At 67.3% G+C, this 57671-nt stretch carries 51 protein-coding genes and 2 pseudogenes (1 of these 53 running past the window's edge); 42 read left to right on the plus strand and 11 right to left on the minus strand.

Annotated features, from left to right (window positions below; genetic code table 11):
* The first annotated feature begins 88 nt into the window (after positions 1–88).
* Positions 89–1177 (plus strand): IS630 family transposase, encoded by a 1089-nt coding sequence (locus A3CU_RS0124940; protein ID WP_027943136.1) that lies wholly within the window; start codon positions 89–91, stop codon positions 1175–1177.
* A gap of 486 nt (positions 1178–1663) precedes the next feature.
* Here A3CU_RS0124940 and A3CU_RS0124945 read toward each other — a convergent pair whose 3' ends face one another.
* Positions 1664–2629 carry an alpha/beta fold hydrolase gene (locus A3CU_RS0124945; RefSeq protein ID WP_027944595.1) on the minus strand — a complete coding sequence of 322 codons (966 nt, stop codon included), beginning with the start codon at positions 2627–2629 and terminating at the stop codon, positions 1664–1666.
* Entirely contained in the window at positions 2617–3033 is a 417-nt protein-coding gene (locus A3CU_RS0124950) for a nuclear transport factor 2 family protein (RefSeq protein WP_027944596.1), read from the minus strand. The genes A3CU_RS0124945 and A3CU_RS0124950 overlap by 13 nt, the downstream gene beginning before the upstream one ends.
* A gap of 143 nt (positions 3034–3176) precedes the next feature.
* On the opposite strand from A3CU_RS0124950, the gene A3CU_RS0124955 reads away from it, so the two are divergent.
* Complete coding sequence (locus tag A3CU_RS0124955; protein WP_027944597.1) at positions 3177–4628, plus strand: MFS transporter; 1452 nt, start codon at positions 3177–3179, stop codon at positions 4626–4628.
* 8 nt (positions 4629–4636) lie between these two features.
* Here A3CU_RS0124955 and A3CU_RS46520 read toward each other — a convergent pair whose 3' ends face one another.
* Complete coding sequence (locus A3CU_RS46520; RefSeq protein ID WP_084143715.1) at positions 4637–5935, minus strand: alkyl sulfatase dimerization domain-containing protein; 1299 nt, start codon at positions 5933–5935, stop codon at positions 4637–4639.
* A gap of 87 nt (positions 5936–6022) precedes the next feature.
* Between A3CU_RS46520 and A3CU_RS46525 the strand changes: the two genes are divergently transcribed.
* From A3CU_RS46525 to A3CU_RS0124985, 5 genes are read left to right on the plus strand one after another with little or no spacing between them, the layout of a single operon-like run.
* A complete protein-coding gene (locus tag A3CU_RS46525) occupies positions 6023–8428 on the plus strand; it encodes a sulfatase family protein (RefSeq protein ID WP_211246507.1) in 2406 nt (801 codons plus the stop codon).
* Positions 8425–9969: an FAD-binding protein gene (locus A3CU_RS0124970; RefSeq protein WP_027944598.1), complete on the plus strand. Its 1545-nt coding sequence runs from the start codon at positions 8425–8427 to the stop codon at positions 9967–9969. Before A3CU_RS46525 ends, A3CU_RS0124970 begins: the two co-directional genes overlap by 4 nt.
* Positions 9966–10823: an SDR family NAD(P)-dependent oxidoreductase gene (locus A3CU_RS0124975; RefSeq protein WP_027944599.1), complete on the plus strand. Its 858-nt coding sequence runs from the start codon at positions 9966–9968 to the stop codon at positions 10821–10823. The genes A3CU_RS0124970 and A3CU_RS0124975 overlap by 4 nt, the downstream gene beginning before the upstream one ends.
* Before the next feature lie 13 nt (positions 10824–10836).
* Positions 10837–11622: an SDR family oxidoreductase gene (locus A3CU_RS0124980; protein WP_245617317.1), complete on the plus strand. Its 786-nt coding sequence runs from the start codon at positions 10837–10839 to the stop codon at positions 11620–11622.
* Positions 11623–11638: 16 nt separating this feature from the next.
* Positions 11639–12808 (plus strand): sulfotransferase family protein, encoded by a 1170-nt coding sequence (locus A3CU_RS0124985; protein ID WP_027944601.1) that lies wholly within the window; start codon positions 11639–11641, stop codon positions 12806–12808.
* Positions 12809–12837: 29 nt separating this feature from the next.
* Here the strand turns inward: A3CU_RS0124985 and A3CU_RS0124990 are convergent, their stop codons facing one another.
* Together A3CU_RS0124990 and A3CU_RS0124995 are read right to left on the minus strand one after the other, a co-directional pair.
* Positions 12838–13332, minus strand: a complete 495-nt coding sequence (locus tag A3CU_RS0124990) for a GNAT family N-acetyltransferase (protein WP_245617319.1) — start codon at positions 13330–13332, stop codon at positions 12838–12840.
* A 149-nt stretch (positions 13333–13481) separates the two neighbouring features.
* Positions 13482–14246 (minus strand): SDR family NAD(P)-dependent oxidoreductase, encoded by a 765-nt coding sequence (locus tag A3CU_RS0124995; protein WP_027944603.1) that lies wholly within the window; start codon positions 14244–14246, stop codon positions 13482–13484.
* Between the two features lie 169 nt (positions 14247–14415).
* On the opposite strand from A3CU_RS0124995, the gene A3CU_RS0125000 reads away from it, so the two are divergent.
* The 5 genes and pseudogenes from A3CU_RS0125000 to A3CU_RS0125020 all read left to right on the plus strand — a co-directional run bounded on the left by A3CU_RS0125000 (position 14416) and on the right by A3CU_RS0125020 (position 20229).
* The gene (locus tag A3CU_RS0125000) at positions 14416–15672 is read left to right on the plus strand and encodes a sulfotransferase family protein (RefSeq protein ID WP_043842489.1); all 1257 of its coding nucleotides are present in this window, start codon (positions 14416–14418) and stop codon (positions 15670–15672) included.
* Positions 15673–15676: 4 nt separating this feature from the next.
* On the plus strand, positions 15677–16585 hold the full coding sequence (cysD, locus tag A3CU_RS0125005) for a sulfate adenylyltransferase subunit CysD (RefSeq protein ID WP_027944605.1): 909 nt from the start codon (positions 15677–15679) through the stop codon (positions 16583–16585).
* A gap of 20 nt (positions 16586–16605) precedes the next feature.
* Positions 16606–17841, plus strand: a pseudogene (locus A3CU_RS0125010) (sulfate adenylyltransferase subunit 1); the annotation flags it as partial.
* Positions 17842–17858: 17 nt separating this feature from the next.
* Positions 17859–18608 (plus strand): SDR family oxidoreductase, encoded by a 750-nt coding sequence (locus tag A3CU_RS0125015; protein WP_027944607.1) that lies wholly within the window; start codon positions 17859–17861, stop codon positions 18606–18608.
* A 22-nt stretch (positions 18609–18630) separates the two neighbouring features.
* Positions 18631–20229: a flavin-containing monooxygenase gene (locus A3CU_RS0125020; protein WP_027944608.1), complete on the plus strand. Its 1599-nt coding sequence runs from the start codon at positions 18631–18633 to the stop codon at positions 20227–20229.
* 8 nt (positions 20230–20237) lie between these two features.
* On the opposite strand, the gene A3CU_RS0125025 is transcribed toward A3CU_RS0125020, so the two are convergent.
* On the minus strand, positions 20238–21185 hold the full coding sequence (locus A3CU_RS0125025; RefSeq protein ID WP_027944609.1) for an alpha/beta hydrolase: 948 nt from the start codon (positions 21183–21185) through the stop codon (positions 20238–20240).
* 122 nt (positions 21186–21307) lie between these two features.
* Between A3CU_RS0125025 and A3CU_RS46530 the strand changes: the two genes are divergently transcribed.
* Both A3CU_RS46530 and A3CU_RS0125035 read left to right on the plus strand, forming a co-directional pair.
* On the plus strand, positions 21308–23494 hold the full coding sequence (locus tag A3CU_RS46530; RefSeq protein ID WP_211246508.1) for an arylsulfatase: 2187 nt from the start codon (positions 21308–21310) through the stop codon (positions 23492–23494).
* A 15-nt stretch (positions 23495–23509) separates the two neighbouring features.
* Entirely contained in the window at positions 23510–24259 is a 750-nt protein-coding gene (locus A3CU_RS0125035) for an SDR family NAD(P)-dependent oxidoreductase (RefSeq protein WP_027944610.1), read from the plus strand.
* 5 nt (positions 24260–24264) lie between these two features.
* Here the strand turns inward: A3CU_RS0125035 and A3CU_RS0125040 are convergent, their stop codons facing one another.
* The gene (locus A3CU_RS0125040; RefSeq protein WP_043842492.1) at positions 24265–25332 is read right to left on the minus strand and encodes a DUF1214 domain-containing protein; all 1068 of its coding nucleotides are present in this window, start codon (positions 25330–25332) and stop codon (positions 24265–24267) included.
* 145 nt (positions 25333–25477) lie between these two features.
* Here A3CU_RS0125040 and A3CU_RS0125045 point away from each other — a divergent pair, with 145 nt between their 5' ends.
* The 3 genes from A3CU_RS0125045 to A3CU_RS0125060 all read left to right on the plus strand — a co-directional run bounded on the left by A3CU_RS0125045 (position 25478) and on the right by A3CU_RS0125060 (position 29027).
* Positions 25478–26350 carry a TIGR03619 family F420-dependent LLM class oxidoreductase gene (locus A3CU_RS0125045; RefSeq protein ID WP_027944612.1) on the plus strand — a complete coding sequence of 291 codons (873 nt, stop codon included), beginning with the start codon at positions 25478–25480 and terminating at the stop codon, positions 26348–26350.
* Positions 26351–26784: 434 nt separating this feature from the next.
* A complete protein-coding gene (locus tag A3CU_RS0125055; protein WP_027944613.1) occupies positions 26785–28056 on the plus strand; it encodes an HNH endonuclease signature motif containing protein in 1272 nt (423 codons plus the stop codon).
* A 293-nt stretch (positions 28057–28349) separates the two neighbouring features.
* Positions 28350–29027, plus strand: coding sequence for a leucine-rich repeat domain-containing protein (locus A3CU_RS0125060; protein ID WP_245617321.1), 678 nt, complete (start codon positions 28350–28352; stop codon positions 29025–29027).
* A gap of 23 nt (positions 29028–29050) precedes the next feature.
* On the opposite strand, the gene A3CU_RS0125065 is transcribed toward A3CU_RS0125060, so the two are convergent.
* Positions 29051–29356 carry a hypothetical protein gene (locus A3CU_RS0125065; RefSeq protein WP_027944615.1) on the minus strand — a complete coding sequence of 102 codons (306 nt, stop codon included), beginning with the start codon at positions 29354–29356 and terminating at the stop codon, positions 29051–29053.
* On the minus strand, positions 29353–30510 hold the full coding sequence (locus A3CU_RS0125070; RefSeq protein WP_027944616.1) for a 3-ketosteroid-9-alpha-monooxygenase, oxygenase component: 1158 nt from the start codon (positions 30508–30510) through the stop codon (positions 29353–29355). The genes A3CU_RS0125065 and A3CU_RS0125070 overlap by 4 nt, the downstream gene beginning before the upstream one ends.
* Positions 30511–30688: 178 nt before the next feature.
* Between A3CU_RS0125070 and hsaA the strand changes: the two genes are divergently transcribed.
* The 3 genes from hsaA to A3CU_RS0125085 are packed head-to-tail and all read left to right on the plus strand — an operon-like array spanning position 30689 to position 33855.
* Positions 30689–31855 carry a 3-hydroxy-9,10-secoandrosta-1,3,5(10)-triene-9,17-dione monooxygenase oxygenase subunit gene (hsaA, locus tag A3CU_RS0125075; protein ID WP_027944617.1) on the plus strand — a complete coding sequence of 389 codons (1167 nt, stop codon included), beginning with the start codon at positions 30689–30691 and terminating at the stop codon, positions 31853–31855.
* Positions 31856–31860: 5 nt separating this feature from the next.
* Entirely contained in the window at positions 31861–33081 is a 1221-nt protein-coding gene (gene cysC, locus A3CU_RS46535; protein WP_052372137.1) for an adenylyl-sulfate kinase, read from the plus strand.
* 21 nt (positions 33082–33102) lie between these two features.
* Positions 33103–33855, plus strand: a complete 753-nt coding sequence (locus tag A3CU_RS0125085; protein WP_027944618.1) for a 3'(2'),5'-bisphosphate nucleotidase CysQ — start codon at positions 33103–33105, stop codon at positions 33853–33855.
* Between the two features lies 1 nt (position 33856).
* On the opposite strand, the gene A3CU_RS0125090 is transcribed toward A3CU_RS0125085, so the two are convergent.
* Positions 33857–34792 (minus strand): 3-oxoacyl-ACP reductase, encoded by a 936-nt coding sequence (locus A3CU_RS0125090; protein WP_027944619.1) that lies wholly within the window; start codon positions 34790–34792, stop codon positions 33857–33859.
* 149 nt (positions 34793–34941) lie between these two features.
* Here A3CU_RS0125090 and A3CU_RS0125095 point away from each other — a divergent pair, with 149 nt between their 5' ends.
* The 12 genes and pseudogenes from A3CU_RS0125095 to A3CU_RS0125155 all read left to right on the plus strand — a co-directional run bounded on the left by A3CU_RS0125095 (position 34942) and on the right by A3CU_RS0125155 (position 46737).
* A complete protein-coding gene (locus A3CU_RS0125095; protein ID WP_027944620.1) occupies positions 34942–36150 on the plus strand; it encodes an ABC transporter substrate-binding protein in 1209 nt (402 codons plus the stop codon).
* A 5-nt stretch (positions 36151–36155) separates the two neighbouring features.
* Complete coding sequence (locus A3CU_RS0125100; protein WP_027944621.1) at positions 36156–37337, plus strand: acyl-CoA dehydrogenase family protein; 1182 nt, start codon at positions 36156–36158, stop codon at positions 37335–37337.
* On the plus strand, positions 37334–38473 hold the full coding sequence (locus A3CU_RS0125105; RefSeq protein WP_027944622.1) for an acyl-CoA dehydrogenase family protein: 1140 nt from the start codon (positions 37334–37336) through the stop codon (positions 38471–38473). Before A3CU_RS0125100 ends, A3CU_RS0125105 begins: the two co-directional genes overlap by 4 nt.
* Complete coding sequence (locus tag A3CU_RS0125110) at positions 38466–39662, plus strand: CaiB/BaiF CoA transferase family protein (protein WP_027944623.1); 1197 nt, start codon at positions 38466–38468, stop codon at positions 39660–39662. Before A3CU_RS0125105 ends, A3CU_RS0125110 begins: the two co-directional genes overlap by 8 nt.
* A pseudogene (locus A3CU_RS54670) lies at positions 39659–40938 on the plus strand (CaiB/BaiF CoA transferase family protein). Before A3CU_RS0125110 ends, A3CU_RS54670 begins: the two are co-directional and overlap by 4 nt.
* Positions 40939–40947: 9 nt before the next feature.
* Positions 40948–41448, plus strand: coding sequence for a MaoC family dehydratase (locus A3CU_RS0125125; protein ID WP_027944626.1), 501 nt, complete (start codon positions 40948–40950; stop codon positions 41446–41448).
* Positions 41449–41461: 13 nt separating this feature from the next.
* Positions 41462–41899, plus strand: a complete 438-nt coding sequence (locus tag A3CU_RS0125130; protein WP_027944627.1) for a MaoC family dehydratase — start codon at positions 41462–41464, stop codon at positions 41897–41899.
* The gene (locus tag A3CU_RS0125135) at positions 41896–43098 is read left to right on the plus strand and encodes a thiolase family protein (protein ID WP_027944628.1); all 1203 of its coding nucleotides are present in this window, start codon (positions 41896–41898) and stop codon (positions 43096–43098) included. Before A3CU_RS0125130 ends, A3CU_RS0125135 begins: the two co-directional genes overlap by 4 nt.
* Positions 43099–43100: 2 nt before the next feature.
* The gene (locus tag A3CU_RS0125140; RefSeq protein ID WP_156960536.1) at positions 43101–43520 is read left to right on the plus strand and encodes a Zn-ribbon domain-containing OB-fold protein; all 420 of its coding nucleotides are present in this window, start codon (positions 43101–43103) and stop codon (positions 43518–43520) included.
* On the plus strand, positions 43520–45175 hold the full coding sequence (locus tag A3CU_RS0125145; protein ID WP_027944630.1) for an AMP-binding protein: 1656 nt from the start codon (positions 43520–43522) through the stop codon (positions 45173–45175). Before A3CU_RS0125140 ends, A3CU_RS0125145 begins: the two co-directional genes overlap by 1 nt.
* An 18-nt stretch (positions 45176–45193) precedes the next feature.
* Entirely contained in the window at positions 45194–46552 is a 1359-nt protein-coding gene (locus A3CU_RS0125150; RefSeq protein ID WP_027944631.1) for an amidase, read from the plus strand.
* Positions 46549–46737, plus strand: coding sequence for a hypothetical protein (locus tag A3CU_RS0125155; protein WP_027944632.1), 189 nt, complete (start codon positions 46549–46551; stop codon positions 46735–46737). Before A3CU_RS0125150 ends, A3CU_RS0125155 begins: the two co-directional genes overlap by 4 nt.
* A 1-nt stretch (position 46738) precedes the next feature.
* Here A3CU_RS0125155 and A3CU_RS0125160 read toward each other — a convergent pair whose 3' ends face one another.
* A complete protein-coding gene (locus A3CU_RS0125160) occupies positions 46739–47281 on the minus strand; it encodes a TetR/AcrR family transcriptional regulator (protein WP_052372139.1) in 543 nt (180 codons plus the stop codon).
* 165 nt (positions 47282–47446) lie between these two features.
* Here A3CU_RS0125160 and A3CU_RS0125165 point away from each other — a divergent pair, with 165 nt between their 5' ends.
* The 10 genes in view from A3CU_RS0125165 to A3CU_RS0125210 are tightly spaced (at most 28 nt apart) and all read left to right on the plus strand, a layout consistent with a single transcriptional unit that may run on beyond the window.
* Positions 47447–47989 carry an FAS1-like dehydratase domain-containing protein gene (locus A3CU_RS0125165; RefSeq protein ID WP_027944634.1) on the plus strand — a complete coding sequence of 181 codons (543 nt, stop codon included), beginning with the start codon at positions 47447–47449 and terminating at the stop codon, positions 47987–47989.
* A 16-nt stretch (positions 47990–48005) separates the two neighbouring features.
* The gene (locus A3CU_RS0125170) at positions 48006–48416 is read left to right on the plus strand and encodes a Zn-ribbon domain-containing OB-fold protein (protein WP_027944635.1); all 411 of its coding nucleotides are present in this window, start codon (positions 48006–48008) and stop codon (positions 48414–48416) included.
* Positions 48413–48820, plus strand: coding sequence for a hotdog family protein (locus A3CU_RS0125175; protein ID WP_027944636.1), 408 nt, complete (start codon positions 48413–48415; stop codon positions 48818–48820). Before A3CU_RS0125170 ends, A3CU_RS0125175 begins: the two co-directional genes overlap by 4 nt.
* Positions 48817–50001 (plus strand): lipid-transfer protein, encoded by a 1185-nt coding sequence (locus A3CU_RS0125180; RefSeq protein ID WP_027944637.1) that lies wholly within the window; start codon positions 48817–48819, stop codon positions 49999–50001. The genes A3CU_RS0125175 and A3CU_RS0125180 overlap by 4 nt, the downstream gene beginning before the upstream one ends.
* A 7-nt stretch (positions 50002–50008) precedes the next feature.
* Positions 50009–51145 (plus strand): steroid 3-ketoacyl-CoA thiolase, encoded by a 1137-nt coding sequence (locus A3CU_RS0125185; protein WP_027944638.1) that lies wholly within the window; start codon positions 50009–50011, stop codon positions 51143–51145.
* Positions 51146–51149: 4 nt separating this feature from the next.
* Positions 51150–53363 (plus strand): acyl-CoA dehydrogenase family protein, encoded by a 2214-nt coding sequence (locus A3CU_RS0125190; protein WP_027944639.1) that lies wholly within the window; start codon positions 51150–51152, stop codon positions 53361–53363.
* 28 nt (positions 53364–53391) lie between these two features.
* Complete coding sequence (locus tag A3CU_RS0125195; RefSeq protein ID WP_027944640.1) at positions 53392–54609, plus strand: acyl-CoA dehydrogenase family protein; 1218 nt, start codon at positions 53392–53394, stop codon at positions 54607–54609.
* Between the two features lie 2 nt (positions 54610–54611).
* The gene (locus A3CU_RS0125200; protein ID WP_027944641.1) at positions 54612–55745 is read left to right on the plus strand and encodes an acyl-CoA dehydrogenase family protein; all 1134 of its coding nucleotides are present in this window, start codon (positions 54612–54614) and stop codon (positions 55743–55745) included.
* Between the two features lie 25 nt (positions 55746–55770).
* A complete protein-coding gene (casG, locus tag A3CU_RS0125205; protein WP_027944642.1) occupies positions 55771–57384 on the plus strand; it encodes a steroid-24-oyl-CoA synthetase in 1614 nt (537 codons plus the stop codon).
* Positions 57384–57671 carry the start of an acyl-CoA carboxylase subunit beta gene (locus A3CU_RS0125210; protein WP_027944643.1) on the plus strand. 1221 nt of this gene lie beyond the right edge of the window, so the window shows 288 of its 1509 coding nt (coding positions 1–288); its start codon is at positions 57384–57386; its stop codon lies off the right edge, out of view. Before casG ends, A3CU_RS0125210 begins: the two co-directional genes overlap by 1 nt.

Here is a 57671-nt window from a genome sequence, read left to right on the forward strand (position 1 = left end):
TGCCGCGCCTCAGAAGGTTGGCGAGGTAATGGCCCATAGTTCGACGCGCTGATCGGGCCTGGCAGGCTGCTCGGGGGAGGTGGTGCCTGTGGCTCGTCAGCCCGAGGTGTTTGTGCACGAGTTGGAGCCCGAACAAGCACAGCGCTTGGTGAAGATCACCAGGTCGACACGGGACCGGGTTCGGTTGCGTCGAGCCGGGATCGTGCTCGCGTCGGTGCAGGGCCGGTCCGCCGGTGAGATCGCAGTCATGTTCGCCGCGACCGAGAACTACGTGCGGGAGGTGATCCACGCGTTCAACCAGCAGGGGTTCGCGGCATTGGACCCAAAATGGAGCGGCGGTCGACCAGCTAAATTCGGTCCGGCCGCCCGCGAACTCCTCTGCCGCATCGCCCGCAGCGCTCCCTGCGAACTCGGGCAACCGTTCACCACCTGGAGCCTCACCAAACTCGTCGCTTACCTGCGCGAACACCACCGGCTGGCCGTCTCCGCCGAGACCGCGCGACGCATCCTGAACAAGGCCGGCATCAGTTGGCAGCGCACGAAAACGTGGAAGGCCAGCCGCGACCCGGACTTCGCCGCCAAGATGGCTCGCATCCTGAACCTGTATGACCATCCACCCGTCGACGGGCGGGTGATCTGTGTCGACGAGTTCGGGCCGTTGAACCTGCAACCCCGCCCTGGCCACGGCTGGTTCCGCCGCGGCCAGCCGGCACGCCTGCGCGCCACATACAACCGTCACGCCGGTATCCGGCAGATGTTCGCCGCGCTCGATCTCACCTCGGGTCAGGTGTTCTACCGATTCCGTGACCGCAAACGCTGGCCGCAGTTCCTCGACTTCTGCAAACAACTCCGCCGCCGCTTCCCCACCGGGAAGCTCTATCTGATCTGCGACAACTACAAACCCCACGGCAAAGCCGAGGTCACCGCCTGGTGCACCGACCACGGGATCGAGCTGGTCTACACACCGAGCAACGCGTCCTGGCTGAACTGGGTCGAGTGCGAATTCACCGCGCTGCGCTACTTCGCCCTCGATGGCAGCGACTACCCCTCCCATGCCGCCCAGGAAGCCGCCATCGCCGGCTATCTCCGGTGGCGCAACCGGCATTGCCACCCGAAACGTCACTTCGCAGTCGGCTCGAAGATCCGCCGCCCAGATTACCTACCCAACGTTGCGTGACGCGGCACTATGTATGGCTGTGATCGGGTGGTTCGGGACGGTAGCCGCCGAGGACAGCCAGCGCTGCAGCGCTTCTTTACCGGCACCGCCACCGATGGAGAAAATGTGCCGGGTCATTCTTCGATCAGGTGGGCGTGGTAGGGGTGAGAGTCCGTCTTTGCGATCCAGGCAAGCTTGTGACGTTGATGCTCGGTAAGGTTTTCATCCGGGAGGTATTGCGCCACGGTACGGGCAGTCTATGCGGCAGCATCCGCCGACACATGGTGATCTGAGCGCACCGGTCCGGCCCGAGCACCTCCACACCGTGTCGCGACGCCGCGCCCGCCGTGTGTCCGCCTCCGCGAGCGCCGGCACGGCGCCCAGATCGAGGACACGCCACCGCCGCCGACCCCGCCCTGCGTCATTTGACCAACTGGCGTGGCACTTGCCAAAATATCCGCTGAGGCACCAACGTGAGATGGCGCGCTGCAAACGGATCCGGAACAGTCACGAATCCAGTGCTCGCAGGAAGTTCAACATGATCCGGTTGACCTCCGCGGGCGCCTCCATCTGCACGAAATGACCGGATCCGGCAATCAGATGTTCCTCGGCCAGGCCCGGCACCCTGGCCCGCAGTTGAGCCATGGAGTCGGCGCCGGTGATCTGCCGCACCGGGTCCTTGTCGCCGGTGATAAAGCATACCGGCACCGTGACCGGCTCGTCGGGTCGTTGTTGCTTCTCGTGCCAGATGTGGTCGTTCGCGCGATACCAGTTCAGGCCGCCGGTGAATCCGGTTCGCGTGAATGTTTCGACGTAGTGGTCGAGTTCGGCCTGTGACAGCCATGGCCACGGCAACGGCGGCGCCTGCGGAAGGACGTCAAGGTAGCCGTTGCCCGTACTCGGGTGGGCGAAGATGTCGACATATCGGTAACCACCGGACAGTGCCCAGAACACTCGACGGAGGAAACCGCCTGGGTCGCCGTCGAGTTCGGCGTCCGCGACCCCGGGTTCCTGGAAGTAATGCAGGTGAAGGAAGTGTTCCGCCGCCACCTTCGCGTACGCGGTGCTCGGCAGGATCGGCGAGGTGGCCGTGCGGGGAACGGACAGTTGGATCAGCGCACGCACCCGGCCAGGCGCCCATTGCGGGAGATCCCAGACCAGCGCGGCGCCGAAATCGTGACCGACGAAGACGGCACGATCGATCTCCAGCGCGTCCAGCAGGCCGACCATGTCCGCGACGGTATGGGCGCGGTTGTACTCACGTGGATCGTCCGGCCGATCGGTACCGCCGTAACCGCGCATGTCCGGCGCGATAGCGCGGAAACCGTTGGCGGCGAGCACCGGAAGTTGATGTCGCCAGTTGTACGCCAACCCGGGAAATCCGTGGCACAGCACGACCGCGGGTCCGTTGCCCTGCTCGACGATGCGCATCCGGATCTCGCCGACGTCGATACGGCGGGTCAGCGCGTCCATACCGTCTCCTCGATCAGTTGCCTTGAGCGCCAGCCCTGACCGGTCCGTACCAGATCATGGTGATAGTAGCCGCCGCAGTAGAAGAATTCTCCCGCTTCGTTCTCGTTCAGAGAAATCATGGGATTGGTGAAATAAGCGGTCACGTGGGCGGTGTCGCCGTCGAGGCGGACGGCGAGTTGCCCGAGTATGTGCTGGCGTCGGACGAATTCCTTCAGCGCGACGGCGAGCCAGGCCTTCACTTCCGGGTAGGAACCGGCGATCCCGCCCGCCGAGGTGTAGTCGATCAGCGCATCCGGCGTGAACACGTTGTCAAGAGCGTCCCATTCCGCGGTGTCGATCGCCCTGGTGTACACGGTCAACAGATCGGCGATCTCGATCCGGTCCGATATCTCCTGCGCGGTCATCACGACACGTGCCTACCGGTGGGCCCGGTAGCGGGCGGCTACGGGTCTCACTGAGCGGGAGACCGGCGACGGTGCGGATCCGGCCTGGTCATGATCCGATCGACCGGTGACCCGCATCGAGAGGCAGGCGGATGGACTCTGGCGTGACCGACGGCGCTCCGGCCGCCACGGCGCACGGGCCGTCGGGTGGAAAGTACCATCCGATCCGGATCGTGGTACTGATCATTTTGCTTACCGAGGTATTCAGTTTCGAGTTCAACATGGTCATGCCGGGCCTGCCCAATGTGGCCGCGGCCTTCCGCACCACCGCGGTAAGCCTGGCCGTGTCGGTGCCGTTGCTGGTGAGCGCCGTCGTGGTGCCATTGCTGGCGAAATGGGCCGACATCAGGGGGAAGAAGCTGACCATGCTCGGCGGAACCGGCGTTTTCCTGGTGGGGAACGTGCTCTGTGCGTTGGCTCCCACGTATCCGGTCTTTCTCCTCGGCAGGGGCTTGACCTCCTTCGGCATGGTCGGCTCGGTGATCAGCTACGGGTTGATCCGTGACCTGCTCCCACCGAAGTGGGTGCCGATCGGGATCGGCGGCCTTGGCACCGGAATCGGGGTCGGCGCGGTAATCGGTCCGCTGGTCGGCGGCACGTTGACCGACAGCTTCGGCTTCCGCAGCGTCTTCTGGTTCATGATCTGCTACGCCGGCGTCATCGGGGCGCTGGTACTGGTGTTCGTGCCGGAGTCCCGGGTGCGCATCAGGCAGCGGCTCGATTTCGTCGGTGCGACCCTGCTCGGCATCGGCGTCGCCGCACTGATCTACGCCAGCATCGTGCCGTCGGCGCGAATCGTCGCCGGTGTGCTCGGCATCCTGCTGATCGTGCTCTTCGTCATCGTGGAGCGCCGCACGGACCAGCCGCTTGTCTCGATGCGGTTGCTGGCCCGGCCCGCGCTTTCGATGACGCTGCTCAACTCCGGTCTGGTCGGATTCATCGTCGGTGCTCAGGGGGTGTTGTTGCCGCTGTTGCTGCGCACTCCGGCGTTGCCGGGGCGCGGAGGCCTCGGCCTGTCCGCGATTGGATACGCGGTGAACTTCTCGCTGGTGATGGGAACCTGCTCGGCCGTGTGCGGGTTTCTCGCGGGGCTGGTCAGCAAGCGGTCCGGCGCCCGGCACGCGCTGCTGGTCAGCACGGCCGGCTGGACGGTGCCGATGGTGCTGCTCGCCGCCGGGGTGATCAACGACAACTGGCTGGTCCGGCTGGTCGCCTTGTTGATGGGGATAGCACAGGGCTTCTACTACGCCTCGACGGCGAATCTGATCATCGATGCCGTTCCGGCGAAGATGCAGGGCATCAGCGCCTCGATGAAGTACACGGTGGAACAGGGGATCGGGTCGATCGCCGGGGCAGTGGCCGGTGCGGTCATCGCCACCGACATCGTGCAGGTCGTGCCCGGCACCGGCGCGATCGTCTATGGCAGCACCGGCTTCCGGATCGCGTTCGGCCTGCTGGCGGTGGCGGGTGCGCTCGCTGTGGTGGTTGTGCTGCTGATGCGGCACGGCAGGACACCGGCGACGGGTGGTGCCGCACCCGATTCCGACCCGGGGTGAGCACGCGGTCAGCCTTCCGCGGCACCGAGTTCCGCCAACCGCCCACGGGAGGCGTTGATCGCCGTGCGGTAGATGCCACGCGCCTGATATGCGGTCTCGTCCGCCAGGCGCGCGGTGAACACATCTATCAGGCAACGATGCGCTTCGACGCTGTCCGGTTCGCCGAGTACCGCCCATTCGGCCAACTGGCAGGCCAGCGGAAGGTTGGAACCGGCCAGCTCACGGGCGCGGACCACGAACGCGCCCGCACCTCCGGCCAGCGCGACCAGTTCGCGGGCGTGCTCCGCGGTGGTGGGCGGAAGCAGGTCCGCCGGCCGCCCGTTCCACCAGCCGCCGTAGCGGCGGATCACGTTGCGCACCACGAACTCCGGCCGATCATGGATCGGCCGCAGGTAGGGTAGGTTCGCGAACCGGCTGGGCGCGCGAAAGCCGGTGACGATCGCGTTGTGGTCCAGCCCCGCGTTCAGCGCGCCGATCGTGTATTCGGTGATGTACTCCAGGTATGCGGCCATGGTGGTGAGCCGCTCCCGGATGTACTCGACACCGAGAAGTGGCATGCCATGGCCCGCCAGCACCGCGTGCGGCTCGTGTGCGGCGATGGCTCGAATGTTCCGCGCCCACTCTTCGGGGTAGCGCTGTACCTTCTGCGGGTTGCCGGCATTGGGAAAGCCGTCGATCCACAGATCTCCCACACAGGCCAGCTTCCTGCCGGGCACCCAGACCCAGGTCGCGTCGTCGGTCTCGCCCATGGCGTGGCGCAGGATGATCTGCTCACCACCCACCGAGATGGTGAGCGAATCCTCGTAGGTGGTGTCCGGCCAGAAGAACTCGTCCACTCTGGACGGCCACCACGTCGCGGGGCGGCCGGGCCCGGGACCCCCGGACTGTCGCGTGTTGGCCGCCGCGTTGTAGGCGGCGGTCCGGGAGTAGCGCCTGAACCGTTCCACCACATTGCGGTGGGCGATGATTCGCGGCGGACGTCCGCCCTCGGCCAGGAAGGGGCCGAGGCCGAAGGCGTGATCGATGTGGCCGTGCGTGTAGATCAGCGTGTGCAAGGGCGCCGAGGTCACGGACCGGACCAGGGACAGCAGCTCCTCGCCGTCCTTGGGCAGCCCGCAATCGACGAGCACGATGCCTTCGTCGGTGTCGATGACGCCGGCGTTGGCCACGTGGGCACATACCTGCCAGGCCCGCGCCGCCACCGGGATCGCCCGGCCCCTGGGTGCGGTCCACGCCGCGAACGCGCCGCCCATGGAATCCCGCATCGTCGCAGGTACCACGGCGGATGTGGCATCGTTCATGCTCATTCCCGACACCAGGTGACCCCAATCGTCGACGCTGCACGAGTCACCTCGTCATACGGGATCGGTAACCGGGGGCTATCCCACATCCTGATGAGTGAGATCGGCCGAGACGGGCAGCTTGTCGGCGACGATCATGGGCGCATGGCGACGGACGCGCGTGGGATCCCGGATGACCTGCCGCAGGAGTCACGCGCGTACCGGGGATTTCAGGGACGTATCGGACGGACCATGGCCGGGTCTCGTCCGTGGTGGCCGTCGCGCCCTCAGGCGGGTGCGAACGCCCCGAACGTCGTGGTGGTGCTCTGCGACGACCTGGGCTACTCCGACGTCGGCTGCTTCGGGTCCGAGATCGAGACCCCGAACATCGACCGGTTGGCCGCGGAAGGACTCCGGTACACCAACTTCCACGTCACGCCGATGTGCTCGCCGACCCGGGCGGCGCTGTTGACCGGCCGCAACTCGCACGCGGCCGGTGTCGGCTACGTCGCGCACGCCGACCCGGGCTTCCCCGGCCACGCGATGGAACTCGCCGACGACGTCAGCACGATCGCGGAAGTGCTGCGGGACAACGGTTATTCGACCTGCATGGTGGGCAAGTGGCACCTGTGCAAGGATGCGGACGTCACCGACACCGGGTCGAAGCGGTCGTGGCCGGTACAGCGGGGCTTCGACCGTTTCTACGGGATCTTGGATGGCATGACGGACATGTTCCACCCGCATGCCCTCTATCGCGACAACTCCAGGGTCACCCCGGAGACCTACCCGGACGACTACTACTTCACCGATGACCTCACGGACGAGGCGATCCGGATGGTCCGTTCGGTGAAGGCCTCGGATCCGGCGAAGCCGTTCTTCCTGTACTTCGCGCACGGTGCCGTGCATGCGCCGTTGAACGCGCCTGCGGCGGACATCGAGCGGCACCGCGGTGCGTATGACCGCGGCTGGGATCGGGTGCGCGAGGAACGCTTCGCGAGGCAGCGCGCGAACGGCGTCGTCAAAGAAACCACGAAGCTGGCTCCGCGCAACAGTGAACCCGGCGACGATGTTCCGCCGTGGGACGAGTTGTCCGCCGATCAGCGTATGGTTTTCGCCCGCTATATGGAGGTTTACGCCGCCATGGTGCAGACCGTCGACCGGTCGCTCGGACGGCTGCGGGCAGCGCTGGAAGGGCTGGGCGAGTGGGACAACACGATCGTGCTCTTCACCTCCGACAACGGCGCCTCGCGGGAAGGGGAGGCGCAAGGCACCACCCAGTACTTCGATGTGCTGCGCCACTATCACGGCGGCGGTGATCTGGAAGGGGAGTTCGAGCGGGATCGCCGGGCGATCGACGAGATCGGTGGCCCGAGATCGCTGCCGCACTACCCGCGCGGCTGGGCCATGGCCTCCAACACGCCGTTCCGCCTCTACAAGATCAACACGCACGCCGGTGGGCAGTCCGCGCCGGCGATCGTGTCGTGGCCGCGGCGGCTTTCCGGGGTAGCGGGTGAAATCCGTCGGCAGTACGTGCACGTCACCGACGTCTTCCCGACCGTACTGGAACTCGCCGATGCCACCGCGCCGGATCATCGCTACGGTGTTCCCCTCAAACCGTTGGCAGGAAACAGTTTCGCTGGGTCGTTGACCAATGGCGAAGCGCCCGAAACACATCGTGAGCAGTACTACGAGATGCAGGGCCATCGCGGCTACTACCGCGACGGCTGGGAGATCGTCACCCGGCACGTGCCGTTGACCAGGTTCGGCGACCACGAGTGGGAACTGTACGACCTGCGCACGGACCCTGCCGAGACACGGAATCTGGCCACGGAACATCCGGAGATCGTCGCCGATCTCGCCGCGCGATGGGAACGTGCGGCCTGGCAGAACCAGGTCTTCCCGCTCAACGAAGGGTCGGGGATCCAGCGTGCCCAGCGGCCGGAGCGCGAGGATGCCTTCGCCCGGCCGGTTCGTCTGGTCCCCGGCACACCCACGTTGGAGCGTTACCGCTCGCTGATGCTGGTCTACCGCCGCTCCTTCCGCGTCACGGTGGACCTGGACTTCGAGATCGGCGACAGCGGTGTGCTGTTCGCGCACGGTTGCCAAAGCGGCGGCTATTCCCTGTCGATCGACGCCGGCCGGTTGTGCTATTTCCACAACAATTCCCAGGAAATGTGCGAGCTGGATCTCGGTGCCGTCGCGCCGGGGAGGCAGGAGATCGTGCTGGAGGTGACGGCGCTCGAGGGCGGAACACACGTGGACGTGCGGGTGGTGGTCGCGGGCCGGGTCCGGGGATCGGCGGACGGGCTCGGAATGCCGATGGGGCAGGCGATGTTCCAGGGCATCGACATCGGCATCGACCGCGGGTCGCCGGTGTCCTGGGCGCGCTTCGACAAGCACGGCACGTTCGCCTACACCGGGACGATTCTCGGCGTGACCTGGACCCCGGGCGAACACGCGGCCGGCACCGGGCCGGAAACACTGGAGAAACTGCGAAGGATCGGGATGGCCTACGAATGACGGAACGCAGCTGGGACGAAGAGTGCGACGTGCTCGTGGTCGGTTCCGGGGGTGGCGCCCTCACCGGCGCATACACCGCCGCACGCGAGGGAATGTCGGTGATCGTCGTCGAGGCGACGGATCGCTTCGGCGGCACTACCGCCTATTCCGGTGGCGGATTGTGGTTTCCGTGCAACGCGGTGTTGAGGCGCGCCGGAGATGACGACACCCCCGCGGACGCGAGAACCTACTATTACTCCATCGTCGGCGACCGGACACCCCGCCAGCTGCAGGACGCGTTCCTGGCCACCGGTCCTCGGCTGGTGGACTACCTCGAAGCCGACGAGGACTTCGAGTTCGTGGTGTTTCCGTGGCCGGACTACTACGGCTCGGCACCGAAGGCGCGGGGGAGCGGGCGGCACATCATGCCGAAGCCACTGGCACCGGACCGCATCGGCGCCCTGCGCGACGTGCTGCGCGCGCCGCTTCCGGTCGAGCGGGCCGGCGAGCCGTTACCCGACCAGATCATCGGCGGCCAGGCGCTGATCGCAAGATTGCTGCTCGCTCTGTCGAAACTGGACAGCGCGAAGTTGTTACGGGAGATGGTGTGTGAGCAGCTGATCCGGGACGGCGACACCGTCGTCGGAGCCGTGATGACCGGCCGCGATGGCCGTAGTACCGCGATCCGGGCCAGGCGCGGTGTGCTGATCGCCTCCGGTGGGTTCGAGCGCAACCAGCAGATGCGGACGCGCTACGGGGTGCCCGGCGCGGCACGCGATGCGATGGGCCCGGCCGGCAACCTCGGCAAGGCGATACAGGCCGGGATCGACATAGGCGCGGACACCGATCTGATGTCGGAGGCGTGGTGGTCGCCCGGACTCACCCATCCGGACGGCACATCGACGTTCTCGCTGTGGTTCACCGGCGGCATCTTCGTCGACAAGGGCGGGGAGCGGTTCGTGAACGAGTCGCTGCCCTATGACCGGCTGGGCCGGATCGTGATCGACCGGATGGCCGAAGGCCGGGTTGGGCTGCCGTACTGGATGATCTACGACGATCGCGCCGGTGAGCGTCCGCCAGTTCAGTCCACGAGCGTCCCGATCGGACGGACGGAGGATTACCGGCGAGCCGGGCTGTGGCACAGCGCCGACACGCTCGAAGCGTTAGCGGAAGAAATCGGAGTTCCGGCCGATCGGCTGACGGCCACCGTGAAGCGCTTCAACGCGTTCGCGGAATCCGGTACGGACTCTGACTTCCATCGCGGCGACGAACCCTACGACCGGTTCTTCGCCAACGGCGGCTCGCCGCTGGTGCCGATCGAGAAGGCCCCGTTCCACGCCGCGGCGTTCGGAATCTCCGACCTCGGCACCAAGGGCGGGTTGCGTACCGACGCCTGCGCCCGAGTGCTCGACACGACGGGCAACGTGATCAAGGGCCTGTACGCCGCGGGGAACTCGATGGCGGCGGTCAGCGGCACGGTGTATCCCGGTGGCGGCAACCCCATCGGCTCCTGCATGGTGTTCAGCCATCTCGCCGCACTCGACATGGCGGGCAAGCCGTGAGCGGCGACCGGGTCGCGGTGGTCACTGGCGCGAGCCGGGGCGCGGGCAAGGGAATCGCGCTCGCGCTCGGACAGCCCGGCGCGACCGTCTATGTCACCGGCCGGACCCGGCGGGAAGGAGATTCGCCGTTGCCGGGCACCGTGTTCGCCACCGCCGAGGAGATCAACCGCCGGGGCGGTACCGGAATCCCCGTGGTCTGCGATCACCGTGATGACGCTCAGGTGGCGGCGCTGTTCGAGCGGGTCGGTGCCGACCACGGCCGGCTCGACATCCTGGTGAACAACGCGTTCATCGTGCCGGACCGGCTTGCGGCCAAGGGGCCGTTCTGGACCAAGCCGCTGGCGTTGCAGGAGATGTTCGAGGTCGGGCTGCGCAGCAGTTACGTGTCCAGCTACTACGGCGCGCCACTGCTCGTCCGGACCGGCGGCGGCCTGCTGGTCAACACCTCGTCCTTCGGCGGCACCTGCTATATGCACGGACCCGCCTACGGCGCGGTGAAGGCCGCTGTCGACAAGATGGCGCACGACATGGCGGTGGACCTCAAGCCGTTCGACGTGGCCGCGGTGTCGATCTGGATGGGACTGCTGCGCACCGAGCGGACCGAGGCGGCACTGAAGGCGTTTCCCGAGCGCTACGGGAAGCTGACCGAGATGGCCGAGTCGCCCGAATTCACCGGACGGGTGATCGCCGCGCTCGCCGGGCATCCCGATCGGATGCGGTGGAGCGGACGGGTTCTGGTGGGTGCGGAGGTCGGCAAGGACCTGGGAGTGGTCGACGTCGACGGTACCTCGCCGACGTCCCATCGTGCCTTCCTCGGCGACCCGGTCGATTTCAGCGACTCTGTAGTGGACTGAAGGGACCCTGAGTGTGAGTAACGGGCTGCTGGAGAACAAGGTCGCATTGGTGTGTGGGGTAGGCCCGGACCTCGGTCGTTCGCTGGCACTGCGGTCCGCACACGCGGGCGCCGATGTGGTGTTGGCGGCGCGTGACGAGAACCGGCTACGCGCGGTCGCCGAGGAGATCGAGGGAACCGGGCGGAAGTCGCTGGTCGTCCCCACCGACATCACCGACGAGGAATCACTGACCAACCTGCTGGACCAGACGCTGGGTACCTTCGGCCGCGTCGACGCGTTTCTCAACAGCGCGTTCATCCCCCGGCCCCAGGAACGGTTGCTGGATACCGACCTTTCCGCGGACGGAAGATGGCACCAGGTCAATGTCCTCGCGCCGGTGCGCCTGGTACAGAAGCTCGCACCGGCCCTGATCGAGTCGAAGGGATCGGTGGTGCTGATCAACTCGATGGTGATCAGGAACCGGTTGCCGCACTTCGGCACCTACCGGATGGACAAGGCGGCGCTGCTGGCGGCGGCGCGGAGCCTGTCGGTGGAACTGGGGCCGCACGGGGTCCGGGTGAACTCGGTGGCGCCCGGCTACATCTGGGCCGGCAAGGTGCAGGCGTTGTTCGGGCGGATCGCCCGCAAACGTGGCGTCGACGCGCAGCAGGTCTATGACGAGGCCGCGGCGGGTACCGACCTGCGCCGCCTGCCGACCGCGGAGGAGATCGCCGATGCCGCGGTCTTTCTGGCCTCGGACATGGCAAGCGGGATCACCGGGGAGTGCATCGACGTCAACTGCGGCGCCACGCATCACTGAAAGAAAGAAGAGATGCATGACTTCGACGAAGCACGTCGTAGGCACCATCGACGAGCTGCACGACCTGGCGAGCGGCCGCACGGGGCTCACCGACTTCGGCGAGGACGACTACCGCGACGGTTTGGCGATACTGCTGGACAGTTACGCGAACGACGCGGCGCTTACCCCGAAGGGCGTGGACTGGTTCCGCGCCATGCTGGTGACCGTGCTGGAGTCGCGTTTGTACACCAGGCAATCATGGCAGCGGCATCCCGAGTACGCCGGCGTGCCGATCGAGCGGCCGGTCTTCGTGACCGGCCTGCCACGCACCGGTACGACCGCGCTGCACCGCCTGCTCTGTGTCGACCCGGCGCACCAGGGGCTCGAGCACTGGCTCACCGAGACACCGCAGCCGCGACCGCCACGCGAGACCTGGCCGGACAATCCCGGCTACCAACGGATGCGGGCGTGGGTGGAGGCCCGCTACGCCGGTGATCCGGACTTCAAGGGCGTGCACTTCATGGCGCCCGAGATGGTGGAGGAATGCTGGCGGGTGGAGCGTCAGTCGATGCGTTCGATCGCCTTTCCCAACACCGCGCACCTGCCGGCGTATTCACAATGGCTTGCCGCGCAGGACATGGTGCCGGTGTACCGGTTACATCGCAGGGTTCTCCAGGTAATCGGGCTGAACGACATCGACCGGCGCTGGGTGCTCAAACACCCGGGACACCTGTTCGCGCTCGACGCGTTGATGGCGGTCTATCCCGACGCGTTGGTGATCCAGACCCACCGCGATCCGCAGACCATCATCGCGTCGGTGTGCAGTCTCAATGAGAAGGCGAGCGCGGGTAACTCGGAGATCTACCATGGCGAGGTACTCGGCAGGGACCTGCTCGAACTCTGGGCCACCGGCGCGAAAGCCTTCGCCGAGGCCAGAAAGCGTTACGATCCCGCGCAGTTCGTCGACGTCTACTACGACGACTTCGTGACCGACGCGGTGGGCACGGTCGAGTCGATCTACCAGGCTTTCGGCCTGGTACTCGACGAGCCGACCCGCACCGCGATCGCGGAAAGCCACGGAGAGAGCAAGACCAGCGAGCGACGTCCGGTGCACCGCTACCGTCTTGGCGACTTCGGCCTGTCCGCGCAGGAGGTCGCGGAGCGCTTCGCCGGATATCTCAGCGCACATCCGGCGGTGGTTCGGTAGAGGGCTTGCAACGGTGCAGCAGGCAACGTTCACAACGGCGACGGATCATCCCGAAGCCTGCTGTAGAGCATGCCGTCGCGCCAGCGGCCGTCCCGGAACTCGGCCGCGCGCACGACCCCTTCGAGCTGGAAACCGGCCTTCTCCAGTGACTTCTGCTCGGCGGTGTTTTCGGCATGGGTGGCTGCCTGAATGCGCTGCACCGGAGTGTGGCGGAACAGGTAATCGCACAGCATGGCTTGCGCGCGCCAGCCGATGCCGCGTCCACGCCACTCCGGCAGCAGCGCGATTCCGATCTCCCAGTAGCTTCCCGTGGTGTACGATCCCGACAGCCAGTTCACGAAACCGGCCGTGGCGTGCTCCTGCTCAACCTCTACCATGAGCCGCCCGCCGTCCGCGCCGAGGTAACCGTCTTCAGCAAAGCGCCTGGCAACCGCCTGCGCGTCCCGGAAACCCCGCCAGTCGAGACCGATCAAGCCGGGCTCGGTGGCGAATCGCCGGAACATGACCAAGTCGTCCTCGACCACCGGCCGTAACCGGATGGGAAGGTCGGCCACCGAAATCTCCCTCGTACGCTGTCGAAATCGTCTCCTTCGCAGCCTACCGCGAGACCACGGCGTCGAAGGAGATCGCGGTGTCGCAGTTCGACAGGCACGGTTACCGTGGCCTGGTTCCGTCAGAAGGACGCGCGTGCCCCGCCGTCGATGCGGATTTCCGCGGCGTTCCAGTACTTCGCCTCGTCCGAGGCGGCGAACGCGATGAAGGCGGCGAGATCCTCGGCCTGCCCGGAATGCTGCTGGCCCCACAGATGGATGAGCCGGTTGAACCAGTCGCCCTCGTAATCCTTGATCTGGTCCCAGATTTGCCACATCAGGTTGGTCTGCACACCCGACGGTGAGATCGGCACGACCCGAATCCTGCGCGGGGCAAGCTCCACGGCGAGTGAGAACGAGGCGGAGACCAGCGCTGCCTTGGACCCGGCATACGCGGACATCGTCGGCATTGCCTGGCTTGCCGCCGTCGAGCAGACGTTGATGATCGAGCTGCCGTCCGGCATATGGGGCAACGACTGGGAGATCAGCATCAACGGGCCGGTGAAGTTGACCTGAACGTGCTCGCGGGCGAGGTCGGCGTCCAGGTTGTCGATCGGTGTCTGGACCGTCATGCCGGCGATGTTGCACAGCACGTCGACGCGGCCGCCGAGGTGGTCCGCGGCTGCCCGCGCCGCTTCGGCGATCGAGGCGTCGTCGGTCAAGTCGAGCTGATGCGACGCGAATCGAGACGGGTCGCTGACCATGGATTCGGTCTGCTTGAGTCCGTCCAGACTGCGGCCGAGCCCGAAAACGGTTGCGCCCTCCTGAACGAACCGCACGGCGGACGCCTGACCTATACCCGCGGAAGCGCCGGTGAGCAGCACGTTCTTGCCTTCGAACCGATTCATGACAGGTGCCTCGTCCTCGCCGGGTGGATGTCGCAGCCGACGCTATGTGACCGGCCTCACCGCGCCGACGGTCGTCCCAATGACCGGGACATCACGTCCAGGGCCGCGAACCGGGCTCCTAATGTGCGGGAACCGAAGCGGTCGGCCGAACCGGATCCGGGTGGTGGACATGAGCAAGACGATACGGATAGCGGACCTGCGGAACCCGGTGCTCACCGAGGTACAGCAGGCAATGATGAGCTACGCCGAAGCCAACCCGGTCGAGCTCACCGTAGACGCGGTGCTCGCCGCCGCGAAGGCGGCGAGCGGTCTCGACGACTTCGGCCCGGAGGATTTCAAGAAGCGCCTGGCAGTCTGGCTCGACACGATCGACAGCGACCCGAATCGCACGCCCTACACCCGCATGTTGCTGTTCAACCTGTGTCTGAAGTACGCGACCGGCCGCCTGCGCCTGCAGGCTCTGCTCACCCGCCATCCGGAGATTCACGACATCGAGCTGGAACCGCCGGTGATCGTCACCGGGTTGCCCCGCACCGGCACCACGAACCTGGTGAACATGCTTGCCGCGGACACCAGGTTCCGCTCCATGCCGCTGTGGGAGGCCGACGAACCGGTTCCGGTGCTCGGCGACGGACCCGGCCTCGACGGCGTCGACCCGCGCTACAAGCGCTGTGCAGAAGGCTGGCAGATCTTCCAGGGTTACAACCCGTACCTCGCGGCGTGGCATCCGATGAACCCCGACCACATCGACGAGGACATGTCGTTGATGCAGCTCGACTTCTCCAGTTACTACCTGGAGTCGTTGATGCAGACCGCACCTCAGTGGCGGGACTACTACCTCGAACACGACCAGACCCCGCACTACCGGTACCTCCGCACCGCGCTGCAGGCGCTCACCTGGTTTCGCGGGCCGCGGCGCTGGGTGCTGAAGTGCCCACAGCACCTGGAGAACCTGGGGCCGCTGATGTCCGCGTTCCCGGACGCGACGGTGGTGATAACGCACCGCGACCCGGTCGGCGTGGTGCAGTCGTTCGCCACCATGATGGCCTTCACCGGCCGGATGGGCTTCAAGAACCCGGATTTCGACGGCATTTTCACCTACTGGGCCGATCTCGTCGACCGGATGCTGCGAGCGGGGATTCGAGACGCCCACCTCGTTCCGGACAAGCAGCGGGTCCATGTGTACTTCGACAAGTACATGGCCGACCCGATGGGAACCGTGGCGCGGGTGTACGACACGGCGGGAATCGAGCTGACCGACGAGGCCCGTGAGCAGATCCAGGCGTACGTGGTCTCGCATCCGCGAAACAAGCACGGCGTGATGACCTACGACATTCGGGAGGATTTCGGCGTGGAGCCGGCGCAGTTGCGCGAGCGGTATCGCTTCTACCGCGACGTGCACCCCGTCGCGGCAGAGGTGAAGTGAAAACATGACGCACACCGAGTACCGTCTCTCTCACCTCGATCAACTCGAGGCCGAGTCGATCCACATCTTCCGCGAGGTGGCCGCCGAGTTCGAAAAACCGGTGCTGATGTGCTCCGGGGGCAAGGATTCGATCGTGATGCTGCGGCTGGCGGAGAAGGCGTTCTTCCCCGCGAAACTGCCGTTCCCGGTGCTGCAGGTCGACACCGGTTTCGATTTTCCCGAGGTCCTCGCGGCACGAGACCACTGGGTGAAGCGGCTGGGTGCCCGCCTGGTCGTCGCCAGCGTGGAGGAGGCGATCCGGAAGGGGATCGTCGTCGACGACGGGAAGACCAGCCGGAACCGGCTGCAGATCGGCACGCTGCTGCATGTGATCGAGGAAGAGGGTTTCACCGCGGCCTTCGGCGGCGGCCGGCGTGACGAGGAAAAGGCACGGGCCAAGGAGCGCATCTATTCACGACGGGACGAATTCGGGCAGTGGGATCCGAAACTGCAGCGCCCCGAGCTGTGGAATCTCTACAACGGCCGTATCCGGCCGGGTGAGCATATGCGGGTGTTCCCGCTGTCGAACTGGACCGAGCTGGACATCTGGCACTACATCGCCCGGGAACAAATCGAGATCCCGGTCATTTATTTCGCCCACGACCGCGACGTGATCGAGCGGGACGGGCTGCTGCTCTCCGCATCGGAGGCGATACAGCCCGGGGAAGGGGAGCGCATCGAGCGGCGCAGGGTCCGGTTCCGCACGGTCGGGGACATGACGCTGACCGGGTGCGTGGAATCCGACGCCGATACCGTGGAGAAGATCATCGACGAGGTCGCCACCACCCGGATCACCGAACGCGGCGCGACCCGCGGCGACGACCGGTTTTCCGAAGCGGCCATGGAGGACCGCAAACGGGAAGGCTACTTCTGATGAGTGACCAAGCTGCGCCGATGGAGCTGTTGCGGTTCGCCACGGCAGGATCGGTGGACGATGGGAAATCGACCCTGATCGGGCGGCTGCTGCTGGACTCGAAGGCGATCTTCGCCGACCAGTTGGCGGCGGTGGAGCGGACCAGCAGGTCGAAGGGCTACGACTACACCGACCTCGCACTGCTCACCGACGGACTACGGGCCGAACGGGAGCAGGGCATCACCATCGACGTGGCCTACCGCTACTTCGCGACGCCGAACCGGAAGTTCATCATCGGTGACACTCCGGGCCACGTGCAGTACACGCGCAACATGGTCACCGGCGCTTCAACGGCCGATCTCGGGCTGGTGCTGGTGGACGCCAGGCATGGCCTCACCGAGCAGTCCCGCCGGCATGCGGTGATTCTTTCGCTGTTGCGGGTACCGCATGTGGTGCTTGCGGTGAACAAAATGGACCTCGTCGGATACCGCCAGGAGGTCTTCGACCGTATCCGTCAGGAGTTCATCTCGTTCGCGGCCAAGCTGACCGTCCCGGACCTCACCGTGATCCCGATCTCCGCACTCAAGGGTGACAATGTCGTCACCCGCTCGGAGAACATGCCGTGGTATCAGGGGTCGTCGTTGATCCACCACCTGGAGAACGTCAATGTGGCATCCGACCGGGACCTGGTCGCCGCCCGCCTGCCGGTGCAGTACGTGATCCGCCCGAAGTCCGACGACTTCCACGACTATCGCGGCTACGCCGGACAGCTCGCGGGCGGCGTCATCAAGCCGGGCGACGAGGTACTCGTGTTGCCGAGTGGCATGACGTCGACCATCGCCTCCATCGACCTGCTGGGCGAGGAGGCCGCCGAAGCCTACCCGCCGATGAGCGTGACAGTGCGGCTGGAGGACGACATCGACGTCTCCCGTGGGGACATGATCTGCCGGCCGCAGAACGCCCCGACTCCGTCGCAGGACATCGACGCGATGGTGTGCTGGATGACGATGAACCCGTTGCGGGCCGGGCAAAAGCTCGCCTTCAAGCACACCACTCGTAGCGGGCGTGCGCTGGTCAAGGACATCCAGTACCGGCTGGATGTCAACACCTTGCACCGCGATCAGGAGACGACGGAACTGGGGCTCAACGAGATCGGCCGGGTGCGGCTGCGCACCACGATCCCGATGTTGTGCGATCCGTACTTCCGCAACCGCGTCACCGGCTCGTTCATCCTCATCGACGAGGCAACCGGGGACACCGCCGGCGCCGGGATGATCAACTGAGCGGAGGGCAAATGGGAAAGCTCGCTGGCAAGGTCGCGCTGATCAGCGGCGGCGCGCGCGGTATGGGGGCCTCGCATGTGCGGACTTTCCTCGCCGAGGGTGCCGCGGTGGTGTTCGGAGACGTGCTGGTGGAGGAGGGTAAGCAACTCGCCGCGGAACTCGGCGGGAACTGCCGGTTCGTTCCCCATGACGTGACCAGCGAACGGGACTGGAACGAGATCGTCGGGCGCACCGTAAGCGATTTCGGCAGACTGGACATCCTGGTCAACAACGCGGGGATCCTCGAATTCCGCGCGATCGCGGACTCCACGGTGGACGACTTCCGCAGGATCCTCGAGGTGAACCTGGTCTCGCAGTGGCTGGGGATCAAGGTGGCGAGCGCCGAGATGTCCGATGGTGGTTCGGTGGTGAACATCTCGTCGGTGAACGGCCTGGTCGGCGGGACCAACCTGAGCGGCTACACGGTCAGCAAGTTCGGCGTGCGCGGCCTGACGAAGGCGGCCGCGCTCGAGCTCGGAGCGAAGGGGATCCGCGTGAACTCGGTGCATCCGGGCGGGGTCGCCACGAAGATGATCGGCCGGGGAGAGGACGAAGTGACCGACACCGGCGCCGGGCCGATGTCCAGGCTGCCGATTCCCCGGTATGCCAAGGTGCGGGAGATCAGCGAGATGGTGCTGTTCCTGGCGAGCGACGACGCCCGCTACTGCACCGGAGCCGAGTTCGTCGTCGACGGCGGCCTTACCGCGGGCGCCGGCTTCTGAACAACACCGTGGAGGTGATCGGATGTCACCGGAGTATGACGCCGTCGTGATCGGCGCCGGATTCACCGGGCTTTACGCCCTCTACCGCCTGCGCGAGCTCGGGATGCGCATCAAGGGGTACGAAGCCGGGGAGGGGCCGGGCGGCACGTGGTACTGGAACCGCTATCCCGGCGCGCAGGTCGACATCGAAAGTCTGACGTACTCGTACTCCTTCGACGAGGACCTGCAGCAGGAATGGCATTGGCCGGAGGACTTCTCGAAGCAGAAGGACTTGGAGGCGTACGCGAACCACGTCGCCGACCGGTTCGACCTCCGCAAGCTCATCCAGTTCGAGACCAGGGTCGACCGGCTCCGTTTCGACGAGGACGAGGACCTGTGGCATGTCCATACGGATGCCGGCGACCACGTGACAGCGCGGTACGTCATCGCGGCGACCGGAAGCCTCAACGCGACGAACATCCCGGAATTCAAGGGGCGCGAATCCTTCGCGGGGGAGTCGTATCACACCGCGCAGTGGCCGAAAGAACGCGTCGAATTCGCGGGCAAGCGGGTCGGCGTGATCGGCACCGGATCATCCGGCGTACAGATCATCCCGGAGATAGCGAAGGAAGCCGCCCACCTCACCGTCTTCCAGCGCACGGCGAACTTCAGCATGCCGTCGCGGAACCGGCCGATGGATCCGGAGTTCGAACGGGAGTACAAAAAGAACTATCGCGCGTATCGGGAGAAGGCGGCGTCGGACCGGTCGGCGGTGGTGCCGCACATCGAGCGCGACCGATCGGTGTTCGACGTCGGCGAGGAGGAGCGAGAGCGGATCCTGAACGAAGCTTGGGCGGCCAGGAGTGGTTTCCGCTTCATCAGGTCGTTCAACGATGTCCTCACCGACGCGGCCGCGAACGAGGTTCTCGCGGAGTTCGTGCGTAACAAGATCCGCCAGACGGTGCGGGACCCGGAGGTGGCGGAACTGCTGTGCCCGAAGACCCATCCACTCGGGACCAAGCGCCCGCTGCTGGACGACGGATACTACGAGACCTTCAACCGGGACAACGTGGAACTGGTCGATGTCCGCACCAACCCGATCGTGGAGATCACGCCGGCCGGCCTGCGCACGACCGCGCACGAGTACGAACTGGACATGCTGGTCTACGCGACCGGCTTCGACGCGATGACCGGAGCGCTGACCAGGATGACCGTCACCGGAGTGGGCGGAGGGGACCTCCGGGACAAGTGGGCGCACGGGCCGGCCAACTATCTCGGTCTCGTCATCGCCGGGTTCCCGAACCTGTTCATGGTGCACGGGCCGGGTAGCCCGTCGGTGCTCGCACAGATGATCACAACCGGGGAATGGCAGGTCGACTGGATCGGCGACCGCCTGAAGTACCTGCGTGACAACGGTTACCGGCGAATCGAGGCCACGGCCGATGCGGAAGCGGCATGGGGACAGGAGACCAAAGCGATAGCCGACGCGACCCTGTTCCCGCGGGCGGACTCCTGGTACGTCGGTGCGAACATTCCGGGGAAGCCGCGAGTGTTCATGGTCTACATCGGTGGCTTCCCCGCTTACAAGCAGCGTTGCGACGAGGTCGTAGCCGAGGGCTACCGTGGCTTCGCGTTGAGCTGAGCCATCGGTTACCCGTTCTGGCGGAACGCCCGGGCCAGCGCCTGAACCAGATCGGCGTTCATGCGATCCGAAATCGCGGTGCCGAGCGCGACGCCGGACGATCCGTGGAAGGTACCCGGGTAGTGGTGAAGCTCGGTCGGCACGCCCGCCTGTATCAACCTTCTGGCGTAGTCGATGCCTTCGTCCCGAAGCGGGTCGAACTCGCAGGTCACCACGTATGCCGGTGGCAGGCCGCCCAGATCGTCAGCGCGGGCCGGCGCCGCGTAGGGTGATGTGTCACCCTGATGGCCGTCGCCGAGATAGGCTTTCCAGCTCAGCACGGCGTTGTTGAATGTCCACAGCGGAGTGTCGACGTAGGTCTTCACCGACTCGGTGCTGAGGCTGTCGTCGAGTTCGGGAATATCCAGAACCTGGAAGCAAAGTCGCGGACCGTTGCGATCCCGCGCGAGCAACGCGACCGCCGCGGCCAGGCCGCCGCCGGCGCTCTGCCCGCCGACCGCCAGGCGGTCGGCGTCGATGCCCAGCTCGCCGGCGTGTTCAGCGGTCCACAAGAGACCGGCGTAACAGTCCTCGACCGGCGCCGGAAACGGATGCTCCGGCGCCAGCCGGTATTCGACCAGGACTCCCACCGCATTGAGCTCATCCACAAGCTCCGCGACAGGGCGGAGGTCGCCGTCGGCGTCTCCGAGCACAAAGCCCCCGCCGTGGATCCAATACAGTGCCGGCGCGGGTGCTGTCGAGTCCTTCTTTTTGATGATGGTCAGCTCGACATCGGGGGAACCGGCCGGCCCCGGCACGCGTCGCTTGCGGACGGACAGCGTGTCAGGAACGACGAATTGCGGCCTCAGCGCGCGCATCTGCACCAACAGGGCACGCGCCGCCGGGATATCGGAGATGTCGAGTTCCGGGAGGATATCGACGATGGGAACGAGTTCGGGATCGTAACGGTAGGCCATCGACACCTCCGGTGGCGTGCGGGGACCCGATTATGGCCGAACGTCCGGGCCGCGCGTCCCGGCGGTCCCGCTGATCGGGATGGCCGGCCTGTTGCGCGTTCGTGGCTGCCTACCGTCACGGTGTGACCGAGCTTAGTCTTCCCCGCGGCCCCGTCGGCGCGCCGAACGTGGTCCTGGTGATGCTGGATGATGTGGGCTTCGGGGCGTCAGAGGTGTTCGGGGGGCCGGTTTCGACGCCCGCCGTGGCGCGGCTGGCGCAGGCGGGGTTGCGGTACACCCGGTTTCACACCACGGCGATTTGCTCACCGACCCGCGCATCGCTGCTGACCGGCCGTGACGCGCACGTGGCGGGCGTGGGCACGGTGATGAACACGTCGAACAGGTATCCGGGTTATCAGGGGATCATGCGAGACGAGACCGCGACGATCGCGACCGTGCTGCGCCAGAACGGTTACGCGACCGCCTGTTTCGGGAAATGGCACCTGGCGCCGCCGTGGGAGACCTCGCAACTGGGTCCGTTCGATCGATGGCCGACTGGCCGCGGGTTCGACACGTTCTACGGGTTCCTCGGTGGGGAAACCGATCAGTTCGAGCCGACGTTGTATTCCGGCACGACCCCGGTGACCCGGCCCGACGAGGAAAGTTATCACCTCACCGAGGACCTGGTGGATCGGTCGATTCGGTGGGTGCGGATGCAGCATTCGTTGACCCCGGATCGACCGTTTCTGCTCTACCTGGCGCCGGGCGCGACGCATGCTCCGTTACAGGTGCCGCGGCCGTTCCGGGACAAGTACCGGGGCCGGTTCGCGCGGGGCTGGGACGTGATGCGGGCGGAGATCCTCCGACGGCAGAAGGCGCTGGGGGTGGTGCCGCCCGAAACCGAATTGACGCCGAGGCCGGATGCGTTGCCGGCTTGGGAGTCCCTGGACGCGGATCGCCGGCGGGTGGCGGAGCGGTTGATGGAAGCCTATGCGGGGTTCCTGGAACATACCGACGTTCAGATCGACCGCTTTGTCCGGGCATTGCAGGATGACGGGTTGTTTGACAACACGCTGTTTTGCTACATCGTGGGCGACAATGGCAGCAGTGCGGAAGCCGGCATCGACGGCAGCATCAACTACCTGGGCGCACTGCAGGGCATGCCGGAGTCGCTGCAGCAGCAACTCGACGCACTGGATGAGATCGGCGACCCGCAGACCTATCCGCAATACCCCGCTGGCTGGGCGTGGGCGATGTGCTCGCCGTTTCAATGGGTCAAGCAGGTGGCGTCGCACTTCGGCGGTACCCGCAATCCGATGGTGCTGTCCTGGCCGGCTCGCATCGCCGGATCCGGCGGTATCCGGACCCAGTTCTGCCATGTCAACGACCTGGTGCCGACCATCCTGCAGGCCGCCGGCATCGAGGCGCCGAGCGTGGTCAACGGGGTGGAGCAGGAACCGATGGACGGGGTGAGCCTGGCCTACACCTTCGACGATGAAGACGCCCCGGAACGGCACACCACGCAGTACTTCGAGGTGTTCGGGCATCGCTCGGTCTACCACCACGGATGGATCGCGTCCGCGTTTCATCGCGCGGGGATGCCGTGGACCGTGGGGCTGCCTCCGGTCGACGCACCTTTTGACGACGACGTCTGGGAGTTGTACGACACGACGCGGGACTTCAGCCAGGCCCACGACCTCGCCCCGCAGGAGCCGGACAAGCTGGCCCAACTGCAGGAGGTGTTCGCCGAGGAGGCGGCCAGGGTGCACATCCTGCCGCTACGCGACGCACGGGTACACCGCACCCCGATGCCGAACCTCGCCGCCGCCCGTACCGAGCTGACCTACTATCCGGGCGCCGTCGGTATCCCCGAGACCAACGGCCCGGCGTTGTGCGGGCGGTCCTGGACGATACGGGCGCATCTCGGCGTCGGGCAGCGCGGCGCGGCGGGTGTCCTGGCCACGATGGGTGGCCGGCATGGCGGTTTCGCGCTGTACCTGACGAGCGAGGGCAGGCCGGAATTCGTCTACCGGGCGTTCGAGACCGGCACCGTGGAGCTTGCGGGGAAGCGCCCGCTGACCGTCGGTGAACACGTGGTGGAGGTGGACCTCGACTACGACGGCGGCGGACGAGGCCGGGGAGCGTGGATCACGCTGCGGGTCGACGGCGCGGAACTGGGCAGGGACCGGACCGAGCGCACCCCGCGCGGGTTCTTCTCCATCGACGAGACCTTCGATGTCGGCGCCACCACGGGCTCACCGGTCGGGAACTTCCCCCGCGTCTTCCCGTTCACCGGCGAACTGCACAAGGTCGAGTTCGTCCTTGGTTGACCGACAGGAGGCAAGGTGCACGGCAAGGTAGCGATCGTCACCGGCGCAGGGCAGGGCGTCGGCCAGGGCATTGCCCGCGCGCTGGCGACGGAGGGCGTCGATGTGGCCGTTCTCGGCCGCACCGCGAGCAAACTCGAATCCACCTGTGTCCAGTTGCGCGACAAAGGGGTCAAGGCGGAACCGTTCATCTGCGACGTGAGCGCGACGGACGAGGTTCCCGGCATTGTCGCGGCGGTGGTGGACGCATTCGGTGGGCTCGACATCGTGGTCAACAATGCCTACCACGGGCGGCTGGGTCCGTTGTTGTCGCTGGACGACGATGGGTTCCAGCAGGGTTTTCGCAGCGGTCCATTCGCGACGTTCGCGTTCATGAAGGCCTGTCACCCTCATTTGGCGGCGCGCGGTGGAGGCAGCATCGTCAACCTGGTCACCTCCGCGATGATGCGGTGGGATCAGTCGAACTACGGTGCCTACGCGGCGGCGAAGGCCGCCGTGCAGTCCCTGACGCGGACGGCGGCGGCGGAATGGGGCCGCGACGGGATTCGGGTGAACTGCATAGCACCGTTGGCGCTCTCCCCGGCGTTGAAAGGATGGTCGGAAGCCAATCCCGAGGAAGCGGAGGAGTTTCTGCGGACGGTTCCTCTCGGCTATATCGGTGACTGCGAACGTGACATCGGGCGGGCCGTGGTGATGCTCGTCGGTGAGGATGCCCGTTATCTCACCGGGGCGACGGTACCGCTGGACGGTGGGCAGGCCAGGTTCTGATGCGGTCAGATCTTGATGACCTTGCAGCGGGGCAACGGGTGGTCTTTCGCCTTGACCCAGCGCATTAGCGCTGTCCCCTCCTGGTGGAATCCGGTGGTGATCCAGTTGCCGAACCCGGGGTTTTTCGCGGAGACCACGATGGTGAGCGTACCGTCGTCGTTGAGCTCACCGGTGTGGTTGTTGATGTAGGTGTTCATCCGGTCGTGGTCCAGCGACTCCATCCACCAGTTCTGCAGCACGAAGTTCCAGTATTCGCAGTCGGGGACGTCGGTCTCGATCACCCAGGCCTCGTCGTCGGCCAGCTTCCAGTAACCGTGCAGGTAGAAGATCGTGGGATCGCCGCCGGCCCGCTGGAAGAAGTCCTGGCCCCAGTCGGGCAGCTCGTTGGGGCGCTGCATGAACATCCGCGTCCAGCCGGCGAACGTCGACGCGGTGCCCTTGACGAACTGGGTGGTGAGTTCGAGCTGGCGCGCGAACCGATCCGGATCGAGTGGCTCGGCGGCGCCGGGATCGTCCAGCAGCTCGATGCGCACTTCCGCCGGTGTCTCGGATTTCCTGTCCTGGAACGATTGTCGTCCGGTGATGTTCGTGGTGTCGTCCGCGAGCGGCAGCCAGGCGCCGCTGGCCGGTTTGTCCTTGCTCGCGATGAAGCTGAACCGGCCGTCCTCCTCGACCGGGATGTCGTCGCAGTGCAGTTCCCCGGTGGATGCCATGGTCCCGTCGATGTGGTAGCGGTTCGCCTTGGAGCCGAAGGTGAGCAGCGGCACCGTGCCGCGGGTTCCGCTGATCCGGTAACGATATTTGCCGGACACGGCGGCGCGCATGTAGATGTTGTCCGGATTGTCCGCGCCGATCTTGCATTTCATGTTCGGGTCGAGCGCGTCGGTGAAGTAGGGATGCAACGGGTCGGCGTACTCGATCGAGTTCAGCGAGGCATAACGCAACAGCCGGGTGAGGTAGCGTACGCCTTCCGCCTGGTTACGCGCATCACGTGGCGCGGACTCGGAGAGCAGCACGTTCCCGGCTTCTCGCAGCCGGTCACAGAACTCGTTCCACAGCTCGTTCGTGCTCATCAACACCTCACCTTCCTCGCCCATCGACGCTAGGGCGGCGGCCGGGCGGTGTTCGCCGCCGTCTCGCTGATCGGGATCACGGCGTGAGGTGGGTCCTACCTTGAGCCAAGGTAGCGCCGGGTACTCCAGGAACGGGGGTCGAACCATGAAGTGGGCCTTGTCCGGCGCCATGATCGATGCGGGCCAGCTGATCGAGCTGGCCAAGGTCGCGGAGGACGCCGGCTACCACAGCGTCGCGATGCCGGACTCGGTGTTCTACCCCGAGCACGTCTCCGCGGACTATCCGTACACTTCGGACGGTAACCGCATGTGGCGGCCGGAAGTCCCGATGCCCGACCCGTTCATCGCGATAGCCGCGATGTCGTCGGTCACCCGGCGGTTGCGGTTCTCCACGAACGTGTTGAAGCTGCCACTACGAGACCCGTTGCTCACCGCCAAGCAGATCGCGACGATGGCGGTCATGTCGGTCAACCGGGTAGCCATCGGGGTCGGCCTGTCCTGGATCCCCGAAGAGTTCACCTTCACACGCACCGACATGCGCACGCGCGGGGCACGCACGGACGAGGCGGTCGAGATCATCAAGGCGGTCTGCGCGGGCCGGGGACCGGAATGGGTGGAGTACCACGGCAGGCACTACGACTTCGACCGGCTGATGATCAGCCCGGCGCCGGACACGCCGGTTCCGATCTACGTTGGCGGCCACACCGAGCCAGGACTGAAGCGGGCGGCGAGGCTCGGCGACGGCTGGATCTCGGTGAACACCACCGTGACACAGCTGACCGACGCGATCCGCCGGCTCACCGAGCTGCGTGCGGACTATGGCCGGTCGGACGTTCCCTTCGAGATCGACGTGGCTCCAACCGATGTCAGCGGCGTCGATGGTTACCGCGAGCTGGAGCGGGCGGGCGTGACGATCTGCCGGGTCGTCCCATGGCGGCTTTACGGCGCCGAACCGACCCTGCCGGCGCGGATCGACGCCGTGCGCCGCTTCGCGGATGAAGTGATCGCCAAGTTCTAACCAGCCAGGTATTTGCTCGTTACGACTGTCCGGCCGGCGTCGTGACTGACCGGACGGAACTTCGTTGAACTCGGTCAGCGGATCGAACGCCGGACAGCGATTAGATAATAACGCAGCTTTCGAGCCAATTTGTCGTACTGGTTCCTGAAATTCTATGCCCTTCTGCCAGACCCAGTACCGGGCGGAACCAACTCGGTGGGGTACGGTCTCACCGCCGCCGAAGCCCTCAAGATCGACCACGCCCTGGTCAAGGCCGGACAGCTCGCCGCCGAAACACCCTGACCGAACCTCCGCAACCCGGCAACAGGCGGAAGCGCTGTCCGCTCGCGGTGCCGCGCTTCTGTCCTTTCTTGCGACTGCTTGCGTTGATCCTGCTCGGCAGATTAACCCGAACGTGTGTCGAACGTATGTCCTAAAGTTGATAGTATGGTGGCGTGTCCGAGCAGACTTCCGCTTCCCGGTTGTGGCAGGTCCCCGATGGGGACCTGGCCGCGATCGGGTTGACGTGTGAGGAAAGGCTGCGGGTCGCCTATGCGGAGATGCTCGAGTTCGTGGGGGAGAGCGAGCAGCGTGGGCTGGGGAAGTCCTTGGGATTCAAGGACAATGCCGCGTTCCTGAGCGATACCTTGCGGATTTCTGCGCGGGAAGCCAAACAGCGCATCGACCATGCTGCGGCGACCATGGCGTCCTCGTCGCTGACCGGGGTGCCGCAGCCGCCGCCGCAGGCCGCCACCGGCGAAGCCCTCACCGCGGGGGACATCAACGTAGAGCATGTCCACGCGATTACTACGACTATGCAGGCGTGCCCGGCGGAGATTCCGGTTGAGCAGCGCGAGGCGGATGAGCGGATTCTGGTGGAGTTGGCTCGGCAGGCCGGGCCGGAGGCGGTGCGCAAAGCCGGCCGTCGGCTGCGCTCTCTCTGGGAGCAGGAGACCGCGCCACCGGAAGACAAGGACCGCGAACAGGCTCACCCACTGCGCCGGCTGGACATCACGCGCCGCAAAGACGGCAGCATCCGCTTCAGCGGTGAACTCGACGCCGAAACCGCCGAAGAGCTCGACGGGCTACTCGGTCCGCTGGCGAAGCCACACAAGAATCCCGAGACCGGTGAGCATGATTCCCGCACCCCCGCCGAACGAGCAGGAGACGCGCTGGCCGAGATCATTGGCTTGGCCGCGCGTTGCGATGAGTTGTCGACTCAGGGCGGTGAGCGCGCGGTGATGATCGTGTCGGTCACTCTCGCGGAGCTGGAGAACCGTGCCCGGCACGCCTTCCTCGACATCCCCGGGATATCGAGCGTCGACGGCCTTCGCCGCCTGGCGTGTGAGGCCAAGGTGGTGCCCGCGATCTTCGGCAACAACGCCGCGCCCCTGTATGTGGGCGATGCTTCCCGGTTCGCCACCCCCGCCCAACGCCGCTACCTGGCCGCACGAGACGGCGGATGTGCGTTTCCCGGTTGCACTCGCGGTCCTAAGTGGACGACACCACACCATGTCGTGTCCTGGTCGGTGGACAAGCGCACCGACGCCGACAATCTCGTGCTGCTGTGCGCTAAGCATCACCGGGTGATTCATCACACGTCCTGGGAGGTACGGATGAACGGGCATCTGCCCGACTTCATCCCGCCGCCCTGGATTGACCAGGAGCGAAGACCCATGCGCAACCTCGCGCACACCACCCCACCCAGATACCAACAAGCCGCATAACTCCACAGGGTCAGCACCCGGACAGACACCACCGTCATCCGGGCGCTGACCCTGTCATGCGGCCCAGTTCACCGCCTGCCTAACCCAATCGAGTTCGTCTGCTACGGCCTGACGTAGTTTGGCCGGGTGACTGGAGGGCTCAGACGTGTGCATCTTCCTCGCCGCCCCCACCAAGTGCGGTACCTGACCGACGTTCACGTGTAGGCCAGTCAAGACCTCAAATCTCTTGAGTTCGCTGGGAGAGCGAGAACGTGGAACAAGTAGTGAATCTGTGGCGGTGCGGTGTCGGGGAGGTGCCGGAGTCAGTCTGGCGGCGGACTGACCTGGAGGTGCTGATCCTGGCGGACAACGGGCTGACGACGATCTCGCCCAAGATCGGACTGCTGCACCACCTGCGCACGCTGGATCTGGGACACAACGCACTCACCACAGTCCCCGAGGAAGTGGGTGACTTGCCAGCACTCACCGACTTCCTGTACCTGCACGACAACCGGTTGACCGGGCTCCCCGAATCGCTCGGACGCCTGACGCGGCTGCGCTACCTCAACGTCAGTGAGAACAACCTCACCGGACTCCCCGAGACCATCGGTGACATGCGTAACCTCATCGAACTGCGAGCCCAGCACAACGACCTGTCCAGGCTCCCCGACACGGTTGGCCGCCTGTCCCGGCTGCGAGAGCTGTGGCTTCGCGGAAACGCCCTTCAATGCCTACCGGAATCCGTCGCCGAACTGACGCAACTGCGTCACCTGGATCTCCGCGAGAACGCGCTGACCGAGATCCCCGAGTCTTTGGCCGGGCTCCCGCGTCTGCGCCACCTCGATCTACGGTCCAACCGCGTCCAGAAGTTGCCCGGCTGGATTGTCCGAATGCCCGCGCTCGAGAAGCTGGACCTGCGCTGGAACGACCTCGAACTCGCCGGCCATTTGCTCGACGACCTGGACCAACGTGGGTGTGTGGTGCTCAAGTGACCGAACAGCCCGAGGCCAGGATCCTAGCCGGCCATATCTGCCCGATCCTTTACCACGGCGACGTCGTCCTGAGCGACGAGCAGTTCCCCGGTAACTGCCGCATCGGCGATCGTCTGCCGTAGTGCGGAGCAGGTCGGGAAGTCGGTCTCCCGCAGCAGACCGTCGTCGTGGGCCTGCTTGCGCTCCAGGCAGGTTCGCGCCGAGTCCTGGTTCCACTGGATGCTGGTCTGCTGCCAGCTTGCCTTGCGCACCAGGACGACCGCGTCGCAGCGCCGGCACTGCACCGGGCTCATCGGCAGGGTTTCCAGCCGGTTGTCCGGGCGGATCATCGCGCGGCCGGTTCCTTCCGCGAGCGGGCGGCGCGCGCCGCGATGTTCTCCTCGACCTGCTTCTGCCACATCTGGACCGGCTTCGTGGTGTCCAGCTCGAACTCGAAACGTTCCACCATCTCCGGCTGGATGTCGGCAACGTCCACATAGAACTGTTCGTACCAGCGCCGCAACTGGTAGACCGGGCCGTCTTCCTCGCACAGCAACGGGTTGTCGATCCGCGCCTTGTTCTTCCAGATCTCCACGTCCTGCTCGAAGCCACGCCGGACGTATTCGCCCTGGGTGTTCGCGACCTGTAATGCGGCCTCTTCACCGAGATCCGCCTGCTTCTGCACGATGATCCCGTACTGCAATACGAACGAGTTCGCGGTCACCGGGTAATGACAGTTGATCAGCGTGGTCTTGATGTCGCGGTCCTCGTAGTGATAGGTCAGATCGTCGATCATGAACGACGGACCGTAGTACGCGGCGACCGAGGAGTTGCCGAGTAGCTGCGGCCCGCTGCCGTCGCCGGCGCGGACGTCCTCGCGGGACTTACCGTTCATGTGCTGCGCCGCGACGTGCCCTTCGAAGATGTTCTTGAAGTACGTCGGGAAGCTGTAGTGCACGTAGAAGAAGTGCGCCATGTCCACGACGTTGTCGATGATCTCCCGGCAGTTGGTGTGGACGAGCGTTTCGTACCAGACCCAGTCGGTCCAGCCCTCGTCCAGCGCGCCCTCGATCCGTGGCGGCTTCTGCGCCTCGATCGGCGGGTTGCCTTCAGGATCGTTCCACACGAACAGCATCCCGTCCTGCACCAGCGTCTGCCACGCCCGGGTGCGTGCGCGAAGCGGGACCCGGCGGGCGTAGGGGATCTGCTTGCATTTGCCGTCGCCGCCCCATCGCCAGTCGTGGAACGGGCAGGCGACCTCGTTGCCCTTGACGGTGCCCTGCGAAAGGTCGCCGCCCATGTGCCGGCAGTACGCGTCGAGGACGTTGAGGTTGCCGTCGGAGCCTTGGAACACGACGAGCTTGTCGCCGAAGGCGGTCACCGTGTGCGGCTTGCCGTCGGAAAATTCGCGTGCCAGCCCGAGGCAGTGCCACCCGCGAGCGAACCGCGTGGGCGCGGGGGCTGCCTCGATCGTGCGGACGTCGTTGTCGATGGCTTTGGTCATGGCGCTGGTACCCAATCCTTGCGTCGTGCGGGGAGTGAATCCGCCAGCCAGTCTCCTGCGGCGGGCGCGTCCGGCGTAGTCGTGATCCCGGTGGCCGGGACTCCGATCCCCTCGCCGGGATCGGGGCACGCACCATGGGCGGGGACAGCTGCCGCCGGCGTCGCACTGGAGCGTGGTCATGAGGAATGCGGTCCTCGAGGAGTTGCGGCCCGTCCTTCCACGGATAGCCGAGCGCGCGGGCCGTACGGACGCTGATGCGAACGTGCCCGTCGAGACCATGGCGGAGTTGAAGGCGGCCGGGGTGTTCCGGATGTTGCAGCCGAAACGCTTCGGAGGTACCGAGAGCAACCCGGTCGCCTTCTACGAGGTGGTGCGCGAACTCGCCGCGATCTGCGGATCCACCGGCTGGGTGACGGCGGTGCTCGGGGTGCACCCGTGGCAGCTCGGGCTGTTCGCCGAGCGAGCGCAGGAGGAGGTGTGGGGCAGCGACCCGAATGCCCTGGTGTCATCGTCGTATGCGCCGATCGGGCGGTTGACGCCGGTCGACGGCGGCTACCGGCTGTCCGGGCGCTGGAGCTTCTCGTCCGGCTGCGGGCACTGTTCCTGGGTGTTACTCGGCGGATGGCTGGCCGGCGCCGACGGCAAGCCGGTCGACGTCATCACCGTGCTGGTGCCGCGCAGCGATTACGTGATCAACGAGGTCTGGGACGTCAGCGGCTTGCGGGGCACCGCGAGCAACGACATCGTCGTGGAGAACGCCTTCGTGCCCAAGCACCGCAGCATCCGCAACTACGACCAGGCGCGGTTGCGCGGCCCCGGCCACCGGATCAACACCGGTCCGCTGTACCGGATGCCGTTCGCGTCGATCTTCACGACCACGGTCACCGCTCCCATCGTCGGTATGGCCGCCGGCTGCTATCGCAACTATGTCGAGCAGATGCGGGACCGGGTACGGCTCAGCTACGGCGGCAGGCCGTTCGCCGAAGACCAGTTCGCGCACGTCGCCGTCGCACGGGCCGCCTCGGAGATCGACGCGGCGGTGCTGCAGCTCGACCGCAACATCACCGAGCTCTACGAGTACGCGGCGGCGAACGAGCCGATCCCGATCGAGCTGCGGCTGCGTACCCGAAGGGACCAGGTTCGCGGCACCGAACGCGCCCTGGAGGCGATCGACCTGCTGTTCAAGACCGCGGGCGGCAACTCGTTGAAACGCGGCAACGCCGTCGAGCGGGCATGGCGGGACGCCCATGCCGGAAGCGTGCACGTCGCGAACGATGTGGAGCGGGCCCTGGCCATGTACGGACGCGGTGAATTCGGCTTCACCATCGAGGACAACCTGCTTTGAAACCCATGAAACAGTACTTTCCGAACCCTCGCGAACTTGACGACCTGGCGCTGCTGCGCAGCGGCGCGCTGGCCCCGTTGGCGGGTTTCGAGGGCAGCGACGGTCAGATCACGCTGCAGGTGCCGCCGGAGATCGCCGCCGACGGTGCGTTGGAACTGGTGGACGCCGAGGGTGCGCCGCTCGCACGAGTGTCCATCGAGTCGACGTACGCCGCCGGCGAGCTGGTTGGGGTCGTGGGCGGGGTGACACCGTGCGAACGCGGTGACTTCGCCTTCCAGCAACTACTCCTCGACACCGGTGAGGTCCGTCAGCGCTACGGCCCGAGCACGCTCACGGTGCCGGTGGATCGCGCGCTCACCGTGGCCGGCCTGCGGGACATCGAACGGGCCGCGGCCGGGCGTCCGGTGCTGCTGCTGGCGTTGGCCGGGCACAATCGGCCGCTCGGGCTGTCCCGCACCGGCCTGGTGCGGGCGACACTCGCCGCGGCCGGCTGTCTCCCCGCCGCCGACGTGGTGGTCGTGCCCCTGGCCCGGCGCGACGATCCGGCGGCGGATCGGCGTCTTCTGCGACGCGTCGTCCGCGCATACGCTCCCGGCGAGATCGCCGAATGCGGCGGCACGGGCGAGCTGCCGGAGGCCGTGGCGGAGGTGGTGCGGCGGGAGCGTTCCGGCGGACTGGTGGTCTTCTTCACCGGTTTGTCCGGAAGCGGCAAGTCGACCCTGGCCAGGGCATTGTGCCAGATCATCACCGAACGCGGGCGGCGCGCGGTCACCAGCCTCGACGGCGATGTCGTCCGGCGCAACCTCTCCGCCGGGCTGACCTTTTCCAGGCAGGACCGGGAAACCAACGTCCGGCGGATCGGCTGGGTGGCCGCCGAGATCAGCAGGCACGGCGGCGTCTCCGTATGCAGCCCGATCGCGCCGTTCGACGCGACGCGCAGGCAGGTGCGGTGCATGGTCGAGGAGGCGGGCGGAACGTTCGTGCTCATTCACGTGGCCACGCCACTCGCGGAATGCGAGCGACGGGATCGCAAAGGCTGGTATGCCAAGGCGCGACGCGGTGAGGTCGCCGAGTTCACCGGGATCTCCTCGCCGTACGAGGTTCCGCGGGACGCCGATCTACGGGTCGACACCACCGGCCGCGACGTCGACGATGTGATGGAGGATGTATTGAAGGTCGTCTGCGACCGGAGTCAGGTGTTGTCGCGAACGAAGGGGGCTCAGTAATTGGACCGCTCTCCAGAGCCGATGCCGGAGGCCGCGACGGACGATCACGTGTTCGCCGGCTGGGCCGCGGCCGGCGCGGGCGCGATGCTGGTGAAGCTTCGTGATTCCGGACTGTCGGGCCAAGACCTCAAGGACGCCGGTGACCTGGCTTCGCACCGGTTCCTGATGCGGCTGATCGGACAGTATCGTCCCGACGATGTCGTGCTGTCCGAAGAGGGAAAGGACGACCGGCGGCGGCTGTCCGCACGCCGGGTCTGGATCATCGATCCGTTGGATGGCACGCGGGAGTTCGCCGAGCCGCCGCGCGACGATTGGGCGGTGCACGTCGCGCTCTGGGAGGACGGCGACCTCGTCGCCGGTGCCGTGGCCCAACCGGGGCTCGGCACGACGTTCACCACCGCCGATCCCGTGGCTCCTGCCCGGACGGGACCGAGCGAGCGGCCGCGGCTGGCCGTGAGCCGGACGCGGCCTCCGCGGTTCGTGGCGGCGCTGGCCGAGGATCTGGGTGCCGAGCTGGTCCCGATGGGTTCGGCCGGTGCGAAGGTGATCTCGGTGGTCCGCGGAATCACCGACGCCTACGTGCACGCGGGCGGCCAGTACGAGTGGGACTCGGCGGCCCCGGTCGTCGTCGCCCGCGCGGCCGGCCTGCACACCAGTCGTGTGGATGGTGCCGCGCTGCGCTACAACCAGCCGGACGTGCTGCTGCCCGACCTGCTGGTCTGCCGGCCGGATCTGGCGGAGCCGATCATCCGCCTGGTGCGGAACTACCGGTGAGCTATTTCCGGGCCGTCAAGTTGTCCACCCCGGTGGTGTCCAGTTGCGCCACGTTGTAGGCGGAGAACGTCTGTCGCGGCGGACGGTCCGCGAAATACGGTGTGAGCCGCTCATCCATTTCCTCGACGGTGAACGTTCCGTCCGCGGCGGTGAACTTCTGCTCGACCGTAGCCGGCGCCAGTAACGCCACCATGTCTCCGTAGACGACGAACACCTGCCCGTTGATCTTGGCGGACGCCGGCGATGCCAGATAGCACACCAGGGTGGCGACCCGATCCGGAGACAGGATGTCGGGCCGGCTGCCGCTCTCCGGGTCACCGGCGAACACGTGCGCTGTCATGTCCGTCCGCGCGCGCGGACAGATCGCGTTGGCACATATGCCGTAGCGTGACAGTCCCTGCGCGGTCGACAGCGTCAACGCGGTGATTCCGGCCTTTGCCGCCGCGTAGTTGGGCTGGCCTGCCGACCCGAAAAGGAATGCCTCCGAGGTGGTGTTGACCATCCGCCCGTAGACCGGTTCCCCGGACTGCTTGCTCTTGCCGCGCCAGTAAACCGCGGCGGCACGGGAAACCGCCGCGTGCCCCTTGAGGTGAACCCGGATCACATCGTCCCATTGGGACTCGGTGAGGTTGAACAGCATGGTGTCACGCAGCACGCCCGCGTTGTTCACTACGATGTCCAGGCTGCCGAAGCTGTCCACCGCCGCCTGCACCAGCTCGTCACCGGTCGCCCACTGCCCGACATCGGCGCGGACGGCGACGGCGCGCCCGCCTGCGTCCACGATTTCGGCCGCGACCTTGTCGGCCGCCGGACCGACGTCGTTGACGACGACGGCCGCGCCGCGGCCCGCGAGGGCCAGTGCCTCGGCGCGCCCGAGGCCCGCACCGGCACCGGTGACGATCGCACTCCGGCCGGTCAGGCTGGTTGACTCCTTCACCCGTATCCGCTCCTTCGACTAGCGCTCGCTACGTGTTTACCACCTTGAGCAAGCGTTCGGTAGACCGCGGGAGAGCCTTGACGAGGTGGACCGGCCGTGCCTAACTTAATCAAGCGCTTGGTTATGGACCCTCGTAGCGAAGGTGTGTCATGCGTGGACGAGTGCTGATGGCGGTCGCGGCGGCGCTTGGCGTGGCCATGGTTCTGGCCGGGTGCGGAAAGGCATCGGGCGGCTCGGGCGGAAAGGACGAGCCGTACCGGGTGCTGGTAACCGGTGGCGTGAGCTCGGCGGGCGTGCTGGGGGCGAACGCGAAGACCTCCATCAATGCCGCGCAGGCGGGTGCCGACGTGGTGAACAAGATGGGCGGGGTCGCCGGCCGCAAGGTGGAAGTGACGGTCGTCGACGACGGTGGTGACGCGACCACTGCGGTGACGAAGCTGCGCGAGGCCATCGCGAAGCAGAAGCCGGACCTGTTCCTGAACTCCGGTCCGTCCCAGATCACCGCGGCGACACTGCCGATCCTGAAGCAGAACAAGATTCTTTCCTTCAACATCAGCCCGGTCGAAGGTTCCAGCGAGCCGTCGAAGTACCCGTTGAACTTCGATCTCGGCACCTCATCGACCGATATCGCGAGCGGGATCGCGTCCTTCGCCAAGGATCAGGGCTATCACACCGTGGGTGTCGTGCGCAGCAGCACCAGCTACGGCAAGGAGTTCGACAACGCGGTGAAGACCGTGTTCCCCGAGTACGGCCTATCCATTGTGGACGACGAACAGTACGACTCCGCCGCGCTCGACATGACGCCGCAGTTGGAGACGATCCAGTCTCACCACCCGGACGCGCTGGTCATCGACGCTTACGGCCCCGCGGTCGGCTATCTGCTCAAGGGCGTGGACAAGCTCGGTTGGGACGTTCCGATCATCTCCGACGACGCGGTCTCCGCGACCGGCCTGGTCTCCACCCCGGAACCGGCCGGCCTGCTCGGCACCCCGCTCGTGCGGAACCTGCACCTGCAGATGCAGGCCAGCGCGGTCTACGACGCAGGCGACAGCAGGGTGAAGCAGCTGGTCGAGGCGATGACGGCGATCGCACCGATCCCGTCGACGCTGATCAATGCGCAGAACTACGACGCGCTCCCGCTGATCGCGGCGGCGGCGAAGAAGGTGGGTAGTGCCGACGACGCCGGCGCGCTGGCCAAGGCGCTGGAGGATCCGGCGGTGCAGAAGGACGCGGCGACCGCGATCTGGACGGCGCACAACTACACGGCCGAATCGCACGCGTCCAATGTCGGCGCCGCCGGGTTCCGGTTCATCAAACCGAGTGCGGTGAAGGACGGCCAGTTCCACCCGGAGGGCTAGGCGGCATGGATTTCGAGCTCGACCAAGGACAGCGGGCGTGGCTGGCGGAGGTACGCGCCTTCCTCCGCGAGAACGCCACCGGGGCGCTGCGGGCCGAGCTGGCCGATCACGGCCTGGAATTGGCCGGCGGCGAGGTCGCGGCGTTCCGTCGCAAGATCGGCGAGAAGGGCTGGTTCGGGCTGAACTGGCCCACCGAGTACGGCGGCCTTGGCCTCGGGCCGATCTACCAGCACCTGCTGGTGAACGAGTTCGAGTACTGGGGAGTGCCCGGACCCGATCTGACCGTCACCTCGGTGGCTCCGATGATCATGCGGCACGGCACCGAGCGGAACAAGGAGGAGTTCCTCCCGCCGATCGCGCGCGGCGAAATGATCTGCGCCGTCGGGTACTCCGAGCCGGACGCCGGCACCGATCTCGCCGGCCTGCGCACCCGCGCGGTCCTCGACGGGGGAGAGTGGGTCATCAACGGATCGAAGATCTGGAACAGCGGCGCCCAGCGGGCAACCCACGAGTGGCTGTGCGTGCGCACCGACCCGGATGCGCCGAAGCACAAGGGAATATCGGTGATCATCGTTCCGATCGACCATCCCGGCGTAAGCATCCGGCCGTTGACCGCGTGGTCGGACTACCGGACGAACGAGGCGTTCTTCGACGACGTCCGGGTGCCGGCCACGAACCTCATCGGCGAGGTGAACCAGGGCTGGCGTTACATCACCGGTGCGCTCGATCTGGAACGCGGGGCGCTGACCAACGCGGGCGACCTGCGACGCGCGGTCGACGAGTTGTTCGAGCTCGCTCGCCGGCCGCGAGCCGACGGCACGGTTCCGGTGTCGTCGTCCGAGGTGCGGGACAAACTGTCGCAATTGGACGCCGATGTGGAAGTGGCCGGACTGATGGGGTTCGAAGCCGCGTCGATGCTGGAGGACGGCACGATCCCGACGGTCGAGGTGAGCGCGGAGAAGGTGTTCACGAGCGAGCTACGGCAACGCATCGCCGACACGGCGATCGACCTGCTCGGCCCGGAAGGGCTGCTGTCCTACGGCGACCAGGACGCGCCCCTGGCCGGGAAGTTCGAGCGGTTATACCGGGCCGCGCCGCTGTTGCGGTTCGGAGCCGGGACCAACGAGGTGCTCCGGGACGTGATCGCGCAGCGCGGTTATGGCATGCCGAGGTGGAGCGGGCGATGAAACTCGTTGCGAGCAAGCAGGAACGGGACCTCGCCGCGATGTTGCGGAACGTTCTCGCCACCGAATGTCCGCCGGAACTCCCGCGCAGCTTCAAGGAAACGAAGGACCGGCGTGTTCCCGGCCAGTTGTGGAAGACGCTCACGAACATCGGCGTGCTGGGGCTGCCGTTCGACGAGCGCTACGGCGGGTCCTCGGGCTCACTGGATGATCTGGGCGTCTTCTTCGTCGAGGCGGGCAGGGTGCTCTGCCCGACGGTCGTCCACAGTGCACTGTATTTCGGGCTTGCGATCGACCGGCTGGGCGACGACGCGCAGCGGCAGCGCTATCTTGGCCGGTTGTGTGCGGGCAAGCTGCACGGCGCGATCGCGTTGTGGAACCCGCGGGACGCAAGTGACCTCCGTCCGACGCTCACCGCGGAGCCGGCGCCCGGCGGTTGGCGGGTGAGCGGGACGCTGGACTTCGTCGCGGACGCGGACCTGGCCGACGTCCTGGTGGTGACCGCGGGCACGGCCGAACTCGCAGAGCCCCGGCGCACGCTCGGGCTGTGCATTGACACCATTGACACCACTGACACCACCACCGGGGTCCGCGTCGAGCCGCTTCAGGCGATGGCCGGCTCGTCGCTGTGCCGGGTCGTGCTCGAGGGCGTGCACGTGGCGGAGAGCCAGGTACTGCCGGCAACCGGGACCGGCGAGCTGCGCCGGCTGGCCAACACCGTCGTCGTGCTGCAGTGCCTGGACATGGTCGGCGGAGCCGATGCCGTGCTGCGCCGTACCGTCGGCCACACGACCTCGCGTCACCAGTTCGGCCGGCCGATCGGTTCGTTCCAGGCCGCGCAGCATCTGGTCGCGAACATGCACATCGCGCTGACCTCGGCCCGGCTCGCTTCGCGCAGCGCCCTGTTCTGGCTCGGCCGCGGGCGGATGGCCACGCGGGAGACCGCGATCGCGCGGATGCACGCGGCCACCGCATACAAGCGAATCACGCTCGACGCACACCAACTGCACGGCGGCATGGGTTATGTGCGGGAGACCGACCTGCATCTGTGGTCGGAGCGGGCACGGACCTTCGCCACCATCGACGGCACCGCCGAGGTGGCCGCGGGCTGGCTGCGTGGGGAGGTGGGTCTTGGCTGAGACGGGCGGCCAGGTGTTGTCGGGCATCCGGGTCATCGATCTTTCCCGCTGGGTCGCGGGCGAGTTCGCCACGAAACTGTTCGCCGACTTCGGTGCCGACGTGATCAAGGTCGAGCGGCCGGGGGAGGGCAGCCTCACCCGCCAGTGGGGGCCGTTCCCGGGCGACGTGCCGGATCCGGAACGCAGCGCGCTCTTCCTGCACCTGAACACCAACAAGCGCTCGATCGCGCTGGATCTACGTGCCGAACCGGACCGCGACGTGCTGTTCTCGCTGATTCGCACCGCCCACGCGGTGGTCGAGTCGTTTCGGCCGGGACACCTGGAGGCCATCGGCCTCGGCCCGGACACGCTGCGGGCGGTCAACCCGCGGCTGGTGGTGACCCGGATCAGCGCCTTCGGACAGACCGGACCGTACCGGGACCGGGAGGCGACCGGAATCGTCCTGCAGGCGGCGGGTGGTCCGATGAACGCCACCGGGCAGGCGGATCGCGCGCCACTGCGCAAGCCCGGCCTGCTCGAGCACTACACGATCGGGCGGTCAGCGGGACAGGCGACCATGGCGGCCGTGCTGCGCGCCCGCGGCTGCGGGAAAGGCGCCACCATCGACGTCTCCGGCCAGGAGGTGCTGCTCTCCGGTGCCGATCGCCGGGCGTCCTACCTGGTTTCCGCCGCGTACTCAGGGATGGTGGCGCCACGCGGCGTGCGCAGCCCCCATCGGCACGGCGCCACGTTCACCGGTCCATTCCGGACACTCGACGGGTTCGTCATGGTGTACGTGACGAACCAGGCGTTCTGGAACCGGTTCGTGGAGCTCGTCGGGGATGGCGATCCCGCCTTCCGTGCGCGTTACCTGGACCGCCAGACGGTTGCCGACAAGGATCGGGAGGACTTCCTGGCCTACGTCACCCGCTGGTTTTCGGGGCGCCACAAGGTGGCGGTGATGGAGGCGGCCGAGCGGGCACGAATCCCGGTGACCGCCTTCCTTTCGGTCTCGGAGGTCATGGCGCATCCGCACTTCCGCCGGCGGGGCGCGTTCGTGGCCGCGGACCACCCGGTGGCCGGCAGGCTGGAGTATGCGGGCGCACCGTGGCGCATGGACCGCGGATTCTCGTTGCGCAGCACGGCACCGTTGCTCGGCCAGCACGGCGCCGAGATCCGCACGGAACTCGAACGGGAGACAACCCGATGAGCAGTGACGAACTGCCGCTGGCGGGCATCCGGGTCGTCGACCTCACCGTGGTCTGGGCCGGTCCCGGGGGCACGACCCTGCTCGGCGACCTCGGCGCGGAGGTGATCCGGCCGGAGGGCAACAACCGGACCAGCCGGCAGGTGTCGGCCAAGGTCACCAGGGAACTGATCGCCGCCACCGGATATCACGGCGGCACTTACCCGGACAAGGATCCGGGCGACCGACCCTACGACCGCACCGCCCTGTTCACCTGGCATGCCCGCAACAAGCTCGCGGTCTGCATGAACCTGGAAACCCCGGACGGCCGCGAGGCGTTGCTGGACCTGGTGCGCATCAGTGACGTGTTCGTGGAGAACAACAGCAACGGTGTGCTGGAGAAGCTCGGCATCGCCCACGATCGGCTGCTCGAGGTGAACCCGCGGCTCATCGTGGTCCGGCTGCCGCCGCTGGGCATGTCCGGTTCGATGAGCGACTATCTGGGGTACGGGCCGAACTTCAATTCGCTCGTCGGTATCGCCGCGATGGACGGGTACGAGGGCGAGGAACCGGACTCCGCGGGCGAGAACTACCACATGGACGAGGCGACACCCGGCGGTCTGGCGTTCGCGGTGCTGGCGGCGCTGTGGACCGGGAGAACACCGGGCGCGGTGGGTTGATCGAGTTCAGCCAGGCCGAGAACGTGATGGCCGAGATCGGCGAGTTCTTCCTGGACTACCAGTTCAACGACCGGGACCCAGGCCGGCTCGGCAACACCGATCCACACCTGCTGCAGAATGTCTTCCGCACCGCCGACGACGACCGGTGGGTGGCGATCTCCGTGCGCGACGACCGGGACTGGGCGGCGCTGACCGGCGTGCTGCAACGTCCTGGTCTCGCCGAGCTGGGGCCGGACGCCTCCTCCCGGCGCGCGCAGTCTTCCAGGATTCGCGCGGAGATCGCGGCCTGGTGCCGCGGCCTGCGCGTCGAGGAGATCGTGGATTCGTTGCAGGGAGCCGGTGTTCCGGCCGGCGAAGTGATGTCCGAGGACAGGCTGCTGGCCGACCCACATCTCGCCGCACGCGCTTGGTTTCTCGAACGCAGCCACCCTGCGGTGGGGACACACCGCTACCCGGGCCATCCTTGGCGCAGCGACGACTTCGAGCTGTGTCACGGTCGTCCGCTGCCCGGGTTCGGCGAGGACAACGAGTACGTGTACCTCGAATTGCTGAAATGGCCGCGCGAACGCTACGACGATCTGGTGGCGCGTGGGCTCATCACGGACCGGCAGCTGGCCTGAAGGGACGATATGACACAGCAGAGCCTGATCCCGGCGGAGGTCGCGGCACGGGTGGGGAGCGTGGCCGCCACCGCCACCGGTGAGGTGAACCGGAGGGAGTGGCAGCGGTGGGCGATGTCGGTGAGGGACGAGAACCCGCTGTGGTTCGATCCCGGTTACGCCCGTGAGCACGGCTACGCCGACGTGATCTGTCCGCCGGTGTACCTGCAGTACGCCGTTCTCGGCGTCGCGCGGATCTCCGAGTTAAGACCCGACGGATCCGCCGGTACGTCGTCGGGGAACCTGTCCTTTCCGGACGCCCCGCGACGGATGGCCGGTGGGGAGAGCATGACCTTCCACCTGCCCGCCTACCACCGGGACGAGATCACCATGGTGCGCACCATCGAGTCCATTGTGGAGAAGCAGGGACGGTCCGGCCGCTTCGTGCTCGTCACCTGGCACAGCACCTACACCAACCAGCGCCGGGAACTCGTGGCCGAAGCGACCACGTCGATGATCGCCCGACCGTGAAGGAAGGGGAACGATGGCCGATCAAGTCCATTTCGACGATGTCACCGTCGGCGACGACATCCCGCAGCTGTCGCTCGTGGTCGACGAAACGCAGATGTTCTTCTTCAGCGCCGCGACCTACAACGGGCATCGCATTCACTACGACAAGTCCTGGGCGAGGAAGGTCGAGGGCTACCCGGGCGTGCTGGTGCACGGACCGTTGCAGGCGGCGCTGCTGATTCGCGCGGTGACCGACTGGATCGGCGGCGATGGCAGGCTGATCACCTACGCCGTCCGCAACCGCGCGCCCGCGTTCGCCGGGCAGGAGCTGACCTTCGGTGGCCGGGTCACCGCCACCCGCGAGGTGGACGGTCGCGGCCTGGTCGATCTGGAGATCACCGGCCGGCGCGGTGACGAGGTGCTGATGCCGGGCACCGCGACCGTGTCGTTGCCGTTGCGGGGCAACTCGTGAGTGGGTTACGGGGCGAGGCCGCGATCGTCGGGATCACGGAGCTTCCGGCACAGCGCAAGCAGACCCGCCCGGAGCTGTTCACACTGGACCAGTACGCGCTGCTGGCGAAGCTCGTGCTGGAGGACGCGGGCCTGCCGCCGGCCGTGGTCGACGGGCTGGTGACGCACGGCGTGCAGGAATCGGAGATGTTCGCGCCCGCGACGTTGTCGGAGTACCTCGGGCTGCCGGTGAACTTCGCGGAACGGGTGGATCTCGGCGGGGCGAGTTCGGCCGGCATGGTGTGGCGCGCGGCGGCCGCGGTGGAGTTGGGGATCTGCGACGCCGTGCTGGCGGTGGTGCCCGGCTCCTTCATACTGCCGCGTTCGCGGCGCCGCCCGCCGGCGGATCCGGGCTGGTACGGCGCCTCCAGCAACAAGTTCGGCTCGCCGCAGGCGGAGTTCGAGATACCGTACGGAAACGTCGGCCAGAATGCGCCGTACGCGCAGATCGCGCAGCGGTACGCCGCGGAATTCGGTTACGACCCGAGGGCGACCGCGAAGATCGCGGCCGACCAGCGCACCAACGCGTGTGCGCATCCAGGCGCGGTGTTCCATGGCCGGCCGATCACGATCGACGACGTGCTGGCCAGCCCGATGATCGCCGACCCGCTGCGCAAGCTCGAGATCGTCATGCGGGTGCAGGGTGGCGCCGGGGTGCTCGTGGTGAACGCCGACCTCGCGCGCCGGGCCCGCAACCGGGCGGTGTGGATCAAGGGGTTCGGCGAGCACCTGGCGTTCAAGACCCCCACCTACGCGCGCGACCTGGTGCGCACGCCGATCGCGCAGGCCGCGGACCGTGCGTTCGCCATGGCCGGGCTCGCTCGCTCGGACGTCGACCTGGCCTCGATCTACGACTGCTACACGATCACGGTGCTGATGAGTCTCGAAGATGCCGGGTTCTGTCCGAAAGGGACCGGCATGCGCTGGGTCATGGACAGGGACCTGACCTTCCGCGGTGACTTCCCGCTCAACACCGCGGGCGGTCAGCTTTCCTTCGGGCAGGCCGGAATGGCGGGCGGCATGCACCACGTGGTGGACGGCGCCAGGCAGATCATGGGGCGCGGGGGCGACGCTCAGGTGACCGGCTGCGATACCGCGTTCGTCACGGGAAACGGCGGAATCATGAGTGAGCAGGTCGCCCTGCTGCTGCAAGGAGATTGACGATGCGCCCGTTGCCTGAACCCACGCCGGTATCGAAGCCGTTCTGGGATGCGCTGGCCGAGCACCGCATCCTCATCCAGTACTCGCCCTCTTCGGGGCGCTATGTCTTCTATCCGCGCACCTTGGCGCCCGAGACGCTGGCCGATGACCTCGAGTGGCGGGAAATCGCCGGCGACGGAACGCTGTACACCTACACCGTCGCGCGCAGACCGACCGGGCCGCCGTGGGCCGAGGCGCTTCCGCAGATCCTCGCCGTGGTGGAGTGGGACGAGGGCCCGCGGATCAGCACGGAACTGGTGGACGTGGACCCGGCGGAAATCACGATCGGGATGCGGGTGACGCCCGTGTTCTGCGACGAACCCGACGACGGCATCACGTTGTTGCGCTATCGCCCGGCAAGCGGCGACGGAGGAGACCGGTAGTGGACACGTTTGCGGAGATCGTCCGGGCGAGGGCAACCGATGACCACATCGGCGTGCGCTTCGGCGACGAGCAGTGGCGGTGGTCCGAGGTCGTCGCCGAGGCTGCCGCGCGGGCGTCGATACTGGAGTCGTTGCGCGGCGACGGGGACCAACTGCATATCGGCGTTCTACTGGAGAACGTCCCCGACTACCTGTTCTGGACGTGCGCCGCGGCCGTCGCCGGTTCGGTGGTCGTCGGCATCAATCCGACCAGGCGGGGCGCCGAACTGGCCCGCGACATCCGGCACACCGACTGCGACGTGATTATCACCGAGGACCGGCTGGCCGGTCTGCTGGATGGTGTGGATCACGGCGTCCGGTGGATGCTCGACATCGACAGCGCGCCGTACCGTGACCTGCTGGCGCAACATCGAAACGCGGCGCTTCCGGAGCGCCTGCCGGATCCGAAGGCCATCCTGCTGCTGCTGTTCAGTTCCGGCTCGACCGGCGCGCCCAAGGCGGTGATCTGCTCGCAGGGCAGGCTGGCCATGCTCGCGGAGACGTTGCGCATCCGGTCCGAAATGGACCGAGATTCCGTTGGTTACCTGTGTATGCCGTTGTTCCACGGCAATTCCATGATGATGAACTTCGCTCCCGCGATGTACGTCGGTGCGACGATCTGCCTGGCGCGCAAGTTCTCCGCCTCCGGGTTCGTCCGCGATATCCATCGCTATCAGGCCACGTACGTTAACTACGTCGGCCGTGCGTTGAGCTACGTGCTGGCCGTACCGGAGACACCTCAGGACCGGCACTGTGCTCTGCGGCTCGCGCTCGGCACCGAGGCGTCCGCGGCCGACGTGAAACGGTTCAGTGAGCGCTTCAACTGCCGTGTCTCCGAAGGATACGGGATGAGCGAGGGAGTGCTGCGGATAAATCGCACGCCGGACACCCCGGCGGACTCGCTCGGGCTGCCGGTGGGCGGAGCCGACATCCGGGTGCGCAACGAACAGACCGGTTTGGACTGTCCACCGGCGCGTATCGATCCGAGCGGCAGGCTGTGCAATCCGGACGAGGCCATCGGTCAGATCGTGGCGATCGGCAAGGCGCCGGCGTTCGAAGGCTACTACCGGAACCCGGAGGCACAGGCGGAGCGGGTGCGCGGTGAGGACTTCTGGACCGGCGACCTGGCTTACCGGGACGAAGCGGGATACTTCTACTTCGCGGGTCGATCGTCGGACTGGTTGCGAGTGGACAGTGAGAACTTCGCTGCGGGCCCGGTCGAGCGCATCTTGCAGCGGTGGGAACACGTGTCGGCCGCGCTGGTGTATGCCGTGCCCGACCCCCGCACCGGCGATCAGGTCATGTGCGCGCTGCGGATGGCCGATGGCGCGCGGTTCGATCCCGACGCCTTCACCAGCTTCCTGGACGCGCAGACCGATCTCGGTACCAAGTGGCGGCCGCGGTTCGTCCGGTTGATCGACGAGGTGCCGATGACGGGGAACAGCAAGGTCGCGAAGACGCCGCTACGCAGCGCGGCCTGGGTGACCTCGGACCCGGTCTACTGGCGCGCGGGCAAGGACACGCGGTACCGGCCATTCGACCGGGGGCAGCGGGAGGCCCTGAGCAAGGAGTTCGCGGAATTCGGCCGGAGTGCGTTGCTCCCCGTCGGGGAATGACCGGTGGTGGAGAGGGCGATGACCCCAGTGACAGTCGAACAAGCGGCCGCCCAGGTGCGAGCCGGCCGGGTCGCCAGCACGGAGTTGGTGCGCAGGTCGATCGAGTTGGCCGACGAGCACGATGCGACGCTCGGCGTCTTTCTGTCCCGTTTCGACGAGAGTGGGCTTGCGGCGGCGGCCGAGGCGGACGCCGCGGTGGTGGAGGGCAAGCCGCTCGGCCCCCTGCACGGTGTGCCGATCGGCATCAAGGATCTCCTGGCCACCCGCGAGGGGCCGACGACCGCCCAGAGCCTGGCCTGGGATTCCGGGTGGGGTGCGGAAGACGCCACCGCCGTGGCCAGGTTGCGCGCGGCGGGCGCGGTGATCGTCGGCAAGACGACGACGCTCGAGTTCGCCTACGGCACACCGGCCACGGACGACCCGTTCCCGATGCCGGCCAATCCCTGGGATCCGCGCCGGTGGGCGGGCGGGTCGAGTTCGGGGTCCGGTTCCGGGGTCGCGGCCGGCATGATGCTCGCCGCGCTGGGCACGGACACCGCGGGCAGCGTGCGCGCGCCGGCCGCGATGTGCGGGATCACCGGGCTGAAGCCGACCTACGGCGCGGTCCCGATGGCGGGCTGCATACCGTTGGCGTTCAGCGCCGATCACATCGGTCCGATGGCGCACACCGCCAAGGGCTGTTCGATCCTGCTCGAGGTGCTGACCGGACGGCCACTCGACCGGCTCGCGACCGACGGGCTCTCCGGCGTGCGGATCGGCGTGGACCGGCTCGACCGGATCACCGAGGGAACGGGTGAGGCCGGCGTTTCCGGTGTGTTCGACGATGCGTTGAAGACACTCGCCGGGCTCGGTGCCGAGATCACCGACGTCGAACTGCCGCTGTACCCCGAGTTGACCGACACCGTGTTCATCAGCACCGGGGTGGAGCGACTCGCTTATCACGCGCCACGCCTGGCGAAGAACTGGTCGAAATACGGGCGTTCAGCACGTGCGGGCATGCTGCGGGGCGCCTATTACTCCGCGGCGGATTACGTGCAGGCGCAACGGGTTCGACGTCATGGACAGCACCTGCTCGCGCGGCTTTTCGACGACGTCGACGTGATCGTGACCCCGACCGCATCGGTGGCTGCCCCGTTGCTGACGGAGATCGAAGACTGCATGGCGGGATGGAAGCGCCTGGTGCACACCACGTACTGGAACGCGGTGGGGAACCCGGTGCTGTCCGTGCCGATGGGATTCAACGCCGATTCACTGCCGTTGGGGCTGCAGATCGCCGGGCGGCCCCGGGAGGACGCGACGGTCCTGCACGTCGGCGAAGCCTTTCAACAGGCCACCGCATGGCATTTACGACAGCCGGGTTCAAAGGAGTCGTCATGACCGTCGAGTCGCAGAACGAAGCAGTGGCGCGCGCGCTGCTGTCGCTGTGGGATATTCCGGTCACCGAGGAGGAAATCGCGGGGTTCGCCGCCGGGTTGCCCGCCGTGCGCGCCACCGTCGGCCGGTTGTACGCGGTGCCGACCGGTGATGACGAACCAGCGGTCACCTTCGACGCTTCGCCGTGATCTACGGTGCGGAAAAGCCGGCCAGGAACAGCTTGTCGAGCAGGTCCGCAAACGTGGACGTGGAATACCGGCGGCGGTTGGGCCAGTGCATGCTCGACCACAGCGACTCGCGCACCGACCGGTAGAAGATCTCCTCGGGAATGTCTTCCCGGAAGCTGCCATCGGCGATGCCGGCCCGGATCGCCTTCATCCAGTACGAGCGCGCTGCGCGCGAGGACTTCTTGATCGGCTCGAACAGGCCGTGCTCGCGCAGATAACCCCGTTCGTTCTGGAGCATCGCGGTGGGATGCGGGTATTCGTCGATCACCGTCAGCGTTTCCTTGATCAGCTCACGTATCGTGTCCTTCGGCGATCCCCCGCGCAGCACCGCCTGCTCGGATCGGCGGCGAATTTCCTCGACGTAGCCGCCGAGGATCTCGGCGACGAGTTCGTCCTTGGACGTGAAATGGTGATACAGGCTGCCCGGGAACACCCCCGCCGCGTTCCCGATATCGCGCACGGTCGTGGACGCGATCCCCTTGGTGGCGAAGAGTTCCGCGGACATCGCGAGAATGATCCCCCGCCGGCCAGGCGTTCGGCTCAAGGCAACCTCCACATGCGTTTCGCAACACGGCAAGCCCGGCTGTGTGGCCTGGGTCACTATTGGTGCGCCTGTCGTCCGAATGCTACTGTAAACCGAGCGCTTGCTCAAATCGCTTGGGGGTGAGACGTGGTAGAAGAAGGTCTCGAAGCCCGGCTCGGGCGGTTCGTCGGTGTCGAGGCGGAGCCGCCACGGGTTGCCCGGTACGCCGTCAACGGGGCGATGATTCGCAACTGGGTGGAAGCCCACGACGACGGGAACCCGATCTACGTCGACCGCGAGGTGGCCAGGGCGACCGGTCGCCGGGACGTGGTGTGCCCGCCCGCGATGATCTCGACGTGGGTGATGGCCGGCTACCGGCGGCATCGCGAAGTCCAGCGGTTGCGGGCGACCGGCGCCACCGAGGACTTCGCCTATTCGCGGCTGATGAACCTGTTGGACAAGGCGGGGTACACCTCCGTGGTCGCGACGAACGTCGAGCAGGAGTACCTGCGTGAGCTGCATCCGGGCGACCAGGTCACCGCGCATTTCACGATCGAAAGCGTTTCGGCGGAGAAGAAGACGGCTTTGGGCCGGGGTTTCTTCATCACCTTGCGGAAGAAGTACGTCGACCGGGACGAGAATCCGGTCGCCGAGGAGCGATTCCGGCTACTCCGGTTCGCTCCGTCCTAACAGGAGGGTTACCGTCGTGAGAACCGTGGTGCCACGGCTGGTCGTCACGCAGGACAACGAGTTCTTCTTCGCCGCCGCGAGAGAGGGCCGGCTCGCGATTCAGCGCTGCGTGGACTGCCACGCGTTGCGACATCCGCCTGGCCCGTGCTGTCCGGACTGCCGATCCTTCAACTGGGACACCGTGTCGGCCAGTGGCCGGTGCACGCTGCACAGCTACACCGTGATTCACCACCCGCAAGACGATGGCTTCGACTACCCGCTGATCGTCGGACTGGTCGATCTCGAGGAAGGCACGCGGCTGGTCGCGGACATCGCGGGAATCGAACGTGACGAGCTCGAAATCGGTATGGTGCTCGAAGTCGGCTTCGCCGAGCACCCGCACGGCGAGGTGCTGCCACAGTTGCGACGTCCGGGGGCGGACACATGACCGGCCGATTCGCCGTTGGCACCCGGTTGCCCACTCTCGACCTGCCGCTGGACCGGACGACGATCGTGGCGGCCGCCATCGCCTCACAGGACTTCGAGGACGTCCATCATGATCCCGGCAAGGCGGCGGAGCGCGGTGTGGCGGACATCTTCATGAGTATCAACTCCACCAACGGTTTCCTCGACCGGTACATCACCGACTGGTCCGGCCCGCGTTCCCGGATCACCAAGGTCGCGCTGCGGCTGGGCGTGCCGGCACTTCCCGGCGACACCATCCGCTTCGCGGGCGAGGTCACCGAAGCGAGCGCGGACACGGCGACCGTTCAGGTCACGGGCGCGGTCGAGCGCGGTGTGCACGTGAGTGCGCAGGTCACCGTGACGCGGATGGACGGGGACAGCCGATGAGTTTCCAGGGATTCTCCGGCGCGGCGGCGATCGCGGGGATCGGCGCCACCGAGTTCTCGAAGAACTCCGGCCGCAGCGAATGGCGGCTGGCCTGTGAGTGCGTGCTCGCGGCGCTGGAGGACGCCGGTATCGGTGTCGAGGAAGTGGACGGCTTCGCGCTGTTCACCATGGAGAACAACCCGGAGATCGCGGTCGCGCGGGCGCTCGGCATTCCTCGGCTGTCGTTCTTCAGCCGGATCCCGCACGGCGGTGGCGGGGCCTGCGCCCCGGTGCAGCAGGCGGCGCTCGCGGTGGCCACCGGCGTGGCGAACGTGGTGGTGGTCTACCGCGCGTTCAACGAGCGCTCCGGACACCGCTTCGGCGCGGGCCCGCCGCCGTTCGCCTACACGCCGTCTACCGACCAGGAGTACCGCAACTGGATCAACCCGTACGGGTTGCTGACGCCCGCGCAGCAGGAGGCGTTCCTGGCGAGGAGATACCTGCACAAGTACGGGGCCACCAGCGAGGATTTGGGCCGGGTGTCGGTGCTGTCGCGCAAGCACGCCGCCAACAATCCCAAGGCGTGGTTCTACCAGCGCCCGATCACCCTGGCCGACCACCAGAATTCCCGCCTCATCGCGGAGCCGCTGCGTCTTCTGGACTGCTGCCAGGAAAGCGACGGGGGACAGGCACTGGTGATCGTCAGCGCCGAACGGGCCCGTGACCTGCCACATCCGCCCGCGGTGATCCGGGCGGCCGCGCAGGGGATCGGGCCGCAGCAGATCTCGATGAGCAGCTACTACCGCGAGGAGATCGAGCGGCTGCCCGAGGTCGCCGACGTGGCCGGGCAGCTGTGGCGGCAGGCCGGTTTGGGCCCGGAAGGCATCGATGCCGCGGTGCTGTACGACGCCTTCACCCCGATGGTGCTGTTGCAACTCGAGGAATACGGCTTCTGCGGCTGGGGAGAGGCCAAGGATTTCGTCGCCGACGGCCAGCTCGAGGTCGATGGCCGGCTGCCGGTCAACACCCACGGCGGCCAACTCGGTGAGGGCTACCTTCACGGTGTCAACGGAATCGCGGAGGGCGTGCGGCTGATCCGCGGCAGTTCCACCAACCAGCCGGCGAAACGCGTCGAGCACGTGCTCGTCACCGGTGGCTCGCCGGTGCCACACAGCGCCATCGTGCTCGGCGCCGACCGTTAGGGGCCAGATGAACCCCGTCATCATCGATGCCGCCCGCACCCCGTTCGGACGCCGGGAGGGGTGGCTTTCCGGGTTGCACGCGGCCGAACTGCTCGGCCTGGCGCAGCGTGGTGTGCTCGGCCGCCTTGGACTCGATGTCGCGCTGATCGAGCAGGTGATCGGCGGCTGCGTCACCCCGATCGGCGAGCAGTTCGGCAACGTGACGCGGACGGCCTGGCTGCACGCCGGGCTGCCCACCCGCACCGGAGCCACCACGATCGAAGCCCAATGCGGCACGGCAGCGCAGGCGACGCTGCTGCTGGCCGGTCAGATCGCGATGGGAGCGGTGGAGGCCGGGATGGCCTGCGGCGTCGAGCTGATGTCGCGGGTGCCGCTGACACCCAAGACAGGGTTCGGGTTCGGCACCCCGCGGCCGGCCACCTGGTCGCTGGACACGCCCGACCAGTACACCGCGGCCGACCGGATCGCCGCCAAGCGCGGGTTCGACCGCGCGGAGATCGACGCGTTCGGGCTGCGCTCCCAGCAGCGTGCCCGGCAGGCGTGGGACGCGGGCAGGCTCGCACCCGAGATCATCCCGGTGGAGGTGCCGGCCGATGACGGTACCCGCGTGGTGGACCGCGACGAAGGGTTGCGGGAGACGAGCATGGAGGCGCTGGCTCGGCTCCGGCCCACCAAGGAGGGTGGCGTGCACACCGCCGGAACCTCGTCGCAGGTCTCCGACGGCGCGAGCGCGGCGGTGCTGATGTCCGAACGGCGGGCCCGCTCACTCGGCCTCGTGCCGCGGGCCCGGATCGTCACCCAGTGCGTAATCGGGGGAGATACCGAGTTTCTGCTCGACGGTCCCGTGGAGGCCGGGGCCATCTTGCTCGACCGGGCCGGCATGTCGATCAGCGACATCGACATCTTCGAGGTCAACGAGGCGTTCGCCGCGATACCGATGTCGTTCGCCAAGGTTCACGACGTCGACCCGGACCGGCTCAACGTCAACGGCGGCGCCATCGCGCTCGGCCATCCCGCGGGCGCGACCGGAATCCGGCTCATCGCCACCGCCATCGAGGAACTACGCCGCCGCGACGCCCAGGTCGCGATGATCGCCATCTGCGCGGCCACCGCCACGACCGCGCTCATCCTGGAACGGATCTGAGGACATGCCGCTCGCACTCACCGAAGAGCACCGCGATCTCGCCGACGCCGTGGCGGCGTTCGCGGCCAACGTCGCGCCGATTTCGGAAACCCGCGCGCACCTGGCCGACCATGCCACGGGAAATCGCCCGGAACACTGGGATGCCCTGCTACGCCAGGGATTGCACTGCGTGCACCTGCCGGAGGAGTGCGGTGGCGGAGGCGCCGGCATCCTGGAACTGGCGGTGGTGGCCGAGCAACTCGGCAAGGCGCTGCTGCCCGGTCCGTTCCTGCCCACGGTGCTCACCAGCGCGGTGGTGGCGACCGGCTACGCCGGGCAAGATCTCGACGCGCCCGGCCGCGAGTTGCTGACCGCGTGGTGCGCAGGCGCCACCGGCGCGCTGGCCGGCGGCGGCGATTTCACCGCGCGGCCGTCGGGCGACGGCTGGGTGGTGGACGGTTGCTCGCGGCCGGTGCTCGGCCTGCCCGGCGCCGAGCTCGTCTTGGCAGAGGCGCGGGATCCGGACGGACGGCCGGTGTGGTTCCGGCTGCTGCCCGTGGGCGGGGTATCCACAATGGATGGTGTCGATCTGACTCGCCCGGTAGGCCGGCTGGAACTGCGCGGTCATCGCGTCGCGCCGGAGCATGTGTTGCCCTCGCCGGCGCCGGAGCGGGTGGACCTGATCGTCAACGCGCTGCTCGCCGCCGAGGCGAGCGGGATCATGTCCTGGTGCCTGGACACCGCGGTGTCCTACGTCAAGACGAGGGTGCAGTTCGGCAAGCCGGTCGGGTGTTTCCAGGCGGTGCAGCACAAGGCGGCGATGATGCTGGTGCGCGCCGAGCTGGCCGTCGGGGCGGCGTGGGATGCCGCTCGTGCCGACACCGACGCGCCCGGCCAGCAACGGCTGGCCGCCGCGCAGGCCGCGCTCACCGCCGTGGCACCCGCGGTCGACGCCGCACTGGAGTGCATCACGCTGCTCGGTGGTATCGGCTTCACCTGGGAGCACGACGCGCACCTGTATTGGCGGCGTGCGATCAGCATCGCGTCGGCGATCGGGCCGGTCGAGCGGTGGGAGACCCGGCTCGGCGACGCCGCGCTGGCCGCGGAACGGGACTTCTCGCTGTCCACAGAGGACGAGCTGCCCGAACTGCGTGCCCGGGTCGGGGCGGTGCTCGACGAGGTGCGGGAAATCCCGGACGACGAGGACGGTGGTTCCGGCTGGGCTCCCGCACGGGGTGGTCACCGCCGCGCCCGGCTCGCCGAGGCAGGGCTCGTCGCGCCGCACTATCCCGCTCCCTACGGGCTGGACGCCGGACCGGTGGAGCAGGCGGTGATCGGCCAGGAATTCGCGCGTCGCGGACTCGTCCAGCCGTCCATGGTCGTCGGCGACTGGGTGCTGCCGACGCTGTTGAAGCACGGCACCCCCGGGCAGCGGGAACGTTTCGTCGAGGACAGTCTGCGCGGGCGGATCGTCTGGTGTCAGCTGTTCAGCGAGCCGGGCGCCGGTTCGGACCTGGCGAGCCTGGCCACCAGGGCGCGCCGGGTCCCCGGCGGCTGGTCGATCAGCGGCCAGAAGGTGTGGACGTCGATGGCGCACGAGGCCGACTGGGGTGCCTGCCTCGCGCGCACCGATCCCGAAGCGCCGAAGCACAAGGGACTCTCGTACTTCCTGGTCGACATGACGGCCTCCGGGGTCGAGGTGCGCCCGTTGCGCCAGGCCACCGGGCGCACCGAGTTCAACGAGGTCTTTCTCGACGACGTCTTCGTGCCCGACGAATGCCTGGTGGGTGAGCCGGGACAGGGTTGGCGGCTGGCCGTGACGACGCTGGCCAACGAGCGGCTGCACATGGGCGCGATGAAGCTGCGCTACGGCGCCCCGGACCGGATCCGGCAACTGCTGGCCGACGAGACCTATCTGGGAAGCCACGACGAGGCGCTACGGGTGCTCGGCCGCAATACCGCCAGGGAGATGGCGCTGTCGGCGCTGAACCTGCGCGGCGCGCTGGCCCGGATGTCCGATGTGGACATCAGTGCCGGGGTCAGCGTGCTCAAGGTCTATCACGCGATCGCCGAGCGCGAGGGATCCCGTGAGGCGCTGCGTATGCTCGGCCCCGCCGGGTGCGTCGCGGACAGCGATGCCGGCCATCACCTGGGGCTGCCCGCGATCCTGCTCGGTGGGGGCACCATCGAAATCCAGCTCAACGTGATCGCGCAACGAGTCCTCGGCCTGCCTCGCTGACCCAACCGTGACGAAGGAGCCGTACCCGATGTATCTGGATCTGTCCGAAGAGTCGAAGCGGCTGCGCAGGCAGTTGCGCGAGTACTTCGCCGAACTGATCACCGACTCCGATCGCCGAGACCTGGTCCACCAGACCGAGGGCGGCCCGACGTTCAGCCGGCTGTACCGGCAGATGGGCGCGGACGGGTGGCTGGGCCTCGGCTGGCCGGAGGAGTACGGCGGCCGCGGCGAGGATCCCGAGGCGCTCTACGTGTTCTACGACGAGGTGATCCGCGCGAACGCACCGCTCTCGCTGGTCACGCTGAACACGGTCGGGCCGTCGCTGATGAAGCATGGAACGCCGGAGCAGAAGAAGTACTTCCTGCCGAAGATCCTCTCCGGCGAACTCGTCTTCGCGATCGGCTACACCGAACCGGAGGCGGGCACCGACCTCGCCTCGCTGCAGACCCGCGGCACGGTGGACGGTGACGAGCTGGTCATCAACGGCAACAAGATCTTCACCAGCGCGGCCATCTATGCCGACTGGATCTGGCTCGCGGTGCGCACCGATCCGGACGCGCCCAGGCATGCGGGCATCTCGGTGGTGTTGGTGCCGACCAGTTCGCCGGGGTTCTCCGCTACGGAGATCCAGACGGTCGGCGGGATCAGCACCTCCGCCACCTACTACGACGACGTTCGCGTCCCGCTCGGCAATGTGGTCGGCGGCCTCGGCGGGGGCTGGAAGCTGATCACCGGCCAGCTCAACCACGAGCGGGTGGCTCTCGCCGCGCGTGGCGGCATCGCCAACGAGATGTTCACCGAGGTACTGCACTGGACCAAAACGCAGCATTGCGGCGGCAAACGGCTGTTCGACGTGCCGTGGGTGCGCACGAAACTCGCGGAGGTCTACGCGTTGCTGTCCGCGATCGATCTGGTGAACCTGCGGTTGGTCGCCGACGTGGCGAACGGCACCCTCGGCGGTGGGGACTCCGCGGCCGCGAAGGTCATCGGCACCGAAGGCGTGGTCGTCGCTTACGAGATGCTGCAGGAGATCCTCGGCCTGTCGGGGCTGCTGCGCCCGGGGACGGCCACCGCGCCGATCGAGGGCAGGGTGGAAAACCTCGGCCGGCGGGCACAGAACAACACGTTCGGCGGCGGGACCAACGAGGTGATGCGGGAAATGGTCGCGGCCAATTGCCTCGGCATGACGTTGTCGCCGCGGCGCAGGGAGCGCGACACCACCCGGTCAGGCAGCGAGAGGAACTGAAGATGCGATTCGAACTCGACGACGACCTCCGGGCGGCGCGCGACCTCGCCGAGCGGATCTTCGCCGACCAGGCGAGTGTTGAGCGGGTCAAGGCGGCCGAGGCGGCCGGCGGATTCGACCGGAAACTGTGGCAGGTGCTCGCCGAGGCCGGCGCGCTCGGCATCCCACTGCCGGAGTCCGCCGGTGGCAGCGGAATGGGGCTGCTGGGGCTGGTCACGCTGCTCGAGCAGCAGGGGCGCCGGGTCGCTGGAGTGCCGTTGTGGCCCGCGCTGACGGCGGCCTCGGCAGTGGCCCGGTTCGGCGGCAGTGCGCAGGTCGAGCGGTTGCTGCCCGCGTTCGTCGACGGCTCGACGATCCTCACCGCCGCGATCGAGGGCACGGTGGGCCGGCCGGTGGCGGCGCGGGCAGTCCCCGACGGCGACGGACTGCGCCTGCACGGCGACCTCGGGCCGGTCCCCGCGGCGGCCGTCGCGGACGCCGTCGTCGTCGCGGCCGGGCTGGAGTCCGGCGAGATCACCGTGGTGGTCCTCCCCAAGAGCAGGGAAGGGGTCGTCGTCACCGAAGTCGAAGTCACCAGCCGCGAGAGCTACGCGAACGTGACACTCGACGGTGCCCGAGTATCCACAACGGACGTTCTGTCCGGTGACGGACGGGAAATCCTGGCATACCTACGACGCTGCGCCCGGATAGCGCTTTCCAGCGTGCAGATCGGGGTCTGCGGTGAAGCGCTTCGGATGACCGCCGCGTACACGTCCGAACGGATCCAGTTCGGACGTCCACTGTCGACAAATCAGGCCGTCGCGATGCGCGCAGCGGACGCGTACCTGGATGTGGAGCAAATCCGGCTCACCACCCAGCGCGCCGCGTGGCTCGCCGACGCCGGCCGGGAGCGGGAGTCCGAGGCGGCGGCGCTGGTGGCCAAGTGGTGGGCTTCCCGGGCGGGGCTGCGGGTCGTGCATGCGACCCAGCACCTGCACGGCGGCATCGGCGCGGACGTCGACTACCCGATTCACCGCTATTTTCTGTGGGGCAGGCAGATCGCGTTCTCACTGGGCAGCGCCGAAGCGACAGCCGCCGAACTGGGTGATGTCCTGGAGACCCTGGACGCCGAAACCATGATCGGGGCGGCCAGTTGAGCCTGATCGAGAGGATCTGATCGGCGTGACCACTCGTGAGGAAGCGCTTGCACGGCTCACCGCGCCCGGTGCGCGATTCGAGATCCGTACCGAGGACGTGCTGGGCGAGCCGATGTCCGTCTTCGCCAACCGGCAGCGCGCGCTCACCGAATTTCTGCTTACCTCCAAAGAATTCGGTGACCGCCCCTACCTCGTGACCGAGGGCCGGACGATCACCTACGCCGAGCACTACGACGCGGTGGCCGCGCTGGCCGCTGCGCTGCGTGCGGAATTCGGAGTCGGCAAGGGAGATCGCGTCGCGATCTGCTCCGCGAACAACCCGGAGTGGATCATCGCGTTCTGGGCGATCGTGTCGCTCGGTGCGATCGCCGTCGGGATGAACTCTCGGTGGGCCGGCCCGGAGATCGAGCACGGTATCGCGCTGACCGAGCCGACACTGCTGATCGCCGATGCCCCGCGTCGCGTGCTCGCCGGCGAGCCGGGCATCCCGGTGCTCTCGGTGGAGCGGGACCTGTCGGCGCTGATCGAGCGGCACCGCGGCGCGCGACTGTCCGATGTGGAAGTGCACGAGGACGATCCGGCGGTGATCCTGTTCACCAGCGGCACCACCGGCCGCCCCAAGGGCGCGACCCACTCCCACCGCAATGTGATCGCCGCGTGCTGGTTCTATCTGCTCAACGACGCGATCGCGGCAGAGCTGGGAAATCCCCCGTCGGATCGGCGCTTTCTCCTTGTCACGCCGTTGTTCCATATCGCGGCACTGCACAATCTCGCGGTGATCCGGCTGCTCGTCGGCGAAACGGCGGTCATCCACCTCGGCCGGTTCGACATCGACCGGATACTGCGGTTGATCGAGGCCAAGCGGGTCACGAACTGGGGCGCGGTGCCCACGATGCTCGCCCGGCTGGTGGACCACGACCTGTCCGGATACGACCTGAGTTCGCTGCGGACGATCACGGTGAACAGCGCCCCGTCCTCGCCGGCACTGCGGGACCAGCTGCGCAGGGCACTTCCCGAGGCCGGCCGCTCGCTGGGTACCAGCTACGGCCTGACGGAGTCGTCCACGGCCGCGACGCTGGCCACGGCGCAGGAACTGCTCGACGATCCGCAGACCGTCGGCACGCCGGTGCCCACCATGCAGGTCGAGGTGCGCGACCCCGACGGGAACCGGGTACCCGACGGCACCGAGGGGGAGATCTGCCTGCGCGGGCCGCTGATGATGCTCGGCTACTGGCGTGCCCCCGAGGCGACGGCGGCCTCGACCGCGCCCCATCGCTGGTTCCGCACCGGGGATCTCGGCACGATGGTCGACGGGCACCTGCGGATTTCGGCCAGGCGGTCCGACCTGATCCTCCGCGGCGGCGAGAACGTCTACCCCGCGGAGGTGGAGAACCGGCTGGCCACCCATCCCGCGGTGCGGGAATGCATCGTGCTCGGGGCGCCGCACGCGGATCTCGGTGAGGAGGTCGCCGCCGTCGTGGTCGTGGCGCCCGGCGCGCGCGTCACCGAAGACGAGCTGCGCGACCATGTGCGGGCTGGGATCGCCGACTACAAGGTGCCCTCTCGCTGGCGGATCACCACGCGGGAGCTGCCCCGCAACGCCACCGGCAAGGTGAACCGCAAGCAGGTCGAGTTGTAGTGAACGACAACCGGCAGGCCTGGCAGCCGTTGCTCGACGAACTGCGGCAGCGGCGGGCGGCCGCGATGGCCATGGGCGGTCCGGAAAAGCTCGCCAAGGTCCGGGAAGCGGGCCGGCTCGATGCCCGGGCCCGCATCGACGCGCTCGTGGACGCGGACAGCTTCGTCGAGCTGGGAACGCTCGCCGGGGACGGCACGATTCCCGCCGACGCGTTCGTCGCCGGCTCGGCGACGATCGACGGCCGGCCGGTGTTGGTCGGTGCCGAGGATTTCACCGTGGCCGGCGGC

The organism is Amycolatopsis taiwanensis DSM 45107 (genome assembly GCF_000519205.1).
GTDB lineage: Bacteria > Actinomycetota > Actinomycetes > Mycobacteriales > Pseudonocardiaceae > Amycolatopsis_E > Amycolatopsis_E taiwanensis.

Coding starts and splice junctions, on each gene's coding strand:
- A3CU_RS0124945 (WP_027944595.1), bottom strand. CDS start 2,629: ATGGACGCGCTGACCCGCCGTATCGACGTCGGCGAGATCCGGATGCGC.
- A3CU_RS0124950 (WP_027944596.1), bottom strand. CDS start 3,033: ATGACCGCGCAGGAGATATCGGACCGGATCGAGATCGCCGATCTGTTG.
- A3CU_RS46520 (WP_084143715.1), bottom strand. CDS start 5,935: ATGAGCATGAACGATGCCACATCCGCCGTGGTACCTGCGACGATGCGG.
- A3CU_RS46525 (WP_211246507.1), top strand. CDS start 6,023: ATGAGTGAGATCGGCCGAGACGGGCAGCTTGTCGGCGACGATCATGGG.
- A3CU_RS0124970 (WP_027944598.1), top strand. CDS start 8,425: ATGACGGAACGCAGCTGGGACGAAGAGTGCGACGTGCTCGTGGTCGGT.
- A3CU_RS0124985 (WP_027944601.1), top strand. CDS start 11,639: ATGACTTCGACGAAGCACGTCGTAGGCACCATCGACGAGCTGCACGAC.
- A3CU_RS0124995 (WP_027944603.1), bottom strand. CDS start 14,246: ATGAATCGGTTCGAAGGCAAGAACGTGCTGCTCACCGGCGCTTCCGCG.
- A3CU_RS0125000 (WP_043842489.1), top strand. CDS start 14,416: ATGAGCAAGACGATACGGATAGCGGACCTGCGGAACCCGGTGCTCACC.
- cysD (WP_027944605.1), top strand. CDS start 15,677: ATGACGCACACCGAGTACCGTCTCTCTCACCTCGATCAACTCGAGGCC.
- A3CU_RS0125015 (WP_027944607.1), top strand. CDS start 17,859: ATGGGAAAGCTCGCTGGCAAGGTCGCGCTGATCAGCGGCGGCGCGCGC.
- A3CU_RS0125020 (WP_027944608.1), top strand. CDS start 18,631: ATGTCACCGGAGTATGACGCCGTCGTGATCGGCGCCGGATTCACCGGG.
- A3CU_RS0125025 (WP_027944609.1), bottom strand. CDS start 21,185: ATGGCCTACCGTTACGATCCCGAACTCGTTCCCATCGTCGATATCCTC.
- A3CU_RS0125040 (WP_043842492.1), bottom strand. CDS start 25,332: ATGAGCACGAACGAGCTGTGGAACGAGTTCTGTGACCGGCTGCGAGAA.
- A3CU_RS0125045 (WP_027944612.1), top strand. CDS start 25,478: ATGAAGTGGGCCTTGTCCGGCGCCATGATCGATGCGGGCCAGCTGATC.
- A3CU_RS0125065 (WP_027944615.1), bottom strand. CDS start 29,356: ATGATCCGCCCGGACAACCGGCTGGAAACCCTGCCGATGAGCCCGGTG.
- A3CU_RS0125070 (WP_027944616.1), bottom strand. CDS start 30,510: ATGACCAAAGCCATCGACAACGACGTCCGCACGATCGAGGCAGCCCCC.
- hsaA (WP_027944617.1), top strand. CDS start 30,689: ATGAGGAATGCGGTCCTCGAGGAGTTGCGGCCCGTCCTTCCACGGATA.
- cysC (WP_052372137.1), top strand. CDS start 31,861: ATGAAACAGTACTTTCCGAACCCTCGCGAACTTGACGACCTGGCGCTG.
- A3CU_RS0125085 (WP_027944618.1), top strand. CDS start 33,103: ATGCCGGAGGCCGCGACGGACGATCACGTGTTCGCCGGCTGGGCCGCG.
- A3CU_RS0125095 (WP_027944620.1), top strand. CDS start 34,942: ATGCGTGGACGAGTGCTGATGGCGGTCGCGGCGGCGCTTGGCGTGGCC.
- A3CU_RS0125100 (WP_027944621.1), top strand. CDS start 36,156: ATGGATTTCGAGCTCGACCAAGGACAGCGGGCGTGGCTGGCGGAGGTA.
- A3CU_RS0125105 (WP_027944622.1), top strand. CDS start 37,334: ATGAAACTCGTTGCGAGCAAGCAGGAACGGGACCTCGCCGCGATGTTG.
- A3CU_RS0125125 (WP_027944626.1), top strand. CDS start 40,948: ATGACACAGCAGAGCCTGATCCCGGCGGAGGTCGCGGCACGGGTGGGG.
- A3CU_RS0125130 (WP_027944627.1), top strand. CDS start 41,462: ATGGCCGATCAAGTCCATTTCGACGATGTCACCGTCGGCGACGACATC.
- A3CU_RS0125140 (WP_156960536.1), top strand. CDS start 43,101: ATGCGCCCGTTGCCTGAACCCACGCCGGTATCGAAGCCGTTCTGGGAT.
- A3CU_RS0125150 (WP_027944631.1), top strand. CDS start 45,194: ATGACCCCAGTGACAGTCGAACAAGCGGCCGCCCAGGTGCGAGCCGGC.
- A3CU_RS0125155 (WP_027944632.1), top strand. CDS start 46,549: ATGACCGTCGAGTCGCAGAACGAAGCAGTGGCGCGCGCGCTGCTGTCG.
- A3CU_RS0125160 (WP_052372139.1), bottom strand. CDS start 47,281: ATGTCCGCGGAACTCTTCGCCACCAAGGGGATCGCGTCCACGACCGTG.
- A3CU_RS0125175 (WP_027944636.1), top strand. CDS start 48,413: ATGACCGGCCGATTCGCCGTTGGCACCCGGTTGCCCACTCTCGACCTG.
- A3CU_RS0125180 (WP_027944637.1), top strand. CDS start 48,817: ATGAGTTTCCAGGGATTCTCCGGCGCGGCGGCGATCGCGGGGATCGGC.
- A3CU_RS0125185 (WP_027944638.1), top strand. CDS start 50,009: ATGAACCCCGTCATCATCGATGCCGCCCGCACCCCGTTCGGACGCCGG.
- A3CU_RS0125190 (WP_027944639.1), top strand. CDS start 51,150: ATGCCGCTCGCACTCACCGAAGAGCACCGCGATCTCGCCGACGCCGTG.
- A3CU_RS0125195 (WP_027944640.1), top strand. CDS start 53,392: ATGTATCTGGATCTGTCCGAAGAGTCGAAGCGGCTGCGCAGGCAGTTG.
- A3CU_RS0125200 (WP_027944641.1), top strand. CDS start 54,612: ATGCGATTCGAACTCGACGACGACCTCCGGGCGGCGCGCGACCTCGCC.